This is a genomic window from Pontibacter sp. H249 (assembly GCF_037892465.1).
GTDB lineage: Bacteria > Bacteroidota > Bacteroidia > Cytophagales > Hymenobacteraceae > Pontibacter.
Genome location: NZ_JBBKTR010000006.1, coordinates 57672 through 115342 on the forward strand (window position 1 = coordinate 57672; position 57671 = coordinate 115342).

Consider the following 57671-nt stretch of genomic DNA (forward strand, 5'->3'; position numbering starts at 1 on the left):
TTTCCGGCAACTAACTCTCCTACCGAGGCTCCTAAAACTATTTGTGTAAGAGAATCCATTTCTATACTTTCTGCTCTAAGACGTACTAGAACTTCGATTGATAGTTCCTATTCTATGCCCTTTTTTATATTAGCATTTAAGCTGATTAATAAGACAATCAGTTGCTTCGAATGTAATATGACTTCTATCAAGCAACAGGTATACTTTTGAGATTGTTATAGAATGTATCTGTCGTCTAACCTTATTTTATGATGGGAGCACGCTTAAACTCCTTTGTTCTATCAAAAAGATAGCGGAATGTAGCATGGGTTTTATAGATACGGCCACCAATTTGCTCTACTAGGTGCATCATTTTAGGATTAAAGTCCCCGATCCAGTTCATCTGTAGGTCTTGGTAAGGTATGCTGGAGTTACCCTGTATTACTCTTCCAGCTGCGACAATCATAGCTGCCTCTACACCTTTGCTTTGGTGCTCTGGCGTTATTCCAAACACGATACCATACATTGTGGTGCATGCTCCTCTCCATTTATGGAACACGAACTTTAGTTTACTCCACAGATTCATTTCGCCGTCTACATATTTAAACAATTTGTTTAACTCCGGAATGGCTATGAAAAACCCAACCGGATCATTGTTATAGTAGGCAAACCACATAATACGCTCATCAATTACAGGCTTAAGAGTTTTCATAATACCAGCTGCCTGTGCCTCACTCATGGCTTTTACGCCTTCATGCTTTGCCCAGCCTTTATTGTATACTGTTCTAAAGTCTTCTGTGTACTTAGCTAAGTCTTTCTTGCTCATATGCCGGAAAGTATAAGCAGGGTCCGACAGTATGCGCTCTGCTTTATCGTTATACTTTTGAGGAAGCGGATCGTTTACTTTGCGGTAATAGGTGAATTGGTTGAAATATAGGCCAAATCCATAACCTTCAAATAGGCGCTGATAATACGGGAAATTATAATGCATGCCATAGTTAGGAGGGTAAAAACCTTCTATCAGCAAGCCCCACCATTTATCACGGTCCCCAAAGTTAATTGGGCCGTCCATTGCCTCCATGCCTCGTTCCTGAAGCCATTTTTTACAAGCATCGAAAAGTATATTAGCAGCCTCCTGATCGTCGATACAGTCAAAAAAGCCCAAGCCTCCTGTAGGTTGCTCAAAAGTTTTGGCAGTCTTTTTATTTATGAAAGCTGCTACTCTGCCAATAGATTTTCCGGTATTATCTTTTAATATCCAGCGTATTGCTTCGCTGTCCCGCAGCAGTCGGTTTTTCTTAGGATCGAATACGTTATCGATATCTTTGTTAAGAGGGCGAATATAGTTTGGGTCGTTTTTATAAAGCCTTACCTGCACCATCAGAAATTCATTGGCAAGTTCGGGGGTATTAACCTCTATCAGTTGCATAGTTTAGTTTATATGGATGTGCTAATTAAAGCAATCTATGCTTTAAAACATAATTAAGAGGTGATTTGAGCTTGCGCGAGAACTTTGAATGGTGAAAACAAAAAAAGCCTTCAGTTTCCTGAAGGCTTGATCCTTTAATGAGCCCCCAGTCGGAATCGAACCAACGACCTACTGATTACAAGTCAGTTGCTCTACCAGCTGAGCTATGGAGGCTTGTACTTTATGTTTGTCTAAAAAAGCAGAAGAAGTACAAACAGCTGCTTTTCGGAAGTGAGCCCCCAGTCGGAATCGAACCAACGACCTACTGATTACAAGTCAGTTGCTCTACCAGCTGAGCTATGGAGGCTTACTATCTGGTGTGCTTTAGTGTTTTAAAGCGTTGCAAAAGTATAGCGAAGTTTTATATGATGCAACTACTAGCTAAAAATTTTTGCAACGCTATGTATAAGCTTTTGAGATTCAGGTGGAAAAATTTTAGCTTCTGTATGCCTCCAACTGGTGCTGCAGCATATTTATGCGCTTTTGGGCATCAGCTATGCGTCCTTCGTACTCTATGCGTAGCTTATCGGCGTTTTTAGAACGGGCAAAAAACTCGATGTTTGTGCGTAATGTCTGGATATCGTTTTGAAGTTGCTGTATCTCCCGGCGAACAGTGTTCTCTCGCTGTTGCAGCTTTTGTCCTGCATCCGGACTATGTTTCATGCGATCTACCTGCAGCTTCACCAACTTGTCAGTGCGCTCTTCTAAAGACAGCTCAGGCACACGCTCCAGGTATTTCTCCATTAAAGCGATGTACTTATCCTCTGCCTTAGGGCTTGTGCGCTTGCTTGTCTTATCTAAATCAGCCCACTGCTGTTTAAACTGCTCAAATTCTTCTAGTGTACCAGTTGCTGTAGGCTGAGCTAGTGTGCTGGCTATTCTATCACATAACTCCAGTTTCTCAGAAGATAGTTTTTCTATTTCAGCGGATTTCTGTTGTTCGTGTGCTTGTTTACGATCAAAGAACTCATTGCAGGCAGATCTGAAACGCTGCCATATCTTATCAGAATACTTGTCTGGAACACGTCCTATTGTTTTCCATTTCTTCTGCAGTTGTATCAGCTTCTCTTTTGTGCTGTTCCAGTCAGTGCTATCCTTTAGGTTTTCGGCCTCCTCGCAAAGTTCAGTTTTTAGGCGCAGGTTTTGCAATTTTTGCTCATCTAAGCCTTTAAAAAACTGGTTTTTATGCTGGAAGAAAGCCTTATAGTTACCCCAGAAATTCTTGTTGATCTCTTCAGCGTATTCTTTTGGCACTAAGCCGGCAGCATCCCACTCTTCTTTTAATTTCTGTATTTCGTCAGTTTTATCACGCCACTCATTTATGCGGTCGGTGTTAAAGTTTTGGTACTGCTGCAGTCGCTCAAGGATAGAACGCTTCTTTTCAAGATTAACCAATTCAATTTCACGGCGATTCTCTTGGTAAGCACGGCGTTTTTCGTGTACTTTTTCAGAGGCCTGTATAAATCTGTCCCAGATCGGATCACGCTGATCGTTAGGTACAGGGCCAATGTTTTTCCACTCTTCATGCAGGTGTCGTAACTCCTGTAATGCTTTGTTTATAGATTGCTCGTTAACCAATGCCTCTGCACGTTCTATCAGCTGCATTTTAGCATCAAGATTGCGCTTACGGTCCAGTTCTTTCAGTTCAAAGAAAATACTGCGGTTATTGTAATAGATGTCGAGCAAGGCATGGTAAGAGTCCCATAACTCTTGTGCTGTACCTGCTGGTACCTGGCCTAAACTCTTCCACTCATTTTGTATCTTCTTTACTTCTTCGGTGCTATTCTTGGTTTCAGCAGACTCTACCAAGGCACGAAGCTGTGTGAGTATTTCGCGTTTGCGATCCAGATTGCGTTGGCGCTCTTCTTCTATGTTCTGGCGCTGCTTGTAACGAGCATCTCGGTATGAGGTAAACAGTGCTTCCATACTTTGATGCTCAGGAGAAGTATGATAGTCAAAATCCTCGTCGGTGCCCCCTTCCTGCTTAAATTTATCAAGTGCATCAGAACGCTCCGCCTGAAATTTGGCGTCATACTGCTTATGCATCTCGATAACAGTTTTGTGGCGTTTCCCAGCTTCTCCGCTTTTAAGTACAGCAGTCAGTTGCCTCTGCAACTCCTCCAACGATAGCTGACTGTAGTCAGTGTGATCGTCCTCATCTTCTTCATCGTCGTGATGCTCTTCCGAACGATTAGACTTTGACGGCTGATCAGACTGATTTTGATTTGTTTGTGTAGAATCTGGTTGTTCAGATGATGGTGCCGTAGCGTCAACATCTACAACATCTGTGTTAGCTTCTACAAATGCCTCAGTTATACTTTCTGTAGCCTCAGTTTCATTATCAGACTTCAGTTCCGGCTGAATCTCCGGTTGTTCCTCTTTAGGTACTTCAGGTGCTGAATCCGATGAAGCATAGTTTTGGGCATCTGCATTAGCTTGGCCTTGCTCAGATGTGTTCTGAGAGGAGTCTGTGTTGCTGATGTTTTGATTAACTTCGCTTTGATTCTCAGGTTTGTTTGCCTCAGCACCGGTAGAGTCTGTATTTCTGTTTTCTGTTGTCATGGCTACTTTTATCTAAGTACAACGTTAGCGTATATTAGTTAAGCCGTGGGTCAAGCGGATAGTTTGACAGTACTTTATACTTGCCTCCCATCTCTTTTAATATATCTCGCCACAGCTTATCTGCCTCCAAATTAAAGAATTTATTTGCAGCATTGTTATTAACTATCCAAACATTTTTATCAATTTCTTCTTGTAGTTGTCCAGGGGTCCATCCGGAGTAGCCTAAAAAAAACTTTATATCCGATGTTGACACAATACCAGAACCTATCATAGTGCGCAGCATTTCAAAATCTCCTCCCCAGTAAAGGTTGTCACCCAGTTTGATAGCTTGTGGCAACTCTGAAAGCCTATGTATGTAATGTAACGTATTGTACTGCACAGGTCCGCCAATACCAAGTTCCGCATCAAAAGTGTCGTTGTAAATATCGATTACATCAGAAAGTTTTAAGTTTGATTTTCTGTTTAAGACTAAGCCAAAGGTACCCTCATTCTCATTATGACTACACAACAGCACTACGCTGCGCTCAAAGTTTGGGTCGCCCAGGTATGGCTCAGAAATAAGCAGACTACCATTCTGCGGCTTTGATATACTTGTATCTTCCATTCGTGAATTTTCCTTTATTAAGTATACTTCTCAGTTTCGGTATACTTAAACCGTGCTGCATGTGTTGTTTAATATTTAATTACGCAGAGAATACAATATTGTAACGTGCCAGCAAAACATTTACAGCTAACTGTTTATATGTTCATATAATATAAATTAAGGTGCTAACAGTTGCTTAAAAGTTTATTAAGCTTAGATTATTTTATAATTTTGACAAAATTCATCGAAAATCATGGCTCTTTCTTATAAAAAAATTGCCGACATCCGGACTAATTACTCCAAGCAGGACCTGACTGAAGCATCTGTTGCAGCAAACCCAATTGATCAGTTTCATGAATGGCTGAATGAAGCCATTGCCGCTGAGGTAGAAGAGCCAACAGCTTTTGTACTTTCAACTGTTAGCCCAGAGGGTAAACCATCAGCGCGTGTAGTGCTGCTTAAAGAACTTAGTAGCCAGGGGTTTACATTTTTCACTAACTATAGCAGCAGAAAAGGCCAGGAGCTTGAGCACAGCCCTTCTGGTTGCTTTACATTTTTTTGGCCTGCACTGGAGCGACAGGTGCGTGTCGAGGGACAAATCAAGAAAGTATCTGCTGAGGAATCAGAAAGCTATTTTCATAGCAGGCCCCGAGGCAGCCAAATCGGAGCTTGGGCATCCCCACAGAGTAAAGTTATTAAGAGCCGTGAAGAACTGCAGCATGCCGACGAAGCGTTTACAGCAAAGTTTTCAGATACGGAAGTAATACCACGCCCTGAACACTGGGGGGGGTACCTGTTACAACCGGAACGTATCGAGTTTTGGCAGGGGCGTCCGAACCGTTTGCATGACAGAATTTTATACCAAAACGCCGACGGCAACTGGCAAATAAGTCGATTGGCACCTTGATCAGAGACCGTAATTTAAGCTTTATAGAATAAACTTATGGCAGAGATATTACCCTTAAAAGCTTGGCGCTACAACGAATCACTTGATCAGAACATAGAAGAGTTAACTTCTCCCCTGTTCGACGTGGTTTCTACTAAGCAGCGTGAGGCGCTATACCGCAAAAGTGTAAACAGTATACATCTTTCTGTTCCGAGAGGCGATGCTCCTGCCGAAGAAGCCGCCATACTTTTACAAGAGTGGAAAGATAACGGGATACTGGTGCAGGATTCTCTTCCCGGCATTTATGTATACTATCAATACTTCAGGTTGCCGGGCAGCGACAAAGAGTACTGCCGCAAAGGGTTTATCTGTAACATTAAAGCCTACGATTGGAGTGAGCAGGTACTGCTCCGCCATGAGAATACCATACCTACCGCAGTAAACGACAGAATTGATTTGTTGGAGAAAACGGAGCTTAACACAAGTCCTACCCATGGCCTCTATACAGATCCGGAGTTTATACTAGAGCCTTTTATGGATGAAAGTATAAAATCTCCTATCTACGAAACGGAAGATTACCAGGGGGTGCGCGATGTGTTGGCCATAATCCATGACAATACGGTAATTGAGCTGTTCCTGAAAACGTTGGAAACCCGTCAGATTCTTCTTGCTGATGGGCATCACCGATACGAAGGATCTCTGGAGTACCGTAAAAAAATGACGTCGCTTAATCCAGATCATACCGGCTACGAGGCTTACAACTACCACCTGATGTACCTTACAAACTCCGAGCACGACGACCTGCGCATACTGCCTACGCATCGCGTACTGCAGCAGATAGCCATGACGGATGAGGAATTTCTACATCAATTGGAATCATACTTTGTTGTAACACCCAAGGAGGACCCCTACGAGTTGAATGAAGTAATTTTAGGGAAGAAGTGGGCCTTTGGTTTATACTTAAGCGGTAATGCCTACAAGCTAAGGCTTAAGCCAGAGATACATAACCAAATTGACTGGATGTTTCCGGATGAGGTAAAGGACCTGGACTTGACGGTGATGCATTACTTCGTATTCGAAAAAGTGCTAGGTGTACTCCGCGAAGAACAGCGCGATATGCCAGGGCTGAGTTATGAGCGTAACTTTACCGCTTGTATAAGTAAAGTAGACACAGGTGCAGCCAGGCTGGCACTAATCACTAACGAAGTATCAATGGAGCAGGTAAAGCGCGTATGCCATAGCGGTGCTATAATGCCTCAAAAGTCAACGTTCTTTTATCCAAAGGTTATTTGCGGATTCCTGTTCAGCTCAATTAAAGAAGATGAATTTATCACGGCCCCTGCTGCTTGCCTCTAACTCGCCGAGGCGCAGAGAATTACTTACTGGTTTAGGTCTGAACTATAGTGTTCGGGTAAAGGATGTGCACGAAGAGTTTCCCGCTGATCTTAAAAGAGCCGAGGTAGCAGAATACTTAGCATCACACAAGGCTGATGCCTATAAAGAAGAACTACAGGAAGAGGTACTAATTACTGCCGACACCATTGTCTGCTTGGGTGATAAGGTGCTGAATAAACCCCAAAGCCACCATGAGGCTGCGGAAATGCTAAGATCTTTATCCGGCACAACACATGAGGTAATCACTGGTGTGTGTCTGCTTAGCAAAGAACGCAAAACCGTATTCCACGACATCACGAAAGTATACTTTAAAGAGCTAACTCAGGCTGAAATAGACTTCTACATTAACCGTTACAAACCATTCGACAAAGCAGGTGCCTATGGCATCCAGGAATGGATCGGTATGATCGGGATAGAGCGCATCGAAGGTTCATACTTTAACGTAGTAGGCCTGCCCGTACAAAAACTTTATACCTTCCTGATCGATCTAGGCTACTTAACTGTTGATTGATAAGTGCGAATCACATTTCTTCTTATTTAATGCACTACTAATTGAATTAACTACCTTTGCAGCTCGTTCAGGCACTGATGCACCTGAAGTGTAATCAAAAAAACAATCAGCAATTAAGATGTCTTTTATAAAATTATACCTGGCTCCGGGTAAGGAGCATTCGCTTAAACGTTTTCATCCGTGGGTATTTTCTGGAGCAATTCGAAAAATGGACGGTACCCCCGAAGAAGGTGACATAGTAGAAGTATACTCTAGCCAGCGTGAGTTCCTGGCAATGGGCCATTATGCTCCGGGTTCTATTGCCGTTCGTATTTTCTCATTTGAGCAGGTAGAGCCGGATTATATTTTCTGGAAAAGCAAAATACAGCAGGCTTACGATTTCCGTAAGAAACTAGGTTTAGTAAATAATCCGCATACAGATGTGTACCGGTTAGTTTATGCTGAAGGTGATGGTGTATCAGGTCTGATTGTAGATTTTTATAAAAACACTGCCGTAGTACAAACGCACACCATTGGTATGTACAATGTACGCGAATATGTTTCTCAGGCGCTACAAGAAATTTACGGTGACACCCTGGATGCTGTATACGACAAAAGCGCGGAGTCTTTGCCGGCTAAAGCTGCTGTAAATGCTGTTAATGGCTATCTATACGGTGAGTCTAAAGGTGGTGTAGTAGTAACTGAAAACGAAAACGAGTTCTTTATTGATTGGGAAAGCGGTCAGAAAACAGGCTTCTTTATCGACCAGCGGGAGAATCGTGAATTGCTAGGCCGTTATGTTAAAGATAAATCAGTACTAAATACCTTTTGCTATACTGGCGGCTTTTCAGTTTACGCGCTTAATGCAGGTGCAAAAGAGGTACATTCTGTTGATGTATCTAAAAAGGCAATTGAACTTACCATCAAAAATGGAGAACTGAGCCAGGCACCGGAACGTCACGAAGCGTATGCAGTAGATACTTTCGATTTCCTGAAAGGCAAGGAAGATCGATACGATGTAATTGTATTAGACCCTCCAGCTTTTGCTAAAAGCCAAAAAGTACGACACAATGCCCTAATGGGATATAAGCGCCTGAACGCTGAGGCTATGAAGAAGATAAAGCCTGGCGGTATACTTTTCACATTCTCCTGCTCTCAGGTGGTAGATAAGTATCTGTTTAACAACACTGTGATGGCAGCAGCCATCGAGGCAGGTCGAAACATCAAGATCATGCACCACCTTTCACAACCCGCCGACCACCCTATTTCAGTTTTCCATCCGGAAGGCGAGTATTTAAAAGGTCTGGTGCTGTTTGTAGAATAAAACATAAATTTTGAGGTATGATTTAACTGGCAGTTTAGATTATATTTAGACTAACAAAATCAAAAGCACAAAGGCCGGAGCTAAACTTTTAGCTCCGGCCTTTGTGCTTTTACCTGCCGATACTAGGAACCGATAAGGATATTTGTTTCTGGCAATTCAGCGGGTAATTCCATTCTAATTCGCCACTCTTTCGGGAAATAATTATTAACTCTGTTGCCAATTTGTTTGGCAAAGCCAAGTGGTACACCTTTGTATTTCAGCAACACCCAATCATTACCACTGCTATCTAGGCTGATATCCTCTTTGCGTAAGTATCTTAAAGCCAGTTCCAGATCAAGCTCAACTTTATTAAAAGCACCACTGTTCAGGTGCTGAGAAACTGCCAAAGTATGCATAGGTTTTAGTTTTTTGCCTTTTACTTCTGCTACCTCTGTGCCGGCATAAACTACGTGCAGGTGCTGGTAAACTTCATCGGCGGCCTCAAATAAGTTGGCAGGTATGGCAGATATTACCTCTCCGTACTGCAGCCACTCATATTTATCTGGCTCCAGTAGCCAGTCCTGCACTAAGGCTTTTTCCTTTTTTCCGGCTAACTGTAATTTATACTTTTTCTTTTTCCCAGATTTTTGAGAAATAGATGATTCTCCTGTTTTACGAAGCACAGCCATAAAAAAGCCCTCGCCCTGTATACGGTGCGGGTAAAAACGGTAACCCTCTACTCCATTAAGCTGCGTTGGCATCACACCCCAATCCGGGTCCAACACTAATTTTATACTTTCGGCCTGCTCCTGCTCTGCCAGCCAAGCAATGTTCTCCTCATTCTCCTGCTCATTCCAGGTACAGGTGCTATACACTAACACTCCTCCTGGTTTTAATGCATTCCACACATCCATCAGAATGCGCTGTTGCCTTTGTGCACAAAGCTTCACATTTTCCTCAGACCACTCGTTTATAGCCTGTGGATCTTTACGAAACATGCCCTCGCCGCTACAAGGTGCATCAACTACCATAACATCAAAAAACTCTGGCAGTCTTGAGAAATTACTTGGGTCGTTGCTGGTTACTAATACATTTCCACTGCCCCACTTGGCTATGTTTTCCGCTAAGATGTTGGCACGGCTTTTTATAACCTCATTCGACACCAGGAGGCTATCCTCGGTAATTAGGCTAGCGAGGTGTGTAGATTTACCGCCAGGAGCTCCGCAAAGATCAAGCACATGTAAAGACTGAGACAAATCAACAGCCTGCTTAAGAGCTTGCTCCACAAACATAGAACTTGCCTCCTGCACATAATAACAGCCGGCATGCAAAAGCGGATCCAGCGTAAAGAGTGGACGCTCTGGCAAGTAGTAAGCATGATCAGCCCATGGCACCTTCTGCAGAACTAGATTTGCTTGATACTTTATACTATTAACACGAATGCTTACAGGAGCAGGCATTGCCAGCGCTGCCTCAAAGCTGTTATATTCACTGGCCAGCAGACGCTGCATCCGCTCTTTAAAACTGATAGGGAGTTCCATAAGCACAAAGGTACGGCAATAATTTTCGGGGTAAAAGTATGATTGTATTAGCGTTTAAGGTAGTGCAGGTAATCTTCTACAACTGGTATATCGGCCGGGCACCAAATATAACTCCTTAACTTATCAGGTGTTGCCCACTCATATTTTAAGTGTTCTTGTAACGATATTGTGCCCCTGTTAAAGGTACATATGTAGGGTATAAGCTCAACAATCTTGTCAGGGTAAGTATGAAGAACGGGTTTTAATTTATGCTGTGGAGTTACGCTTATACAAAGTTCCTCTTTAATTTCACGCACCAGGCAATCCTGCTCTGTTTCACCAACCTCTAACTTGCCACCTGGAAACTCCCATAGCAGCGGCTGCGACATGCTTTTGCTGCGCTGTGTAATCAGCACCAGCCCGTCTTTCTCAATGATACCACAGAGTACTTTAATATCTTTCAAATTAACTTGAAATGTTAGATTGGCTAAAGCTAAGGTACTTTTTGCTCATCTGATTTTCAGCTTTATAAAACAGTTCGCCAAGAAGCAGGCAGATTGCCAGGTTCAGTAGTAAATTGCTATGATCTATAGTTAAGCCAAAGTATAACACCTGTACTAGAAAAATATGGTAAGAAGCCTGGCCAATATTGGCAATTAACCTAAGTATATAATTATCAGAGGAAGCCGGCAAAAGCAAAATTATTAGTAAAATCAGAAGGGCTGCATAACCAAAAGCAAACATATTCTGCGTAGCCCAACTTTCGTAAACAATTGGTATATGCAGATCGTGGTAAACTGTTAAATACAAGTATAGTATACTTAGCAATCCTAGTAGTAAAAAGATTAATAGTACAGATGGCTTAAACCCTTTATTAATTGATTTTGCCAACCACAAACCTAAAGCCAACGCAGAGAAATACCGTGGTAGCGCAGCGGCATAAATATACGCTAAGTCTTCTCCTTCAAATAAATTATACTTCTTACTAAACAACAAAAAAGCTGCCTCAACTAAAACTAAGAAGAGCGTAGTTAATATGGGCCGTATGGCAAAACCATAACCAATAATTGGCAGCAAAATTATAGATTGCAGTATCAAGGTAATAAAGTAATTACCTTTACCAGATACAGGAAGCACTCCTATCCAATTAAATGCTGTAAACTCCAGCATGTTTCGGTTGTAAAGCTGTAACCAGAGTAAGCCCAATACTATAGATGCTACAAAAACGAGCGTAAACGGCACCAGTATGCGGGTCGCTTTTTTTGTGAAGTAAACCTTAGTGTATAACTGCGATAGCTGCTGACGCTCTGCCCTTAGCCCTAAACCCAGATTAACGCCCATTAGGATCATAAACAAAGGAACCGCTTGCCAGATATGATAAATAGCATACGATTGCACAAGTTCCTGCTTCGTTACAGAATGAAGCGCAATAACAGAAATAATGGCTATACCTTTAAGAACATCAATCTGTTGTAAGTGTTTCTTCATTTAAATTGTGTTTAAGACACAATATAAGCGATTAACTTTAAATCTTAATTTCAGCTAACACTAGTTACAAACTACTTTTAGTTGGTTTTAACTGTAAGGTATCCTTGTGTAGCAAAAACAAGTATCTATTAATATACTTTCTTGCAGATAATTATGCCGCTTAGCTTAAACTACAAATTCTTGTTGATTGCAAGCGTGACATCAGCCGCTGCAGCTGCCACAATTAATCTGGCTATTGCGCATACAATATGGTACAGCTACGAATATATTTCGTTGTGGGGCACAAATGGCATAGCTAGTTACCTTACATCCGGCAGCATGATTTCGAGTTATACAATTACATTTTTTGTAACGAAAGCTACCCGAAACGCAATACGCACACAACAAATATTCCCGTTGCACTGGCATTTAAAAAGTCAGACTCTGATCGATCAACTCCCAACGCAAACTGCTCACCGAGCATTTATACTTGGTATTGTTGGTGCTTTCATGTCTGGGTTAACAATTTATCTGCTGGATTATAAAAACATAATGTCCTTATATTTTTATGAATATGTTGCCTTTAGTATGGTATACTTTATACTACTAGCTTCTGCTATGGCAGTAATGGCGGCATACCGGGCTATGGGCGATGATGTGCTTAAGCAGGTAAAGTTTTAGTGAAATAAAAAAGGCACACCTTTTGGTAAAGTGTGCCTTTTCTGAAGTATAAAATCTTCTATTTAAACTTATCCTTTAAGATCTCGAACTCAACAGCAGGAGAAATACGCTCGTAAAGTATGTGATAAACCGCATTGGTGATCGGCATTGATACTCCCAGCTTCTTGTTTAGCTCAAAAATACTTTGTACAGCATAATAACCTTCTGCCACCATGTTCATTTCTACCTGCGCTGATTTTACAGTATAGCCTCTCCCTATCATATTACCGAATGTACGGTTGCGGCTAAACTGCGAATAGGCAGTAACAAGTAGATCGCCAAGATAGGCTGAGCCACTAAGATCGCGGTGCAGTGGCATGATAGCATCCAAAAAACGCTCTATCTCGAACATGGCATTAGATACCAACACCGCCTGAAAATTATCGCCGTAGTTCAGGCCGCGTGAAATGCCGCAGGCCAGGGCAATTATATTTTTTATAACAGCACAATACTCAATTCCATCCAGGTCATCTAGCGGGTTGGCTTTTACATAACGGTTTCGTAGCAGCTCGCAGAAGCGTTCTGCTGTATTCATGTCATGTGAGCCTATCGTTAAGTATGACTGCTTTTCAAGGGCAACCTCTTCAGCGTGGCAAGGTCCTGCAACTACCAATTGGTGCGAGTTCGGTACAAAGTACCTGCGCTCTACATAATCAGAGATCAGAATGTTTTCTTTAGGGATCATACCTTTTACCGCAGATATGATCACTTTCCCTTTGAAAGCATCTCCAGACAACTCCTCTAGTGCCTGCTGTACAAAGGCTGCCGGAACAGCAATAATTACCCAATCGGCAACAGAAACAACAGCCTGAATGTCGGACGACGGCTTAACATAATTCAGATCAAAAGTTACCCCACTCAAATAGCGTGGGTTATGCTTAAAGTTAATCAGGTGCTGCACATCGTTTTTGTTGCGCATCCACCAATGTATCTGAGATTTGTTTTCGGAGAGGATCTTAACCAACGCTGATGCCCAGCTGCCTCCCCCTAAAACGGCTATTCTTTCCAAAATGGTTAATCTATTTTTACTTCATTATCAGCTGCTATCGCTGATTTGTTTAAAGAGCCAGCGTCTTTTACAGCCACTTTTGCCCCGTCTTTTAGTATTGTTGTTATCGCTCTGAAAGGACCAGTTACAACTTCCTGCCCCTCTTTGATACCACTTATAATCTCAATATTCTCAAAGTCACTGATACCAGTTTTTACATTAACTGTTTTAACAGAATTGCTGCCTTTCTCATATACAAACACTACTTCCTCTACTTTAACTTTAGGCTTTTGCTGCTCTTCAGTGTTCTCAGACTCTTCATCATTTTCATCCTCATTTGCTTCTGCAGCTGTATTTTTCTCGTTGGAGCGTGTTGTAACAGCAGACAAAGGTACTGATAATACATTAGATTTTCTTTCAGTAATAATGTCTACAGAGGCTGTCATACCCGGGCGGAAAGGGCGTGAGTTATTTTGTGCCAGGTGACTGTAAGACTCATTTAAAAGGCGAATGCGCACTTCAAACTCAGTTACAGCTTCTAGGCTGGCTGCATCTTTAGCCGTGTTGGCAATGGCTGTTACAATACCTTTAAACTTCTCGTCTTTGCTGGCATAAGAATCTACTTCTACCTCTACAGAGTCGCCAAGGGCTACACGTATAATATCGTTTTCGTTAACGTTTACGCGCACCTCCATATTATTTAGGTTGGCAATACGCATAATCTCAGTACCGGCCATCTGGGAAGTCCCAACCACACGTTCACCTCGCTCTACATTCAGCTTAGATACGATACCGCTTACAGGAGCATAAATAGTGGTCTTGTTCAGGTTCTCCCGTGCATCCTTTAAGGCGGCCAGTGCATTCTGAATGTTAAACTCCGAAGCTCTTACACTTTGGCGAAGCGACTCTACTTCTTGTTTTGCAGCTTCATAAGTAGCAGAAACCTGCTGCCACTCTGCCTGCGAGATCACTTTTTTATCATAAAGTGATTTGTTACGATCGTAGTTTTGCTTTGCCTGCGTTAAGTTTGCCTGTGCCTGTGCAAGTCTGGCTTGTGTTTGGGCAAGATTAGCTCTTGCTGAGTTTACGCTTGCCTGCTGTGCATCTACAAACGACTGGTAGTTATCAGGGCGGATACGTAGTAACAGTTGGCCTTTTACCACAGAGTCACCTTCTGCCACATTTAGCTCAATGATCTCACCAGATACGTCTGGGCTGATTTTCACTTCAGTTTCAGGCTGTATTTTACCTGAGGCACTTACTTTCTCAACGATTTCAGCTTTTTTAGCCTGGGCTATAATTACTTCCGTGCCTTCGTCTTTACCGATCCAGCCGGCTTTTTTTGCTACAATAATTCCAACTAATAAGAGTACAAGTGCACCTACAATAATCGGAACTAGTTTTGATTTTTTCTTGGCCATAGTTTTAGAGAGTAATATCTTTTCCTTGATAGAAATCTAATACTTTAAGTTTAAAAGTGTAATCATATTTAGCTTGTACTAAGCTTGATTGAGCTGAACGGTAGGTGTTGGCAATTACATTAAAATCGACTGTATTAATTACACCACTGTTCAATCTTAACTCGGCATTGCGGAAGTTTTTCTCTGAAGCAATTACTTGCTCTTTTGCAGCGGCATAGCGTCGCTGAGCAGCTACAGCATCAACATATGCTTGCTCTATTGTCTGGCGCAGATTGTTACGGGCAATATCAGCGTTCAATTGCGCATTTTGTAATGATATTTTAGCACGCTGTACATTGGTTCTGGCCTGTAATCCATTTAAAATAGGCACCTGCAGTGAAAATCCTACTTGTGTAGATAAATTGCCATCCAATTGATCAAAGTAAGGGTATTTTTCATCAATAATGCGGTTTCTGATGTTCGGGAAGTATAGCGTTTGAGCTTGAGTTCCAGCTGCGTCTAAGTATACTATCTGTGGTGTTACACCATTTATCACTGTTTCAGTTCCTGTCACGAATCTACTTGTGCTGGCATAACGACTACCTGCCCCGGCAAACATACTTAATCTCGGGAAATATGCTCCTCTGGCAACGGCCACACCTACTTCGGAACTACGGAGGCGGAGATCTGTAGCTCTAATTGCAGGAAGAGTCTGCACTGCTACATCATATACTTGATTACCACTTACAATAACTGGGTTTTCATCTGGCTCCGGAATGTCTGGAATCTGAATTTGAAAATCCTGATTGGCCGGTATGTTTAACAACTGCATCAGTGTAAGGCGAGAAATGTCACGCTGATTCTGAGCAGTAATAAAATTCAGATCATCAGTTGCTAATTGAGATTCAAGGTCAAGTACAGCATTCTCTGCTAAACTGCCTGCCTCAAACAATATTCTTGTTCGTTTAAGTTGTGCTTCTGTAAGACCTCTTTGCAACTCGGAAATCCTCATTTGCTCATTAGCAAATAATATATTCAGATAAGAAGTTACAATTTGAATCGTGATATCATTCTGAGCCGAAAGAAAATCCTGTTCACTGGCATCTAGCTCCAAATTATTCTGCTTAATGAGATTTATTTGTTGGAAACCAGAAAATAGCGGCAGGTTAGCATTTACAGATACGTTAGAGGTTCTGGCGTTTTGGGTTGTAAGGCTAAATGATACCGGATCCTGAAACGAACCTGTGTTAAAACTGTAATTGCTGCTTGCATTTAAACTTGGCAAACGGGCCGCACGCGACTGGTTAAGATCAGCTTTGCTAAAGTCTCTGTTCAGACTGGCTTGCCTCACATTAAGGTTGTTTGCCTTTGCGTGGCTCAAAGCCTCCTCCAGAGACCAAACACCATCGTTGCCTGCGCTTTGTTGCTGCGCATAACTTTCACTTACACCGGCAGAACAGGCAAGTCCTAGTGCGAGGAGTAAAAGTCTGGATGTTTTTTTCATAGTAACTATCTGTTATTAAAGATCTATGTTCGGTATGTATACCACATGCTTTACCCAGCTTAACTGCTTTAGGTACTCTAGTGTGATAGGTTTAATGCCAGAGTCCATTTCGATGAACTGGCGGGCCATTTCGTTTTTACCTTTGCGTGAAACGTTCATGGTGGCAATGTTGCAATCATCATGCGCAAGCACTGATGCAATAAAGGCTATACTTCCTCGAACGTCGTCAGCATCAATAATTAGTGTATGCAATGTGGCAGAAAAACTTGCCGAAAAGCCATCTACTTCTACAATATTGATAACACCGCCTCCCCTGCTTTGCCCTATTACTTCTACCTGTCTGTCGCCGGACTTTAGATTAAGTTTAATCGTGTTTGGATGCATGGTAGATGCATTGCCCACAGATTTAAAAGTATACTTCAGGCCTCGCTCTTTCGCATGGTCAAAGGCATCTTTTATGCGCTTATCATCGGTTTTAAAATCAAGCAGACCAGCTACAATAGCACGGTCGCTGCCATGGCCCTCGTAAGTGCGTGCAAAGGAGTTATAAAAGGTAATAACAACCTCTTCTGGTGCTGCCCCCAGTATACGAATGGCAGCGCGCGCGATGCGTACCACACCTGCCGTATGCGAACTAGATGGGCCGATCATCACAGGACCAATCATATCAAAAACGCTACTTTTCTCAGCCATAGAGGATTAAAGATCCTAAAATATAGTAAAAGTCAAATTTAGCAATTAACTACCAGTTTTGCAGTAATTGCTGGCTAAAATAGCTTTATTTCTACAATATACCAGTATTAATCTACTAACTCCTGTTATGCTTCTAGCAAGCCCTTATTTATCAAGACCAGTTCTTTTAAAATTTTACAGCTTATAGGCTTTGGATAATAGTACATTAAAGTACATCTCTAATCAAATGTTAATTTATAGCATCGTTGGCTAAGGTTAATTTCGTTAATTTGCAGCTTTGTATTATTCATCATCCGTAAAACGATTTAAATGGAACAAGCATTTAAACCTGAAGTACTGGAGCAGCTTAAAAGGCTAGAGGAGAAATATGTGCCACTTGGTCAGGATTTGGCAGCATACTTAGAGGGGCTTTACTATACTAATTTCCTAAATTACTGGGATTATATTCACCTCGACACCCTGCTCAGCCTTCAGAACCCGCGTACAAATATTCCGGATGAGAAGATATTTATCATCTACCACCAAATTACTGAGTTATACTTTAAACTTTGCCTAGAAGAGTATAGGCAAATTGCAGAGGACAAAGCGATTACAGTTGATTGGTTAATTAAACGCGTGAAGCGTATTAACCGCTACTTCGATAACCTGATCAACTCTTTTGATGTGATGGTTGATGGCATGGACCCGAAGCAGTTTCTTCAGTTTAGGATGGCGCTCATGCCAGCTAGCGGTTTTCAGTCGGCACAGTATCGTATGATCGAGATTGCCTCTACAGACTTGCGTAACCTAGTAGCAAAAGATAAAAGGGCTGCTCTTGGTTTACAAAGCACACAGGAAGAAATGATCGGCTGCATCTATTGGAAAGAGGGCGCTACAGAAGTGGCATCAGGTGCTAAAACCCTTACGCTGCTTCAGTTTGAAGAAAAGTATACTTCGCAGCTTATACAGTTTGCCAGGCAGTATGAACACACTAACCTTTGGAGCGTTTACAAGCGTTTGCCAGAAACAGACCAGCAAAACTCAAAACTGATCAAGGCTATGCGTGCCCTCGATAGTAACGTGAATGTTAACTGGCCACTCATGCATTATAAATCTGCTGTTCGCTATCTACAGCGCGATCCGGATATTATTGCAGCTACTGGCGGCACTAACTGGATGAAATATCTTCCTCCTAAATTCCAGAAGCGTATTTTCTATCCTGAACTGTGGAGTGAACAGGAAATAGAAGAATGGGGTAAAGGTTGGGTTGATAAAGTACTTAATGGAGATATTTAATTACAGACTGTTGAACTAGACCTCTTATTATCACGATAATGAATACAATGAAAAAGGCCTAATTGCTTTGAAGGAGCTATAAGGCCTTTTTTTATGTAAATTGAATTTGCATTATCTTTGCTTTGTTATCATTAAATCAAAATTTACATAACAGTTCATATTTACGCTGAGTCAAGAATCAGTAATTAAAAAACAACAATAAAATTAAGGTTTAAGGTTAACTACCTTACCCATACCACATGAGAAAAAAAGAATTAGACCTGGTGTTTGCACCGGAGGTTGCTTTTGATGCAACACAATTAGAGCACGAAATTTTAAAAAGTGCCCGTTTAAACTCAGCAGATGTAAAGTATATCCATCGGGTAAAGCGCTCTATTGATGCCCGTGGTCGGCAAGTACTGGTTCGAGTACGAGCCGATGTTTATTTGGACAATCCTCCTACGGAAATTATTTCCCCCATTTACTCTTACCCTGATGTTTCGAACGCACAGCAGATTGTAATTGTTGGCGCTGGTCCTGCAGGTTTGTTTGCTGCTTTGCGCTGCATTGAGCTTGGCCTGAAGCCTGTTGTGCTTGAGCGTGGTAAAGATGTTAGAAGCCGCCGCCGCGATTTGGCAGCTATAAATAAAGAGCATACTGTCAATTCGGATTCAAACTATTGTTTTGGCGAAGGTGGTGCCGGTACTTATTCTGATGGCAAGTTGTATACTCGTTCTAAAAAGCGAGGTGATCTGTTGCGCATACTGCAAATTTTCGTGCAGCACGGTGCCACCCCAGACATTCTATTTGATGCACACCCGCACATCGGCACAAATAAACTGCCTAAAATAATTGAGGCTATCCGAGAAACAGTGCGAGCATCTGGTGGCGAAGTACATTTTGATAAACGTGTTGCCGATTTTATACTTGAGCAAGACGAAATGCGCGGTGTGGTTACTGCTGATGGGCAAACATACTTAGGTGAATCGGTTATACTTGCAACAGGCCACAGTGCACGCGATATTTTTGAATTGCTGCATGAAAAAGGTGTTACCATAGAGGCCAAGCCTTTTGCGATGGGTGTTCGCGTCGAGCACCAGCAAAGTCTTATCGACAGCATACAGTATAAATGCGAGGATCGTGGTCCTTATTTGCCGGCCTCGTCTTATGCGCTTGTGCATCAGACGCACTATAATGGCCGGCAGCGTGGCATATTTTCTTTTTGTATGTGCCCTGGTGGTTTTATTGTGCCTTCTGCTACGGCACCCGGTGAAGTAGTAGTTAATGGCATGTCGCCGAGTCGCCGCGACTCAAAGTTCTCCAACTCAGGTATAGTGGTTGCTATTGAACTGGAAGACATGGAGCTTGAAAAGTATGGACCTTTAGCCGGTTTACGTATGCAGCAGGCTCTGGAACAGAAAGCCTGCGAAATAGCCGGTGGGTCACAGGCAGCGCCAGCCCAGTTGCTAAAAGATTTTACCGAACAAAAAGTAAGCAAGGAACTACTAGATACCTCCTATCAACCTGGCTTAGTATCAGTAAATATGAATGAGCTTTTCTCTGAGGAAATGGCTTATCGCTTACGCGAGGGCTTTAAAGCATTTGGCAGTAAAATGCGCGGATATCTCACTAATGAGGCACAAATTGTAGGCGTAGAAAGCAGAACCTCCTCTCCTGTACGGGTTCCTCGCGATCGTGAGACATTGGAACATGTGCACATTAAACGATTGTATCCATGCGGTGAAGGAGCAGGATACGCAGGCGGTATTGTTTCAGCGGCTATGGATGGTGAGCGTTGTGCCGAGATGGCTGCGATAAAAGCTGGTATACGCGTTGGGTAATCCATTTTTAAGGATAATTTAGTTACATAAGGTTATTTTGCCCGTAAAGTATAAACATGCATGCCCTGTGCAGCTGCATTTATACTTTGTATCTAATTAAATTTATAAAATAGATGAAAAAAACAGTAGTAGTTGGAGCCACTGATAACCCTGCCCGTTACGCCTACAAGGCTGTACACCGTTTACAACAGCATGGCCATGAAGTTGTGCCAGTGGGTATTCGTAAATCTGAAGTTGGCGGCAAACCTATCATCACTGACCTAAGCCAGCCTGTTGATGGTGTAGACACAGTAACCTTGTATGTAGGTCCACAAAATCAACCTTACTGGTACGATTATATCTTGTCGCTGCAACCAAAACGCATCATTTTTAATCCAGGCACTGAAAACCATGAGTTCGAAAAGATGGCTTCAGAAGCTAATATCGAAACATTACATCACTGCACTTTGGTAATGCTAGCAACTGATAGCTATTAATTAAAAATTATAATTTTGAGTATAACCTCTTAAAAATAGCATCGTATAATGAATAAATATAAAGCAGATGGCATTTGTTGTCTATGCTTAATAAAGAAGGAATCTTAACCAGATTCCTTCTTTTGTTTTAGAGACTTGTTTAAAATTATTTATTTTAAAGTTTACTCTGCATCCAGTCGCCTTCCTCTTCTTCCATTTGGTAGCGCATACTTGCTGCCAGTGCTGTGTCTGGAATAAGATTTGAACTGGTAGCCTGTAATTTAGTTTTTAAGCCCGATACTACCTTCACTTCTCCGTTCATTAATGCAGTATAGCCATCTAATGCAACTGCAGCTGGTTCAGCAAGGTTGCCGTGTGCCGCACGCGTATGGGCTGCACCTGCCCTTCTGAAGAACATCGTATTGGTACCTCCCGGGCAAAGTGCAGTAATGCTTATACCTGTACCCTTTAATTCGTTAGACAAGGCCTCAGAGAAAGAAAGTATAAAAGCCTTTGTAGCGCCGTATACAGCCATTAAAGGCGATGGCATAAAAGATACTATAGAGGCAACATTTAAAATTTTACCCTCTCCTTTTTGCTTCATATCCTTCAAAAAATGCTTTGTAAGGGCCACTGGTGTGTTAATGTTAAGTTCTATAATGGCCTGTTCCCTTTCAAGGTCTGTTTCATCAAATGAGCCATGAGTGCCGGCGCCTGCATTATTTACAAGTATATCTATGTGTATTCCGTTTTCTTTTACCTGCTGGTATACTTCTGTGGCAACGCCTGGTTCAGAGAGGTCAGCTGTGATAACGGATACTTTTTCTAATTGATGTTTATCCTGTAGTTGATAACCGAGCCTTCTAAGCCTTTCAGTGCTTCTGGCAACCAGCACCAAACTGTAACCGTCTTTTGCAAATAATTTTGCAAACTCCATCCCGATGCCATTGGAGGCCCCCGTAATCAAAACAGTTTTCCTTTTGTTTTCTTCGCTTTTAGATCTCATTTATGTATAATCTTATTAAAATAGATGCTTTAGTGTACCAGTGAATAAGGGATTTGGTTATTTCTGCATTTGTATTCCTAGCTTTGATATAATAAAAAAGGCCTCTTTGCTATTTGCAAAAAGGCCTTTTTGTAAAAGTATAATCTAACTATGATTCACCGCGAAGTATCTCTAGTGGTGGTCTGTTTAATATACCGCTGCTATTAAGCATACCTATAAATACTGTTAAAGCTGTGATGCTTAGAAAAACAGGCAGTAGTGGCGCAAAGTCTGGCACAAAGTTTACTTCAAAACTAAATACTGCTAAAGCCCAGCTTGCTGCCACAGAAAGTATAACACCCGTTCCGGCAGCCAAAGCTCCTAGTAATAGGTATTCAAACGCATTTATACTTAGTATCTGCTTTCGGCTGGCTCCTAGTGTTCTTAATAATACACTCTCCTGCACCCTCTGGAATTTACTAATGTTGATTGAACCGATTAGAACTAGCAAGCCTGTAGTGATACTAAACAAAGCCATAAACCGGATCACAAAAGAAATCTTGCTTAATATATCATCCAGCGTTTGAAGTATAAGATCCAGGTCGATAGCTGAGACGTTAGGAAAGCGCTGAACCAGTTCGCGCTGAAAATTAGCTGATTGTGCTGTAGAATCAGTACGCGTCATAAGCACATGGAACTGCGGCGCCTCCTCCAGTACGCCTTCCGGGAAAAGCACTAAAAAATTAGTCTGTACCCTGTTCCACTCTATTTCTCGCAGGTGTGCAACAGAAGCAGGCAGCAAAGCTCCCTGAACATTAAATAATACTGTGTCACCAAGTTTAACTTTAATTCGTTCAGCATAACGATCTTCTAGTGAAACAGGTATGAGTTTGTCAGGATTTTTTACTGTTCCTGTCCAGGTACCATCAACTTCTTTTTCCGAGTCAATCAGGGAATCGCGATATGTTACGCGGTACTCCCGGGTAAATGCCCAGTCGGGTATACCTAAGGTCGTATCCTTGCGTACATCGGCAGCAGTCAGACCATTTATTTCTTCAACGCGAACAGTTACTACCGGTACATACTGTAACACTGGAAGTCCAGCCTCCTTTGTTACTCTCTTGATTTCATCTTTCTGTGAGCTTTGTATATCAAAAAGAACCATGTTTGGTTGGTTTTCGCTACCTGCAATGGCAACTTCACTCAGTAAAAGGCGTTGCATCAGAAATAAGGTGGAGATGAGAGCAGTTCCTAAGCCAATAGAGACTGTTAGTAACAGTGTTTGGTTGTTTGGTCTATATAGATTAGCCAAGCTTTGTCGCCATACATAACCCCAATTAACCGGAAAGAATCTCTTTACAAACCACATCATTGCTCTGGCAAGTAAAGCTAGTACTAAAAAGCCAACTATAACCCCGCCTGTAAAAGCCAGCGCTCTTAACCAAGTGTCTAGCTGAAAGTATGCAAATACGAAAATGAAAGACAGTATTAAGAGGTAAACCAGCCAGCGCACTTTATCTTTTTGATTAGTTAAGTGCTCTATTCCGGCACGCAAGGTAATGAGCGGTGAAACGTTCCGTATCGAAAGCAAGGGCAGTAAGGCAAACAGTACTGCTACTACAAGCCCAATAGCTATCCCTTCTAGTATAGCTGACCAGGATACTGCTACAGTGACCTCTACAGGTAAAAAGGTTTTGAAAAGTTCGGGTAAGTATAACTGAATAAGGCTACCAAGTATGGCTCCAACAATAGAACCGATCAACCCCATGGCCATCACCTGGAACAAGTAAATCAGAAAAGCTTGCGCACCGCTTACACCCAAGCAGCGTAGTACCCCGATAGTAGCTAATTTTTCCCGGATATATACATGGACCGCACTGGCTACGCCTACACACCCTAAAAGCAAGGCAACAAACCCAACTAAGGCCAGAAATCTTGCCAGATCGTCGTATGCTTTACCAGTGTCTTCTTTGCGGCTGTTTACAGTATCAAAACCAAACCCAGCTTCATCAAACCTCGGCTCTAGTTTATTCGCTAGTTCGTCAGCGTCTGTTGTTTGAGGTAGTTTATAGTAATGGTAATAGCTGATGCGGCTGCCACGTTGCAATAAGCCTGTTTCTTCAAGATAATGGCGCGGGATGTAAACAGCTGGTGCTATAGTGGCCGTCATGGCAGACTGACCGGGTATTTTATGTAGAGCGCCTGCAATTTCGAAAGTAAGGTTACCTACTTTGATAGAATCGCCGGGTTTTGTGTTGTACTGGAGTAATAGTGTGTGATCTACCAACGCTTTTCTACCTTCTTCCCTAAAAGCACTGCTAGCGCTCTTAGGTTCAGTTTCGATGGCACCATAGTATGGAAAACCACCTTTCTCCAATGCCCTTACCTGCACCAACCTGGTGCCTTGAGAAGCCTGGAAATAAACCATCGATGCAAACCGAACCTCATCAGACCTGTCGCCTCCAACTGCTAGAGAATCCAGCAGCTTTTGCATATCTGGTTCTATATCTTTACTTGTTGCTACTACCAAGTCGGCTCCTATAAGAGATCTAGCCTGTTTGTCTATATCAGCGCGTAGGTTGTTGGAAAAGGAGTTAATTGCTACAAGCGCAGCAATACCTAGAACAATGGAGGAGATAAACAAAGCCAGCCTGCCTCTGTTACGGCGGCTATCTCGCCATGCCATCTTCAGTAACCAACGCATGTTGAGCGGTCTTTTATTACCTAAATGTATAATGGTGTCTGACATCTAAACCTGTTGTTCTTAAAATACCTAAGTGTATTTAGTCTAAATTATGCATTATTAACTACCGATGAAGTAACTTGGTCTGATACCACTGTGCCTCCTTTTATGCGAATAATGCGATCTGTTTTCTGAGCCAACTCAAGGTCGTGCGTAACCAGTACTAAAGTTGTTCCTGCTTCTTTATTAAGGTCAAACAGTAGCTTCTCTACCCGTTGCCCAGTTTCTTCATCCAAGTTGCCAGTAGGCTCATCGGCAAAAAGTATAGTAGGCTTATTAGAGAAAGCCCTAGCCAAAGACACGCGCTGTTGCTCACCTCCTGAAAGTTGCGTTGGGTAGTGGTCGTAACGTTCTGCTAGTCCAACCCGGGCTAGCAGGTCCATTGCCTGCCGGTGCACGTTGCGTTCGCCGCGTAGTTCTAAGGGTACCATTACGTTTTCAACTGCTGTTAGCGTAGGAATCAACTGAAAGTTCTGAAAAATGAAACCTACATACTGGTTACGCACCTGTGCACGCTCGTCCTCGGACAAACTATCCAGCTTGATTCCGTTAAGTATGACAGAGCCTGCGGATGCCCTATCAAGTCCGGCACAAAGGCCCAGCAAAGTAGTTTTTCCACTACCTGACGGGCCAACAATGGCACATGTATCGCCAGCCTGTAGCGAAAAGTTTATACCTTGCAGTACAGTAAGCGGATGATGACCACTGTAATAGGTTTTCTCCAGGTTTTTGATATCTAATATTATTGACACGTAGTTTCAGATTTAAGTTGTATTGGGAAATACTGTACTTTTAACTAAAGAAGTTCTATTACTGTTAGAAAAGGTAAACTTGTATTTTACGTTATTGTTTAGTACAGGTAAAGTATAAATTTAAGAAATAAAGCACATAAATATGCTAAAACGTAATTTTTTGCTATCCATAACAGCGGTTGTTTTTAGCTTATACAGCTGCAGTGAGTCCGAAAGAACCACCGAAATCGGCGTTGAAAAGAATAACAGTAGTAGTATTGAGAACCAAACGAACACTGCAAAATCCGAACGTACAAAAACTATACTTTTCTTCGGAAACAGTCTCACAGCGGGTTACGGTCTTGAACCGGACCAAGCATTTCCGGCCCTTATTCAAAATAGAATAGACTCTTTAAATCTACCATATAAGGTTATTAATGCAGGTGTAAGCGGTGAAACATCAGCAGGTGGTAAAAGCCGTATCAACTGGTTATTAAAGCAGCCAGTTGATGTATTCGTGCTGGAACTGGGTGCCAATGATGGTTTAAGAGGAATTGACCCGGATGAAACATTCAAGAACCTGCAGAGCATCATACGCAGCGTGCGCGAGAAGAACCCTGATGCACAGATTCTACTTGCCGGTATGCAAATGCCTCCAAGTATGGGACAAAAGTATACCAAAGAGTTTAGTGAAGTATTTTCTGCGTTAGCTAAAGAAGAAAGCGTGGCCTTAATTCCGTTTTTGCTAGAAGGTGTAGCCGGTAACCCTGAATTTAACCAGAAAGATGGCATACACCCAACAGAGAAAGGACAGAAAATACTAGCAAACAATGTATGGGCTGTGATGGAGGATATTGTTTTAGAGCCAGAGAGCATTTAAATAAACTTAGTTACTATTGTTTCACTTTTGGTTCATTCCTGCGAAAAAGTTCCTCAGAAGTTAAAGATCCAAACAAATGAGCGTCCTTTTCTCTTCGACACGGTTGTAGGGCAATATTTGGCTTATTGAGCACTTATAACAGCCCTGCTTCGCAGTGTGGAACAACTATTATATCGCCTTTAAGGATGGCATCCAACTCGGGAGATTAGAACTCTATGCCCTATCCACGACTAGTTTACTGAGCAGCTAATTAATGAAATATACCTTCAGCACCTGGTAGACTTGCTCTAATCGTATTAAGTTTTTTAAAGCGACTTAAATAGCACTCGAATGATATATAAGCTTTTCCCTCCAACGATCATCTGATGTTTTATTCAAGCTAGCACAATAGTATGTGAACATGGGCCTAATCTCTAATACCATACTTAGATGTTAGATATGCAATGTTCTATCTCTATAATTCCTGTATTTAGGTTGCAACTAGTTTTACACTATGAATTCAATGTTACACTTGTCTTTATTTGCCATTTACTACTTCATCTATAATTATATTAACTACTAATAAATTACAACGTTAAATGAATTGTTTATAACTATAATATTTATTTGTTATACATATTTAATACTGTTGTTAATGTGCTTAATGAATAGATATCGCTATATTAAACTTCAATATATTAATAGTCCACTAATTTAGATATTATTAAATTCAATCCTTTATTCACCTTATTGGTTATTCAATTTTCAATATGTATGAATAATTTTATTAATCATATTGCATTATAAACTATATTAAATATAGCTATTCTGTTTTTTTAAGCTTAGAATAATGTGCCGCTTTTAATGTATAGATGTTTTATAAAACATTGTCCGACTATGAAGAAACACACTGTATAATTTACATTGAAAATTTAAATATATACCTCTATGGCACAAAGATACTCCACGCTTTTCAGATGGATCAATGTCGTAGTTGATTACCTTTTGCTAAATGTCACCTTATACTTTTGTTTTCTAGTGGCAGACATTGACCTGGAATGGTCCAATGTGTATGACCAGCGCCTTACTATCCTCTTGCTGAACTTTTGCTGGTTTTTTAGCTCCAATACATTTAGTGTCTATAAACAATTACTTAAAAGAGACGCTGTGCCAGTAATGAATGCTACACTAGCTGCATTATGCATTTTCGTAGCTATGACTTTACTTGTAAAATTGGCTCTTCCTCTACTATATATACCACCTGTTCCCTTTGTGTACTATTTCGCCATGTTCCCTGTACTATTACTAATTTGGAAGTTCTCTTTCCTGCTGGTTAGAAAGTACAGGCGAAAGTACTGGATAGGTTCCAATAATATTGTCATAATAGGAGCAAGCCCTGTAGGTTTAGACTTTTACTATGAAATTAATTCTAATCCTCAACTAGACTGCCGGGCCCTAGGCTTTTTTGATGATTCTCCAGAACATGTGCCCAATATGGTAGACTATCTAGGAAAGGTCGAACAATGTTTTGAATACGCTGCTGCTAATAAAGTGCGTGAAGTCTTCTGCGCCCTACCCTATTCAGACTGCAGTAGAATTGAGGCACTCATGCAGGAGGCCGACAAGCACATGGTGCGGTTCCGGATCGTGCCGGACATCAAGGGCTCGCTGCACCGCAAGTGCCTGGTGGAGCTCTTCGGCTACGTGCCCGTGCTCAAGCCGCGGCAGGAGCCGCTGGAGAACAAGGCCAACGAGGTGGTCAAGCGCGCCTTCGACGTGCTCTTCTCGGCGCTGGTGGTGGTGGTGCTGCTGAGCTGGTTCGTGCCCCTGATGGCCCTCGTGATCAAGCTCGACTCGCCCGGCCCGGTGTTCTTTAGGCAGCTGCGCTCGGGCAGGAACAACCGCCCCTTCCACTGCCTCAAGTTCCGCAGCATGGCCCTCAACCCCGACTCGGACAGGCTGCAGGCCACTAGGGCAGACGCGCGCGTCACCCGCGTGGGCCGCTTCATCCGCAAGACCAGCATCGACGAGCTGCCCCAGTTCCTCAACGTGCTGCTGGGCGACATGTCCGTGGTCGGGCCCCGGCCACACATGCTCCAGCACACGCGCGACTACTCCCAGCTGATCGACAACTACATGGTGCGCCACTTCCTCACCCCCGGCATCACCGGCTGGGCCCAGGTCAACGGCTTCCGCGGCGAGACCCGCGAGAATAGCGCCATGCTCAACCGCGTGAAGGCAGACTTGTGGTACCTGGAGAACTGGTCGGTGATGCTTGATTTTAAGATTGTGTTTCTGACTATGTGGGGAATGCTAAGAAAGCACGATGACGTATATTAACTAAAGCAGTAGTTATACACTGCTGCTTGAAAAATCCCGTTTCAAGATTAGCCATGTTTAAGTGGCTATGTTTTACTTTTATAGACTCCATTAAAGCAAGGTTAGAAGGTAACTGTTTAAAGTTGCCTTCTAACCTTTTTTATTTTAAACCTACTAAACTTCTACTCAATTCTTATTTCTAGCTGATGAACAGTAATATATCGCAAACAGATTGTCAATGCAGAATTAAATCAAGAAATTTATACATCCTCAGGCAACCCAGGGTATAGCAATCTGCATCTATGGGGTAAAGAGTGTGATTAGCGCTCTAATTGCAAAGCACATAACCAGTTAAATTTGATAAACTATTACACATCGTGTCGGAAGCAGAGTTAATAGCGGGATGTCAGCGGGCAGAAAGTAAAGCGCAGAAGGTGCTGTATGAACAGTATGCCTCTAAAATGTATGGCGTGTGCCTGCGATACCTGAAAAACGATATGGACGCAGAAGAAGCCTTATTGAATGGTTTTATGAAAGTATACCAGAACATTAACCGCTTTGAGGCTAAAGGTAGTTTCGAAGGATGGATTCGCCGCATTATGGTTAACGAAGCACTCGGCTTTCTTAGGAAAAAGGAACCGATGCATATGGCCATAGAAGATAGTCACATTCAGGTTGCCGGCGCTAATGGTGCAGATCATGACCTGGCGGAGGGTGAGCTAATGCAGCTGCTGCATACATTGCCAGCTGGTTATAGAGCAGTTTTTAACTTATATGCCATTGAAGGCTACTCACACAAAGAAATAGCGGATATGCTCGGCATTAATGAGGGCACATCTAAATCGCAGTTAAGTAAGGCCCGAGTCATGTTACAGCGAAGGCTGGAAGGACAAAGTGCTATAGCTGTTTAAGAAAAGGGAGATATTATACTATGAGACCAGAAGATATAGATAACTTGTTTAAGGAGCGTTTAGGAAATACAACTCCTACACCGCCTGCCGATCTTTGGAACAGATTGCAAAACAGAATAGAAGATGAAATGCCTCGCAAAGTAGAGATACGAGAAGAAAAGAAGAGCTTTATGTGGATCTATTCTTCTGTAGCGGCTACATTGTCGCTGTTGCTTACAGTAGGTGTGGTATTCTACAACATCAAAACCACCCCTGAGGTAAGTAACTCTCTTGTGGTTAAAGATAAGACCATACTTCAGGAGTCTCCTGTTTACAATGCCCCTGCAGAGGAAGCCATAGCAAAGGTAGATGCTACAACTTCAGCAGCTGAAATTATTTTAGAAAAAAAATCTGCACTCCAGGCAACCGAAGATGCAACCCCTGCATCTAACATAACAGAAAGGGTTGCTAAACCTGCAACACTGGCAAAGGCGAATACAAAAGCTGTACAGCAAACTAAAACAGCCATTGCTAAAGTAGCAGAACAACCTAAGGCAGATGCGCAGCAGGCCATTGCCGATAATACCCCGATTACTGAAAAACCAGCGGAAGTGAAAGCAGTAGCACCGGCAATCGAAGAACCAGTTGCCACTGCTTTGGCAGCCAACACAAACATGAATGCCCGCCCTGTAGAGATCACTATCAAGCGATCCGCACCAGCTGTCGCGACAGCACAGGTAGATGAAAGCGAAGAAGGTGGTTTTGAGAAGAAAGCTAAGCTTGCCAAAAACATTTTTAAGCAGGCACGCAATCTGGCTAACGGTGAGCAGGTAGAGCTGGCAGACTTGGGCATCCGTGCCGATAGGATTGCGCTGGAGACTCAGATCGGGAAACAAAAAATATCTAAAGTAATTAATCTCTAACCCTACAAAACCATGAAACGAGTACTACTTCTTATGGCCATCTTCATGGCCACAGTAACCGGTGTGTCTGCTAAAGGCGGCCTTACCGTAAAAGAGCGCCTAACCTCTGAACAGGATACTATTGTTGTAAGAATGGCAAACGGCGCAAAACTGATCCTACAACTTCAGAACATAGAGCAATTAAAGGCATTTGAGAACTATAGCCTAGACTCTCTGATGCGTGAGCTGAACAAGTATGTAGAGCAGGTAGACCAGATGGAGAATACCACCGACGGCAAAAAAGACATGACAGTTACATTCAATACGGATAAATCTGCCGACGGAAAATCTGAGCAAATAACAGTGACTGTACAGGAACAAGATCCTAAAACCGGAGAGGTGAAGAAAGAACGTCACGAGATAAGAATCAACAAGTCCATTAAAATAGATGTGGAAGTTGAGGAAGACGGTGACAACACACGAGTAAATGTTAATGTGCCGGATAAGGCACAACGTGATAGTACCAGAGCAGCCTATAAAGAAAAACACTACAAGGCAAGTAAGTTTAACTTTGATATTGATTTGGGCTACAACAATTTACTGAACACTGAAGATACGCAGGTACCGGATTTGAAGACATTAGGCTCGAGGTATGTAAGCCTTAACCTACATTTAAATAACCAAATTGGTGGTCGCAAAAGTCCTTTCTATATTGTGTCTGGCTTCGAGTTTGCCTTCAACAACTTCATGTTCGACGATAACATTGTAGTAAATGACATTAACAAGGTAACTACGTTTACGGAGCTAACAGACAGAAACTTTGAGAAGTCTAAACTCACTTATTCGTCAGTGAATATTCCGATTATGCCAAAGTTACAGTTTAAGCGTGAGAACGGAAAAGATGGATTTTTGATTGGAGCAGGCGGTTTTGCAGGTTACCGTTTAGGCAGCCACACTAAACTGAAGTACCAGGAAGAAGGTAAAACAGAGAAAGATAAAACCCGTGATAACTATAACTTAAGTGATTTCCAATATGGACTTGAGGGCGTTATTGGTTACGGAAGCGTTAATCTGTTTGTAAAGTATAACATGAATGATGTATTTAAAGATAACCGCGGACCGCAGGCAAACGTGATCAGCTTTGGTTTAAGACTACTGAACTAACAAGTATAAAGTGATTAAATATTGTTTAAAAAGGAAAAGGAGCTTAAAGGCTCCTTTTCCTTTTTAAACTATGCATTATGCATAAAATTGTCTACAATTATGGCTGTAGCCGTAGCCACATTAAGCGACTCTGCGTGGCCGAAGGCAGGAATTTTAATCAGTTGGTTAACCTGCTTGGCTACCTCAGGTCTTATACCATTCGCCTCATTGCCCATCACAATAATACCTTCGGGCTTAAGATGCATACGGTGCAGATTTTCGCCAGCAAGCGAGGCGCCATAGATTTTAAACTTACTTGTATGTTGTGCGAGCCACTCCGGAAGGTCTAGATAATGTACTTGCACTCTGGTAAAAGAGCCCATTGTAGCTGATATTACTTTTGAATTATAAAAATCGGCACAGGTTTCGGAACAAATCACATGTTCTAATCCATACCAATCAGCTATTCTGATAATTGTACCAAGATTACCTGGGTCACGAATATCATCAAGTGCGATTACTAGACTATGCTCATGTATTTTAGGCTGTGCCAACTTCCGCATACTTGCTACAGCAAGTGCAGCGTTATTACTTGCAAAAGTACCTGCGGCAATTAATTCTTTTTCTGTAACTATCTCATACTTAAAACCTTTGATAATAACAGCGTTATGTTCATCTTTAAATTCCTGTGTAACAAACAAATGCTGTATCTCAAAATCAGATTTTAGTAATTCGAGCACACTTTTTGCTCCCTCCACAACAAATGCTTGGTGTTGGTTGCGGTATTTTTTTACTTGCAGCGATTTAACGTATTTTACAATTGCTTTTGAGAACATAGCCTGATAAACGTTTGACATCACGAGTATACATATACGCCCTTGCATTTACAATTCTTCTCTTCACAGGCTGCGTTCCCACCGCATATCTTGGCGAGAAAGATAAGTTACTGGTAAGTATAAAACCAGAGGGGCTAGATTTAGTAGATCCGCTTGCTATTCAGGGACTTTACAGGCAAGAGCCGAACCGCCTCGTATTGGGTACTGCCCCTTACTTGGCTCTTTATAATTTTGGTAAAAAGTTTTACGACCCACCTGAAATTCAGCAAAAGATTAATGAGCAAGAAACAAAGCGAGATGAAAAAATAGCAGCTGCCGGAACTGATACTACTAAAGTCGTTCGTATCAGGAACCGTTTTGAGAACAAGATAGAGCGCCTCGAGACAAAACTGAAAGAAGGTAATTTCTTGATGCAGCTTGGTGAGCCGCCTGCCATTTACGATTCGGTAAAAATGGAACGTACCATCGATCAAATCAATGTCTACCTTAATGCTAAAGGTTTCTTCAACAGCAAAACAAGTTATACTAAAGAAGTAAAAAATGAGAAACTAGTCTACGTTACTATAAATGTAGAAGAAAATACCCCTTACAGGTATTCAGAGTTCACTTATACTATACCGGATACGGCTATAAGGCGCATTGTAGTAAGCAATGCAAACAGATCGCTTCTAAAGCTTGGAGATATTTATGATGAGGAAGTTCTTTCCAGTGAAAGAGATAGGCTGTTTGATCTGCTTAGAAACAGAGGCTACTATGAATTCGCGCGCGCTTATATAGAGTTTTTGGTTGATACAACCAGAGCCGGAAGCTTCGCTCAGGTAAATACAATTATACAAAATCCCGAAAATGGAGGCAGGCATAAAGTATATAAAATTAATGATGTATACTTTAAATCAGATATAGACCGCTTCGGTATACCACGTGATACGATAGAGTACAATGGTGTAAATTACATGGCATACAGGCACCGCTATTCTACAGAAATATTAGATCAGAAAATTGATGTAAAGCCTGGTGATTTGTACAGTCAGCTACAAACCACCATTACGCAGCGTAAGCTTTCTAACCTGGATGTATTTCAATTTAATAATATACTTTACAACAGAGTAGGTACTCCCTCCGATTCTACCTATCAACTAAATGCCTTCATCAACGCTTCTCCGGCCAAGAAGTATCAGGAAACGACAGAGCTTGGAGTAAATTTTACAGAGCGTAGGCCCGGTCCTTATTCAAGTATAAGGTTGCGAGTTCGTAATATATTCGGTGGAGCTGAGAATCTTGATATAGGCTTGAACGGCGGTTTAGAAGGCCAGATTGCTTTAACTCGCGAAGCCGAAACGGTTATGATAAAAGAGTATGGCGGCAACGTTGCGCTCACGTTTCCTGTTATACTCTTTCCTTTTACCGGTAAAAGCTTGCTGGCTAACCTAAACCCCAGAACCCGCTTTTTTACTGGTTTATCTTCAGAAGATCGTACAGAATACAAGCGTTTAAGTTATCAATTAGGACTGGATTATATTTGGCAGCGTTATCGCAGCCCTTCTCAGCCTCCTGTTATGCAGTATACTTTTTCTCCTGCTAATTTTAACATTATTCAAGTTAGTCGTTTAGATTCTACTTTTGAGGATTACCTTAATCGTTTCAGTAACAGTCGATCGCTGTCTGAAAGCTTTAAGAGTGCATTGCTTTCATATATGTCGTTTAATTTTATATACAACACAAACGACTTTGCGCAGACAAGAAATGCTCGCTATTTCCGTGCACAGTTAGAGCTTGGGGGCATAAGCCAGCAACTTGGACTAAACTTGAATTTTTCTGACCTCAGAACTTTTCAATATGCCCGAGTTAACCCAGATTATAGGCGATACATTCCGCTTGGAGGCAAAAGGTTATTCGCGTATAGAATTAATGCAGGCGTGGCCAAGCCACTGTTTAATTCTACTGTTTTACCTTACGATAAGCACTTTTTTGCAGGCGGAGCCTCTAGCGTGCGTGCCTGGCAATCCAGAAGGTTAGGTTTGGGATCCTATCCTGCTACTACTGAAACTATAGTTGAAGGCGATACCGTGATTACTAGAAACTTTAATGCAGAACAACCAGGTGAAGTTTTATTAGAAGGAAGCGCAGAATACCGTTTTAATTTGTTCAGTTTTATAAACGGTGCCCTTTTCGTGGATGCCGGTAACGTTTGGGAGTTAAAAAAGGACCCTGCAAGGCCAGGTGCAAATTTTGAAATTAACCGTTTTTACAAAGAACTGGCAGTTGGCACTGGTTTCGGTATCCGTTTTGATCTTTCGGTAGTGGTGCTACGCTTTGATATTGCTACTAAAGTAATTGATCCCGCAGAGGTGCAAGGGCAACGTTTTGTATTGGATAATTTTAAATTCTCTCAAATTTTTACCCGTAACAATCAAACCTCTCTTAATATAGGTATTGGCTACCCTTTTTAATTGGGAAATTTATATTTAAATATTCCTAAATAAGGAAGAACAACCTAATGGGATTAAATTCACCTAATCCATTCTTCAAACTTTTTTAGCTTTTAGTCAACTTTTTTTCAATAAGGCTAACCTATCAAATTTGCTTTATAACATACCCTGACAGGTAGTATAAAGTGCAAAAAATCTTACCTATTGTATAAATCAAATTGCTTAAACACAATTAGAATTTAGCTAGGCATGGCTCTGTGTTACAACATTGCTTTGAGTAACAAGCTTATCCTTTAAAATATCAATTAAGAAAGTCTAACATGGAACTTTTATGAGGAACTAACGGCATTGCATTTGAGTTTAGGAATTGTTGCAAAAAATGCCTTATACGAGAGTGCGCATTTTTTGTTTGATTAATGAATAGGCTATGCCATCTGCTTATGAAAGAAATTTTACGACTCACTTTTATTTTAGCTCTGCTATTCCCACAGTTGTTGTATGCTGAGGGATCAAAAAACCTAACTCCTAATAGAGCTGGTTCTACCACCGATCTGACTAACCCCAATAATACTAGATCGGGTTATCTTGCTCATGATGCTAACTTTCCTAGTGCTAGTGGAGTATCAATTACGTCTCTTGGCTTTTTAAAGCCTGCAGGCTTTAGTCGCAATGGAGCTACGTTTTCTACAGATCACAGGCTTTACATTAGAGTTAAAGCAGGGGAACATTTATTATATGGTGTAAGAAGGGCTATTCATGATCAAACGTCTGCAAATCAGGCTGATTTAACTATTACTATCAGGAGAGCTACTGTAAGTACGGGTGTGGTTGGTGAAGTTGTACGGCAAACAACACTTACCCGTAATCAAAATTCTACAAGGCACATGCTACTTAACACTAACCAAAGTGGTGTTATAGCAACGCCAGAGCAAGCCTCAGAAGGGCCTAGATTTTCTATTGGTAGCACCCAATATAATTCTGGAGGATATAACGCTTTATCAATAACAAACAATACAGGCGCTGATCAGGACTACTGGGTAGAGTTTAACCAAGTAGGTGAATCAAATTGGACTGATGATGGGCGTAGATTTTCAGTGTATGATCTTTGGGACTTTACAGTAGTGGACGGCTCTGGTGTAGAAAAACCTGGCCGTATGCGTAGTAAGTTGTGGTCTTTTTCGGCAGGTGGTGCTAATAATGTATTCTCCAAAGACTTTAACATGTACCCGCTTATACCAAGCGAAAACCAAGCAGATAAGTATTTCATTAAAAAAATAGAATTAGCTGGAATTGCCCCACAAAACTTTTTCCGTTTTGTTACTAACAGTATGGGTACCGTAACAGGAACTATTTTTGAAGAAAGACGCAAAAGCCAGACGGTTAACTCAGATTATCCTGAATACTTTAACTTCGTAACAAATCCAGACCCTGAAATATGGCCATCAGCTACTGCTCCTACATTTACTGTTAATGTTCAGCCTTTCTGTATTAATTCTACTACAGACAGAGGCGGAGTAACCTTTACGGGCAACAGCTCTGAAAGCAGTACATTCATAGTGCTGATAGATTTAAACAACAACGGAGTATATGATCCCGGAACAGCAGATGTGCTTTTAGAAAAAACGGGGCCTGCCGGAAATAAAGTTATTACTTGGGATGGTTTGAACGGCTTAGGACAAGTAGTACCTAAAGGAACAACACTAAGATATTATTTTAAAAACGGAAGCGGACCTGTAAACTTCCCGGTTTGGGACGCAGAAACTAACGTAGATGGATTCAGAGTTGGTGAGGTAAGGCCTTTGCCACCTGGTGTACCAACGGATAACTATGTAAGTAAGCTATATTGGGATGACTCAAAATTAGCCACCTCTAGATTTCCTACGCCTCAAACTCAACTATTTGGTGTGACCTCATCTGGGGGTGTACACAGATGGGGATCAGCGACTACTACTGCCGGAGACTTATACACTGTAAACACCTGGACTTATGGCTATACCAATGAGACGGAGCAAACGCAGGTTTATACCTATGATTGTTCTGCTGACTTGGCTGTAACTAATGTTGCTTCAGGTGGCAATTATGTAGTTGGCAAGCAATTTACCTATACTGTCACGATCACAAACAACGGTCCCCAGTTTGCCACAGGTGTAGTGTTAGCAGACCTTATCGATAACACCAAACTTAACTACATCAATGCTGTACCATCTTCAGGTACTTATAATGCTACTACAGGCGTCTGGACAGTTGGTGATATAGGAGTTGGCGCTACACGCACTCTTACTATAACTGTGTCGCCTAAAGTTACAGGTACGATTTCTCAAGTCGCAAGTATAACTGCAATGCAGCAAGCGGATATTATTGCTTCTAATAATTCTGCAACTGCAACCATAACAGTTGTGCCTGCTGCAGATATCGAAGTAAAGAACACTGCTTCTGGTACAACGTTTAGCAATGGCGATGAAGTAACTTACACCATTACAGCCAGAAATCTAGGACCTAACGATGCTACTAACGTAGCAATTACTGATGTACTACCTTCTGGGCTAACTTTTGTGAGTGCCACAACAGCATCTGGTAGTTACAGCACTACAAATGGCGTCTGGACAGTAGGCAACTTAACTAATGGTGCAACGGCTACATTAATCCTTAAAGCTAAGACAAACAGATTAGGTGCCATCACAACAACAGCCACTTTAAACAATAGAGCGGGCTTTCAGTTAGACGAGAACTCTGCCAATAACTCCTCTTCAAACACAATTAATGTAATTCCATCGGCAGATGTGGCTATTACAAATTCAGTTAATAACACCACTCCTAGCCAGAACCAGGACATTATTTATACTATCAGAGTTACTAATAATGGACCAAATAACGCTACCAATGTTGTTGTTGATGATCCGATACCAGCCGGCTTGACTATAACAGGCTATAACATAACAGCGGGATCAATAGATGTAGCAAATGGTTCTTGGATTGTTGGTACTATTGCAAACGGTACTTCACAAACATTAACGCTTTACGCGAGACCTACTGCAACAGGGCCCATTACATTAACAGCTTCCCAAAGCCATACAGAGTTTGATGGTGTTTCAAGCAACAATATTGCAAGCTCAACCATTAACGTAAGCCCTACTGCTGATGTAGCTGTTACAAATACTATATCACCTGTAAAGTCAAGTTACGCAAACGGTGAGATGGTGACGTATAGTATAGTTGTAACAAACAATGGCCCTAGCACTGCCACAAATGTACTAGTTACAGACAAACTGCCTGCCTCACTTACATTCCAGAATGCAACTACAACTGCAGGTACTTACGACCCGAATACAGGTATTTGGACAGTTGGAAACCTTACTAATGGTGCATCACAGACATTAACTTTAACTGCTACCATAAACCAAAGTGCAGTAATCACTACTACCGCTACACAAACGCATACAGAATTTGATAACGTTAATGGTAATAACCGTGCTTCAAATTCCATTACGTCCGGCTCAGGGGTTATTACAGCTGATATAGCTGTTGATGTAAGAGCCGTTGCAGATAATTATTATACAGGAAAGCCTGTCACATTTATAGTTAGAGCCGAAAACTTGGGGCCGGACATAGCGACTGGAGCATACATTAACTCGTTGCTGCCTAGTACCATGGAATATGTAAGCCACGATGTAAAACTAGGCACCTATAATACTACAACCGGAGTGTGGAACTTAGGAACTCTTGCATCTGGCTCTTTTACTGAATTAACTATAATTGCTAAGCCTTTACCAAACCCGACAACTGCAGCTACAGCAATAATTAATCATACACTTACTGCCTCATTGCAGACACTGGAGCAACCACAAGGCGCAAACTCAGGAGTTGATTCTGACAGCGAAACTATCGCTGTAAATAAATTAGCAGAGATAGGTGTAAACATGACTGTTACCAGTAATGATCCTGAAGGTAAATACTACAATGGTGTTACACAGGCTACTTTTGTAATGACAGTTACAAACAATGGCCCTGATAAAGTAACCGGATTGGTAGGTTCTGATACCAGAACTGGACTTTTAAATTTTATTTCTGTAAGTGGAGATCCAGGATTTAACCCTTTAACAGGTGTTTGGACAGTTGGTGAGCTAGCTCCAGGAGAAAGTAAAAGTGTAACTGTAGTAGGTATTCCTAATACTACAGGCCGCTTGAACTTAGGTGGGTACGTCACTAATGCTAATCAATTCGACGGTGTTGTAGAGAATAATAAGGCTGTTGCTTTACTAGATGTACTTCCGGTTGCTGACCTTAAGGTAACACACACAGTTGCCCCAGGTCCATACTACAATAATCAAAACACAACCTTTACTATAACGTTGGAAAACGTTGGACCTGATGCTGCAACAGGTGTAACCATAGAAGATAAACTACCAGAAGGACTAACTTTTGTTAGTGCAACTACATCTTTAGGTACTTATGATCCTGTTACAGGTATCTGGACACTAGGCTCCGACATACTTCCGAATGAACCGCAGACCTTGGTGCTAACAGTAAAGCCAACAGTGTCAGGAGAATTGTCTATGTTGGCAAAAGTAAATACCGCAAACGAATATGATAGCGTTACCTCTAACAACGAGGCACTTGCAAGTATAAGCACAGCAAAAGCTGCTGATATCAGAGTGTTTTCTAATGTGCCAACAGAAGATCGATTTGTAGGAGAAGAGACATCTTTCACAATTAGAGTGAGAAATCTTGGACCTGATGAAGCAACAAACATTTTGGTAAAAGAGAATTTGCCAGCAGGCTTCAACTTTGTAAGCGCCTCCCCTACTGTTGGTACTTACGATGTTGCCACAGGTATCTGGTCTATTCCTGCTTTAGCAAACAATGCTACTGCCAATCTTGTGATGACAGTTGTGCCAAATAAAACGGGTACAATTACAAATTACGTCTACAAGGTATCATCTACAGAATATGACCCTAACGGTGAGAACAGAGAAGCAGGTAATAACCGCACAACAATAAGCTTTACCATTAGTGATCGTCAGGCAACTTATACTTCTAATGCATCTAAAAACTTTTACGATTATCTAAAGAATGATGTATTGGCTTACCCTGTTGACCCTGATGGTAGTATAACTCGTGCAAGCTTAGCAAGTGGAACAATGCCTGCTGGTATGGAACTGCTTAACAACGGTAATATAGTAGTGTCAAACCCTCTTCTGATACGCCCTGGTACATTCTATATAAATGTTGAAACCCTTGATGAGTTCGGTAATGAATCGATTGTAAATAATATTGCCATTGTAATTACCGCAGATAGAGATGGTGACGGCGTTAATGATTTCAATGATGTGGATGATAACAATGATGGTATTACAGACATGGATTCTTCTGGTGACGTAGATCCGTATGGCGATGCAGATAACAATGGAATATTTAACTATATAGATCCTGCCTTTATTTATCCAGGAAACAAGGCGTTTATAGATACTAATGGTGATGGCATCAACGATTGGTTTGACACAGATTTAGACGGCATCATTAACTCCCTTGATTTAGATATGGACGGTGACGGCATCACAAATGCAATAGAGGCAAACGGAGGCACAGCACCAACCGCAATGGGTTATAACAGTACTACCGGTACTCTAAGTGGAGGCGTTTCCGGTAATGGAATGCCGGCTCTTGCTCAAACTGCTCCTAATAACGGTGTGTCAAAGTATAGTATGCCAGATACAGATAAAGATGGTATAGTAGATTTCCTTGACATCGATTCGGATAATGATGGATTACCCGACCTGATGGAAGCCCAGGAAACACTAACTTATACTACAGGCCGCTTCCTGGATGCAGACCGAGACGGTATTGACGATGCTTTTGACGCAAGTTGTGGCTGTGCTGTTAATGGTGTTGCTATCAACCCTGTAAATTCAGATAACGATGGCATTGCGGACTATATGGATACTGACAGTGACGACGATCTGACTTCTGATTTTGTAGAGTCTTTTGATGATAATGAAGACGGTGAATCTTTAGACAATCTATTAGATAGGGCTACAAGGTTCGAAGCTAGAAATGGCCTTAGCTACTACGTTGTAGGAACAAATATTACGGTTGGTAACTTGCCAGCCTGGTTGAGAGATGACAACAAAAACGGTATCCCTAATTTTCTGGAACCTGGAAATGCCTATTACAGAGATACAAACAACGATGGTTTAGTAGACCTGTTCGATTCCAGAACTGGCGGCGAAAGGGTTTTATACTTGTTGAATAGCAACAACAAAATGCACTACCGTGATACAAACATTATTTCTCCGTTACCAGTTACGCTTCTAAGCTTTACTGCCAAGCTAAAAAACAGTAATGCTGTATTAAATTGGGTAACAGCTACAGAGTTAAACAGCGATAAATTTATTATTGAACGCAGTATAAATGGCCGTACTTTTGAAGCAATAGGAAGTGTAGATGCTGCAGGTAATACTAACACTAAAAAATCGTATAGCTTCACAGACTTTAAAACGCCAAACACAACTGTTTACTATCGTTTAAAACAAATTGATCTTGACGGAAAGTATGAATACAGCACAGTAGTATTTATAACGTTAAACGATGCGTTTGCAAAGGATGCAGGTGCTATGCTATACCCTAACCCTACACAAGGCAAAGCATATCTTCCGCTTTCGAAACTACCTGTAGATACTTATACAATTAATATCTATAGTATAGATGGCCGTATGGTTAAGCAACTTGTTCTTTCAGGAGCCACTGAACATGCACTGGATTTAAGTAGTCTTGCAACAGGAAAGTATATACTCAGGATTACTGGCAACCTGCATCAACAAAGTATAAACTTTATTAAACAGTAGTTTAAAATATAAAATGAAGAAGCCCCATCAAATGATGGGGCTTCTTCATTTTATACCTGATCTTATTTGCTAGTAATTCAGTAATTCATCGAGCACATTGGCTACTTTTTCAGGGTTTGGCAGCATCATTTTCTCAAGTTCCACATTCAGTGGAATGGCTGGTAAATTGGCGGCTCCTAAAGTATAAATTGGCGCATCTAGCTTCTGGAAACAATCCTTAGACAATCGGCCAGCTAATGACTCAGCAAAAGAGTTCATCAATGGTTCTTCTGTTAACACCAGCGCCTTTCCGTGACGTTCTACGGATGCTTTCACAGTTTCATAATCAAGTGGGTTAAGCGTTCGCAGGTCTACAATTTCGATACTCCCTGGGAATTGCTTAGAGGCTGTTTTAGCCCAGTAAACACCCATACCGTACGTAATTACAGTTAAGCTATTGCCCATGCGCATTTCCTCCTCATCGGCCTTCTGCACAATATTGGCTTTACCTAAAGGCAAAATGTAGTTCTCATCCGGCTCAATGGTTTTTGCATCTTCTGTACCTGGTACTTTAGACCAGTAAATACCCTTGTGCTCCAGCATCACCACAGGGTTTGGGTCTAAGAAGGCAGCTTTCATCAACCCTTTCATATCAGCAGCATTACTTGGGAACACTACTTTTATACCCCTGATGTTCATCAATGTAGATTCTATACTTCCGGAGTGATATGGGCCACCTCCACCGTAAGCACCAATTGGAACACGAATTACAGACTGAATCGGGAATTTACCATTGCTCAGGTAGCAACTCTTAGACAACTCTTCCACTAACTGGTTAATACCTGGCCAGATATAATCTGCGAATTGTATCTCTACAATAGCTTTGGCTCCTACTGCCGACATACCAGCCGTAGAACCTACAATGTAAGCTTCCTGAATCGGAGTATTAAATACACGAGCATCGCCATATTTTTTAGCCAGCAAAGCTGCCTCCCTAAAAACGCCACCAAGTTCACCGCCAACGTCCTGGCCATAGAACAATGCCTCCGGGTAGGTACGAAGGATATCATCTACTGCATGAAGCGCGGCATCCACCATAATCACCTTTTCAGCGCCAGCAGGTGTTCTTTCACCTTGCTCTTCGGTAACAGGTGTAGGCGCAAACTCATGCTGATCAAACGTACTCGGCTCAGGGTTGGGTGCTTCTAGTGCTTTGTGATAGTCAGCTGCTACAGTTGCTACCGCTTCTGCTTCTAACTGGTCAATCTCGTCCTGGCTTACATCAGCATCTACTAACGCCTGGCGCAGCTTCGGGATCGGATCGTCTACAGCATGCTCATTTAAGTTAGTGCCACGATACCACTCACGGCGAACACCGGAAGTATGGTGACCCAACAAAGGCACTTTAGCATGTACGAGTATTGGTTTGCGAACTTTACGTGCATATTCAAAGGCTACGCGCATTCCTTCGTATGATTCTTCAAAGTCAGAACCGTTTACACGCAGGCGTTCCATTCCTTTAAAGCCCGCCGCATACTCATAGGCATCCATGGCACGCATTTCCTTGCCGGTAGCAGAAATCCCCCAATCGTTATCCTGAATCAGGTAAACGATCGGCAAATTTTTAAGTATGGCCATTTGGAAAGCTTCTGCTACTTCTCCTTCTGTTACAGAGCCATCGCCCAAAGAGCATAGTACCACTGGCTTCTCCCCCACGTTTAGCAGGCCCTGCCCCTCCAGGTACGCAATGCCGTGCGCCATGCCTGTAGCCGGAATAGCTTGCATACCTGTAGCAGAACTCTGGTGCGGTATTGTCGGGAAACCTTCTCTTTTTAGTGATGGATGTCCGTAGTAAGTACGACCTCCTGAAAATGGATCGTCGGCTTTTGCCATTAGCTGGAGCATGAGCTCGTACGGTTGCATACCAATACCCAGCAAAATAGAATCATCTCTGTAGTATGGCGAGGCGTAGTCGTAAGGCTTTAATTGAAAAGCGGCTGCAAGTTGTATCGCTTCGTGTCCACGTGAGGTGCTATGCACATACTTGCTGCAGATGGCTTTGTTTTCTTCGTAGGTATCTGCCATGGTTTTGGCAGTAATCATGAGGCGGTAAGCTTTTTTAAGCAGATCGATGTCCAGCTTAACGGCTTCCAATGTATCTTTTGACATATAGTGCTTATCTTTTGCCCGAAAATAAGAAATTCTGGCCTTTTTCTAAAATCCTGTGCTTGGCTTCGCTACTCCGGCAATTATCGGTATTTTTGCAGCAGCTATACTTTTAGCCGGACAAAGGACAGCTTGACAATAATCGAAGGACTTATTAGTTGAATGAAGTTCTCTTTGTCCATGCTGATTCAATCAAGAATTGATTTGTAGCTCTTTTACCTTAAAAGTATGACTTTAGTTAATACATTGGATTATACAGTACTTAAGAATCCTTTGTCTTTTGTCAAATATTCTTTTGTCTAAAAATTATGTTCAGAGATAAAGTTGAGGCGTTTATGCGCCAGTTCCAGAAAGACCTGTATCAGGCTTTAGAAGATTGCGACGGTGGTGCCAGGTTTACTGCTGATGAGTGGCAGCACGAAGGGGGTGGCGGCGGAATATCACGCGTAATCGAAAACGGCGCTGTGTTGGAAAAAGGAGGTGTAAATTTTTCTGCTGTTCAAGGTGAGTTATCTCCCCAGTTCCTGAAAATGCTGCAAATGCCCGACCCTGCATACTTTGCGACAGGCGTTTCGGTGGTAATGCATCCACATAGCCCGATGGTGCCCATTACGCACATGAACGTACGCTATTTTGAGGCCGGTAACGGTCAGGCCTGGTTTGGCGGCGGTATTGATCTCACTCCTATTTATCTGGACCTTAAACAGGCACGGGAATTTCATGAACAAATGAAAACCGTTTGTGATAAGCACCACCCAAGCTATTATCCAGAATTTAAAAAATGGGCCGATGATTACTTCTACAACGAGCACCGCGAAGAAACTCGTGGAGTGGGCGGTATCTTCTTCGACAGGCTGATGGCTACCGATGAAATAAGTATGGAAGACAGATTGGCATTTGTGCACGATGTAGCTTATGCCTTCATACCTTTTTATACAAGTATCATCAACCAAAACCGAGATTTGCCATACGGCGAGAAGGAAAAGCAGTGGCAACTAATCCGTAGGGGGCGCTATGTGGAGTTTAACTTAGTATATGATCGAGGCACTAAGTTTGGTTTACTTACTAAAGGAAGAATCGAATCCATATTGATGAGTTTGCCAACCCATGCTTCCTGGCATTATAATTTTATACCTGAAGCTGGCAGTGCAGAAGAAAAAACCCAGCAATACCTGAAAAAAGACATTGACTGGCTGCAGGTGCAGTAAGCCTTTATGGAAACATTAGAGCAACTGGATAAGGATGTTTTTCTTTATCTAAACGACATACAGAGCCCTTTTTGGGATACCATTATGGTTCTGGTATCTAATAAGTATTTCTGGATACCATTTTACTTAGGCTTAATAGCTTACTTGGTGTGGCGTTACCGCAAACAAAGTATGGCTATGCTGGGTATGGCGATTGTGGCTATTGGTCTGGCAGACTTTGTTGCATCCGGCATCTTTAAACCATACTTTCTGCGCCTGCGCCCCTGCCACGACCCCTCGTTAGCAGAATTCGTGAATATAGTAGAAGGCTGTGGCGGGCAATTTGGCTTTATGTCGTCGCATGCGTCTACCAGCTTTGCCCTGGCTGTTTTCTTCAATCTTATACTTTCCGACAGGTATTTTATTTTTAAGATTGTGCTAGTGGCGTGGGCTGTTATCGTATCGTATAGTCGTATTTACCTTGGGGTACATTACCCAGGAGACATAATTGGCGGTGCGTTATTGGGTTCTTTCCTGGCATATGTGTGCTCGCTGGGTTATAATATTTTACTAAACAAATATCCCCAGTTAGTACGTTAAACCTTTCACACGAAGTGTTGTTTCCTTTGTGTTCATCAAAGGCTTGTACTTTGCGCATACATCTCTATACTTTTATACTAACAGCTATATTGTTGGTAACGGCTAACAGGTCGGTTGCCCAGCAACTTTATACTTTGTCGGGTCGGGTGCTAGATGCGCAATCTGGCGAGGCTCTGGCTGGTGCTTCTTTATTTCTAAAAGAACGCCCCAGCGCTGGCGCTGTAACAGATGCTACTGGCAGGTATACTTTTACTGCACCGGCTGGCACCTATACATTAATAAGCCGCTACATTGGCTACAATGATCTGGAGCAGCAGCTGGTACTTAGCAATAACAAGCAGCTTACTATACGGCTATCCACTAAAGCTTATGGTGTACAAGAAGTGGAAGTTATTGGCACCCGACAGCTACCTATGACCCAGACAGCTACCATGGGCCAGATTGATATTCCCCTGGAAACCATTAAAACTTTGCCTGTTCTTTTCGGTGAGACTGATATTTTAAAAACGGTACAGCTAATGCCGGGTGTACAATCGGGAGGCGAAGGAAACACTGGTTATTACGTTCGTGGCGGCGGTTCCGACCAAAACCTGGTGCTGCTAGACAAGGCAACGATCTATAACCCGGGGCATCTTCTCAACTTTTTCTCGGTATTTAACAGCGATGCCATCGAAAATACTACCCTCTTTAAAGGAAACATGCCGGCCAGGTATGGAGGCAGGCTTTCGTCGGTGCTTGATGTAGAAATGAAGGATGGCAGCATGACTGATTATAGCGCAGCTGGCGGTGTAGGGTTAATTGCATCACGCCTTACCTTGCAAGGTCCTATTGCTAAAGAGAAAGCATCCTTTATACTTTCAGGTCGCAGAACGTATATAGATGTACTGACCGAACCATTTCTTAAAAACACCGACCAAGGTGGTGTACCCTATTTTTTTTACGACCTGAACGGGAAGCTTACCTATACTTTATCCCAAAAAGACAGGCTTTACCTTAGTGGTTATTATGGTCGCGATAAAGGTACCTTACGCCTAAACGATGGCAGGTTCGAAGCTGATTTTTACTGGGGAAATGCCAGTGCTACTGCCCGTTGGAACCATATATTCAGTGATAAGTTGTTTATGGATGCCTCTGCCCTACTTAGTAACTATGACTTTGAGTTTACATGGGATTATGGCGGTTATACAACTGTTCTGCAAACCGGCGTTCGAGACTACAGCTTTAACCTCGATTTTGACTATACTCCTAATGTTAGGCACAACATAAAGTATGGCATGCACTATACTTACCACACCCTTAAACCTAGAACCGGAGAGGCAGAGGGTGTAGAAGGTGACGCATTTCAAACGTCTCGAATTAACTCGAAGTATGCCCACGAAACTGCCTTTTATATTTCTGATGACTGGAACCTGACGGATAAACTGTTGCTAAGCCTTGGCCTAAGAAGCAGCCACTTTGTACAAGTTGGCCCATTTAGTTTTTATGAGTTTAACCAAAACGAACAGGTAGTGGATTCAACGTACTTCAGCGGCAGCTCAACAGTAAAGGATTTTCACAATTTGGAGCCGCGCGCTGCCATACGCTATACTTTAAACAGCAAATCCTCTGTTAAGGCAGCCTTTGCGCAATCTGCACAGTATCTGCACCTAGTATCTAATGCCTATACTACGTTGCCGTTGGATGTGTGGGTGCCTAGTTCTGCTATTGTAGAGCCGCAACGTGCCACACAATACGCGCTAGGTTACTTTAGGAGCATAAAAGAGAACCAGTACGAAGGCTCTTTAGAAGTATACTACAAAACAATGGAAAACCAGCTAGAGTACCGCGAAGGGTATGCTGTAGGGCCAAGTAACCGCGATTTAGAGTATGAGTTTGTTAGTGGTAGCGGCGAGTCGTATGGTGTGGAACTGTTTTTGCGCAAGAATTTCGGCGATCTGCAGGGCTGGATTGGTTATACTTTGTCGCGCACCACACGGCAATTTCCTGACTTAAACCAAGGAACTACCTTTCCTGCCCGTTTCGATCGCCGCCACGACCTTTCTGTGGTCGCCAACTATAAACTCAATAAAAGATGGACATTTGGTGGCACTTTTGTTTACGGTACCGGGCAGGCAACCACCATGCCAGTTAGGCGCTATGCCATTGAAGGTAATGTAGTGTACCAGTACGGCGATAGGAACAGCTTTAGAATGGAACCCACACACCGCCTTGATCTGGCTGCTACCTTAGAAGGCAGAAAGTATAAAAACATCCAAAACAGCTTTACTTTCTCCATCTACAACGTGTATGGCCGCCGCAATCCGTTTTTATACTACATTGATAACGAGGGTGAACCTTACAGCGAAGATATAAGACTACAGGCAAAAAAAGTATCTATCATTCCTTTTCCGCTGCCCTCTGTAACCTGGAACTTTAGCTGGAAATGATATGAAAAACACACACGTTATACTGCTAATGTTGAGTTTGCTGCTTTTATCTAGTTGCGAAGAAAGTATAACTATTGATATACCTGAAGGCAAAGAGCAATTGGTAGTAGAGGGTCACATAGAGCAAGGTGCTCCGCCTATTGTCATACTTACCAAATCTGTTCCTGTATTTGCGAATGTATCATTCGAAACCTTACAAAATGCTTTTGTGCATGATGCACAGATAACGGTGAGTACAAGCGGGCAAGCTTATACTTTGCAGGAAATCAGTTCAGCCTCCTTTACAGAAGAACTTAAGCAGCAGGTAGCAACCCAATTTGGACTACCCGTTAATTTGTTGAACGGTGCAAGCGGCTTTCCATTTTATGTATATACCACGGATGCACTAAAAGGTGATATTGGCAAAAGTTATAACCTGCGTATAAGCTATCAGGGTGAGGTACTAACAGCCACTACAACCATTCCAAACTTAAACCCAATAGCCGCGTTATCGACAGCCCCTCATCCCAAACCTGAACAGGACAGCCTTAAAATACTCCTGTACCGCTATGCAGATCCAGATACGCTAGGAAACAGCGTTCGCTACTTTACCAAACGTAACTCTGAACCTTACTATCCTGGCTTGTTTGGTTCTGTTTTTAATGATGAACTGATAAACGGCAGCAGCATTACTTTCCCACTTGACAGAGGCGAACCTAAAGGTCAAGCAGAAATCAACGAAGATCTATATGGCTATTTTGGTCGTGGCGATACCGTTACAGTTCGCTGGGCAGCCATAGACCTGGCGCATTTTCGTTTTTGGAATACTTTAGAAAGCGAACAAAACAGCAACGGCAGCCCCATTGGTTCACCTAATACCACCCGCTCTAATATTATTGGTGGTTTGGGCATCTGGGGCGGCTATGGAGTTACCTATCACACGCTGATAATTGAATAAGCCGACGATTGATTCTGAATGAGAGGATGAGTGAACAATTGAACTGCATTTCTGTAAATACAGCTTTTGCATCAACCATAAATCCACCCAACTCACCCACTCTTTAATAGTTACTTCCCTAACAAACGAGCTACATACTTTCCAATGATGTCAAACTCAAGATTTACCATGTCGCCTGGCTTTACTTGGTGCAGGTTAGTGTGCTCATATGTATAAGGTATAATAGCAACTGAAAAAGCATTTTCTTTAGAGTTGAAAACGGTTAAACTGATGCCGTTTACACAGATAGAGCCTTTTTCAACGGTTACATTACCTAAACTTGGGTCATACCGAAAGGTAAAAATCCAGCTACCATTTTCATCTACCACAGATTCACAAAAGCCGGTCTGGTCTACATGGCCCTGTACTACGTGTCCATCAAAGCGCCCATTAGCCTGCATGCAACGCTCTAAGTTTACCTTATCTCCTACTTTTAAGCTATTCAGGTTAGTCTTCTTTAACGTTTCATCAATGGCAGTAACGGTGTATTTATCTTCGTTTATACTAACTACAGTAAGACATACGCCATTATGAGCAAGGCTCTGGTCAATCTTCAGTTCTTGGGTAAAGGGGCCGGTGAGAGTAAAGTGCTTGTTTGTGTTCTCTTCTCGTATATCGGTAACCTGGCCTAGTGCCTCTATTATTCCTGTAAACATGGTTTTGCTTCTGGTTTATACTTCAAATTTACAGCTTTAGTCCCTTTTTGGTGCACTTCCTAAATTTTTAATGTCCGATTTATACTTCAGTTGCTTATTTTCGCATACAAATCCTTTTTTATCCCGAGCAAGTAAGATAAAAGTAAGGCATTAAAGTAACCTTAGTACCTAACATTACAACAGAGAAAATGCAGACAGACTCATACAGACACCGTGGCATGCGCCGTGCATTAGTAAACCAACTGCGCGAAAAAGGCATACGCGACGAACGTGTGTTGGCTGCCATTGGTACTGTGCCTCGTCATTTCTTTTTTGATAAAGCTTTTGTGGAGCAGGCATACCAAGACAAGGCTTTCCCCATCGGCGAAGGGCAGACTATTTCTCAGCCTTACACTGTTGCTTTCCAAACGGAGCTGCTGCAGCTAAAGCCTACCGATAAGGTGCTAGAGATTGGCACTGGCTCTGGATACCAATGCACTGTATTACTTCAGATTACTCCTCAGGTGTATACTATAGAGTATAACCGTGCCCTTTACGAAAAATCATTGCTGTTCTTTAAAAAGTATGGTTTAAAACCACACACTTTCCACGGCGATGGTTCTTTAGGCTTGCCTCAACACGCACCCTACGATAAAATAATTGTAACAGCCGGTGCTCCGGGTGTACCTAAGGCCCTTGTGCAACAACTAAATGTAGGTGGTTGCCTGGTTATACCTGTGGGTAGCGAGAGTAGCCAGAAAATGTTGCGCATAACGCGAGTAGAGCCAAATGAATTTACCCAAGAAGAATTTACCAGTTTTAAATTTGTGCCTTTGCTCGGTAAGTCCGGTTGGGAATCTGAGAAGTTCTGATGTTAAAACTAGCGTAAGAGTGCAACCATAGTTCATGTGGCTTGTCTTTATCAAAAAAAAAGCTGCAGAACCATGAAAAAAACGCTTATTGCACTAGCACTTATATTTTGTTGTATTTCCGTTTGCAAGGCTCAACAACAGTTTGAGGCTATTTATTCTGATGTAACCCTATTCTGGCAAGCTTTTGATAGACTACAGCAGGCACAAACCAAAGAAGACTCTATTGCCATACTTGAACAGGAGTATATAGCTAAAGCCTCTCCGGGAGTAGAGCAGTTTATGCAAGGCCGAATATCCAGTGGTAAATACCTCCAGAAAACTATTAGCAAGCACCGCAATTACTACACTTATCTCCGCAACCATACTTCCAAACTAGACCAGATCATACCCCGCCTGGATAAGCACTATAAACGGCTAAAGCGGCTATACCCGGAAACCGATATCCCTAAAGTATACTTTGTAATTGGGGCTTTAAACTCTGCAGGTACCATTAAGCAGGATCCAATTGTTGGGGTAGATATGTTTGGCTATTACCCAGATACACCTAAAGAGGAACTCAGCCCATGGCTTAAATCAGTATTAAGACCAATAGAGGCTATTGATGTGATAGTGCTGCATGAAATGGTGCATGTTTTACAAAAAGGCTACGATGGAACTGAGGAAACGCTTTTGAAAAGAAGTATAGGCGAAGGTGCTGCAGATTTTGTGGGAGAGTTAGTTACTAAAAGCAGCATAAACGAGCATGTGTACGCCTATGGCAATAAACATGAGCATAAACTGTGGCTTCAGTTTAAAGATGAAATGCACGGCACGGACGTAAGCAACTGGCTTTACAATGGCCTGGACAGTAAAGAAAGACCAGCTGACTTAGGATATTTTGGGCTATAAAATTTGTGAAGCCTATTACAAAAATGCACGCAATAAGAAGCAGGCAATAAAAGATATCCTGGATATTAAAGATTATACTTTATTTCTGGAGAAGAGCGGCTACGCCAGCAAGTTTAACAAATCGTTAAGTTTGAAGTAGAAGCAGCCTTTTTTAGGCCATCACCAAAAGTATATTTTATGCTTTGCTCAATGCGGCGTATCTTTGTGCCATCAAAAAAAGCATAATTGTAATGCGTAAACAGAAAAAAGTACAGGATTCTTACGTTATCATGACGGAACTGGTATTGCCAAACGATACCAATACACTTCACAACTTAATGGGTGGCCGCATGATGCATTGGATGGACATTGTGTCGGCTATTGCTGCGCAGAAACACTCTAACCGCATTGTGGTAACCGCATCGGTAGATAACGTATCTTTCTCTGAAAGTATAAAACTAGGCAATGTTGTAACCTTGGAAGCTAAAGTTACCCGTGCTTTTAACTCCTCAATGGAGGTGCACATTGTAGTATATGCCGAGGATATTCCAAGCGGTAAAAAGGTAAAATCAAACCAGGCATTCTTCACCTTTGTGGCCGTAGACCAGTTGGGCAACCCAATTGATGTGCCTGAAGCTTTACCGGAAACAGAAGAAGAGATTAGGTTATACGATGGAGCCCTTCGCCGCCGTCAGCTGCGACTGGTATTAGCCGGACGAATGAAGCCAAGCGAGGCAAATGAGCTACGCTCTATTTTCGATATTAAAGAAGGCGCAGAAGGATAAGAAAGTATGACAGGGTTACAGGCAGATAAACTAAGTAGCGAGTTTTTAAAGAACTTTATTTCCGAAACTATTTATTTGATAGATGGAGATATAGCTGCGTCTCTACCTGCTTTACCTGAAATAGCGGAAGCTACGCCTGAAGCTCCAGTTGCAGCTGCTGAGGCAGCAGCAACTCTAAAAGAGGAGTCTCCTGTTCCTCCTTCTCAACACAAACCTAAACCTACTCCTACCCTACCTAAGTTTCCTAAATCCGAAGCTGCTACTACTCCAGGTAAGTATAAAACTATAGGTGATAACAGAAAAGGTGTAGTTATACTTGTAACGCTACCAGAAGAGCAATTTTTAAAGCTGCCACATTTGGAGTTCCTGAACAAAATATTAGGCGCAATCGGTTTAATGCCTACGGATGTAGCTTATTTAAACAATGTATCTGGTGCTATTGCGAGATTTGAGGATATGCAGCAGGAATTGCAGGTAAACTATATAATCAGCTTTGCCAGCCGCCTTGATACCGATCTGCCACACGATAAATTCACACTTTATAATCCGGTGTTGGTTGGCAAAGTTCCTGTAATTTTCTCTCAGGCACTTGCCATGCTAGAGCACGATGTAGATCATAAGAAGCAGCTCTGGGGTGCTTTGCAAAAGGTATTTAATCGATAATTAAGTTTCAGTAGGTTTCTAGGAATAGTAATTCCTAAAAGCAAATTTTTACCTCTGACCTAAAGCTTTAAATGATAAATCTCGATTAAGTTAATTAATAAAAAGAGAGCGGCCTTTCAATTGTGAAAGGCCGCTCTCTTTTTATACTTGCTAGATATTTTAGTCTTAATTTTTTACTGCAGCAATGTGGCTAATTTAGCCTCCAACTCCGCACCTCTTAAACCTTTGGCTATAATTTTACCATCCGGATCAATTAATACAGTCTGTGGGATTGCTGTAACGTTATAAAGTACGGCGGCACTGCTTTCCCATCCTTTTAAGTCAGAAACATGCGGCCAGGTTAGCTTGTCTTTCTCGATAGCACCTAACCACTTCTCTCTGTTCTGGTCTAAGGATACACCAAATATTTCGAAGCCTTTGCCTTTATACTTGTTGTACATTTTAACCACATTGGGATTTTCTACACGGCATGGTCCGCACCAACTAGCCCAGAAGTCAATTAACACATATTTTCCGCGCAAAGAAGACAGTGATTTAGTTGCACCATTTGGTGTAGGCAGTGAAATATCTGGAGCCATTTGGCCAACAGATGTAGAACGCAATGGCTTCAGGCGATCATTAAGTCTCTTAGTGTACTGAGAATTTGGAATATTCTGCGTGTACAGGTTAGCCATACTATCAGCAAAAGCAAAGTCATTTATCGGGTCAATCAAACTAGCTGTACCGAAAGCTGACACCACAGAAGCAGGGTGCTGCGCTAGGAATTTTTTAGTTTCCTTTTGCATAGCCATAAACTCCTGGCGGATCTTCTCAGCTTCTTCCTCCTGATCATTTTGCATTGCTTGGTTAAAGCGCTGCTCCAATTCCATTTGCTTTGCACGGTTTTCATTCACCAGCTTATTTAGCTCCTGAAACAACGTAGACTCTTCTGAGCCTTCAATTTTAACCGTACCATTCAGGTCTTTTGCATCAGCATTAACTTTAATCTTACCACTATCCAACACAACCATCAATCCGTTCTGCTGATCTGTAGCAATGCGGTAAAAAGTGGGCTCATCCACGTTACCAGTAAATGTAAAGGTACCGTCAGCGCCTATTTGGGCAGTATCACGTGGTACAAACTGCTGCTCATCCAACTCAAATAAATAAACCGGACCTGCGGTGGCATTTTCAAATTTACCCTCGACAACATAGCCACTTGTTTCGTTAGAAGTAGTTTCTTTGCCTTGACAAGCGGCCATTAAAGCTGCTGCAGATGCGGCAATAACTATTTTATTAAATTTCATAGATCTAATTTTAGGCATTTAATCCAGCTTGCAATAATTGGTTAGCCACTTTAGGATCTGCTTTGCCTTTTGTCTTCTTCATAATCTCACCCATAAACATCCCGATTAGCGACTGTTTTCCGGCTTTATACTCTTCTACCTTTGCAGGGTTAGCAGCCAGTATTTCCTTAACGATTTGTGCTAACTCATCAGTATTAGAATCCTGTAATAAGTTTTGCTCCTCCGCTACTTGTTGTGCAGTAGTTTCAGGATGCTCGAGCATGTACGGGAAAATTTGTTTAGAGGCAATTGAGTGGCTAACCTTGTTTCCATCTACTAACGAAATTATCTGGGCAATTTGTTCAGGCGCCAGCGGGAAATCGTTAATATGTAGCTGCAATTCGTTCAGATAAGACTTTACAGGCCCCATCATCCAGTTAGAAGCAGCTTTATAGTTGGTGGTCTCTTTACAAAGTTCCTCAAAGTATAAAGCGATCTCTTTTGCATCAGTTAGTACAGCGGCATCATACTCCGGCAGGCCCAATTCGTTCACAAAACGATTGTATAGCACCTGTGGCAAACTTGGCATCGATGCTTTTACACTTTCAAGCCACTCCTGCTCAATTACCAGTGGTTGCAGGTCCGGCTCAGGGAAGTAACGGTAATCGTTCATGGTTTCCTTAGAACGCATGGCTGTTGTAGAGCCTGTATTGGCATCAAAGTTACGTGTTTCGCCTCCTACCTTTTCGCCGTTCTCCAGCACCATAATCTGGCGCTCAATCTCATGCTCAATGGCACGCTGCACATTACGGAACGAGTTCATGTTCTTTACCTCTACCTTCGTACCCCACAGCGGAGAATCCTTCAGCATAACAGAGATGTTGGCGTCGCAACGCAGCGAGCCTTCTTCCATGTTACCGTCGCAAATATCCAGGTATTTCACCAGGCGTTTGATCTCTATCAGGTAATTGTAGGCTTCTACAGAGTCGCGGATATCTGGCTCCGAAACGATCTCGATAAGAGGCACACCGGCACGGTTAAAGTCAACCAGTGTTTCGATCTCACCTGGTAAGTGCATCGATTTACCGGCATCTTCCTCCATGTGGATGCGGGTAATACCTATGCGCTTATCATTTCCTTCAGCGTCTTTGATATCGATATGGCCGTTGGTACAGATAGGCGTTTTATCTTGCGTGATCTGGTATCCTTTCGGCAGATCGGGATAGAAGTAGTTTTTACGTGCATAAATATTGTGGCGCGTAATTTCGCAGTTAGTAGCGATACCCATTTTAGCAGCCATCTCTACTACTTTCTTGTTCACGCGTGGCAACGTACCTGGATGGCCAAGGGTTATGGCAGTCAGGTTCGTGTTCGGCATCATGCCATACTCTGTAGAGTCAGATGAGTAAGCCTTACTATCTGTTAACAGTTGTGCGTGTACTTCCAGACCAATAATTGCCTGATATTTATCTCTTATCTCTTTATCCATTATATGGTTTTCTTATAGCTTTATAATTATAGCATGAATTTTAAACTGTTCATACTTTAATTATACTAAATCAAATATAAGTATTGTAAGTGCAGTAACACCAAGTAAGCTTAAAAGTGCCAGCACCGAAATATAAAATATTTCTTTACCAGCATTTCTTCCATTTTGCAAATACTGCCTTAAAGCAAAGTATAAACCAAAAGGGGCCAAAATAAATACGAGCATTGATGGAGCAGACACGAGTAATTTAAACCAATCACTATCAAGAGCAAATACTCTAGCTGCTAGTCCTAGAAATATCGATGTGCCAAATAAATATACTATGAATTTATAAAACCACTTAGCATTATATCTTTGCACTTCCACACTCATAAATTTTATAATAAGCTTTTAACAAGTTCCACTGCTTTACCAGGCACTGCGGCCAGACCAGCAGAATTCTTACCGCCGGCTGTGGCATAAAATGGCTGACCACCTCCGCCGCCTTGTATCTCTTTGGCAAGTTCGCGTACCATCTGGCTGGCGTTCATGTTCTTTTCAGATACTAAGTTATCAGATAGCATTACTGCAATTTGTGGTTTCCCGTCAATCTCAGCGGCAAGTACAAGTACTAAGTTATCTACTACCTGTCGCATATCAAAAGCCAGTTTCTTTAAGTAGTCAGAAGAGCTAACATCTACTTTCTCAGCCACCAGGTTTATGCCATTCAGTTGCTGTGCATTTTGTGCCAGCGTATCTTTCAGGGTGCCTAGTTGCTTTAACTCAAATTGCTCCAATTGCTTCTGTAGCGCTTTGTAATCGTCTTGTAGTTTCTCTACTGCCCCTGATACATTGCTTTGCGTGTTGAGCACTTCGCGTACCGCATTCAGTTCGTTAACTTGCTGCTGCATGTAGTCTTCTGCTGCGTCACCGGAAATAGCTTCTATACGACGCACACCAGCTGCTACAGAGCTTTCTGATACGATCTTGAAGTAGCCAATATTGCCGGTATTCAGCACGTGCGTACCGCCGCACAGTTCTACAGAATGATCCTGACCAAAAGAGATCACACGCACAAAATCGCCATACTTTTCGCCGAACAGTGCCATCGCTCCCAATTTCTTCGCTTCCTCTATTGGCACGTTACGACTCTCCTCCAAAGGTATAGACTCACGCACACGCTTATTTACCATGTGCTCGATCTGGCGAAGTTCAGCCTCCTCTATCTTAGCAAAGTGTGAGAAGTCGAAACGGAGTAGTTTTTCGTTTACCAAGGAACCGCGCTGCTGTACGTGCTCACCTAAAGCAGACCTTAAAGCAGCATGCAGTAAGTGTGTAGCAGAGTGGTTTCTACGGATCATGTTACGACGCTCCGCATTAATCTCAGCTCTGAAACCGGCCTCTACATGCTGCGGCAGTTTAGCTGTGATATGAAGTATAAGATCGTTCTCTTTTTTCGTATCCAGCACCTCAATTTGCTCGCTATCAGAGATCAGGTAACCAGTATCACCTACCTGTCCGCCGCTTTCTGCATAGAAAGGGGTTTTATCCAGCACCAGGTGATACTCGCTTTTGTTCTTAGTCTTTACCTGGCGGTAGCGCACAATGTGTGAGGCCGATGTATCGCAATCGTAGCCAATAAACTCATTCACCACATCCGGCTGAAGTATAACCCAGTCGGTTTGCTCGGTGGCAGAGGCGTTGCGCGAACGGTTCTTCTGCTGCTCCATCTCTACGCCAAAGCCTGCCTCGTCTACTGTAAAGCCTTTTTCACGGGCAATCAGGGCAGTCAGGTCAAGCGGGAAACCAAAGGTATCGTAAAGTTCGAAAGCTGTTTTGCCGTCGATTGTGTTATTGTTCTGCTTAAAGCTTTCCTCTAAGGCGTCAAGTCGCTTCAGGCCGTTCTCCAGGGTACGCAGGAAAGCATTTTCTTCCTCCTCTATCACACGCTGTACAAAGCCCAGTTGCTGCTTCAGCTCCGGGAATACATGTGCCATCTGGTCTGCCAGCACAGCTGCCAGTTTATACAGGAATGGTTTCTTGAAGTCAAGGAAGGTAAAGCCGTAACGAACCGCACGACGAAGTATACGGCGGATCACATAACCAGCCTTGTTATTTGATGGTAACTGACCGTCGGCAATGGTAAAGGCAATGGCACGGATGTGATCAGAAATTACACGGATGGCAATGTCTGTTTTCTCGTTCTCGCCATAGGTTACGCCTGCCTCTTTGGCCACATACTGTATCAGCGGCTGGAAAACATCGGTATCGTAGTTAGAACGTTTGCCCTGGATAGCCATACACAAACGCTCGAAGCCCATTCCTGTATCTACATGCTGCGCAGGCAGTTTTACCAGCGAGCCATCTGCCAGGCGGTTGAACTCCATAAATACGTTATTCCAGATCTCTACAACCTGCGGGTGATCGTTATTCACTAAAGACTTACCGTCCACCTGTGCACGTTCTTCGTCTGTACGCAAATCCACGTGTATCTCCGAGCACGGGCCGCACGGGCCTGTATCACCCATCTCCCAGAAGTTATCCTTCTTAGAGCCCATCAGGATACGATCCTCAGCGATCATACTTTTCCAGATG

Annotated in this window: 44 protein-coding genes and 2 tRNA genes (2 of these 46 cut by a window edge); 23 read left to right on the forward strand and 23 right to left on the reverse strand. The window is 42.3% G+C overall.

What is annotated here, in order from left to right:
* The 6 genes from WG943_RS09620 to WG943_RS09645 form a co-directional block, all read right to left on the reverse strand.
* Nucleotides 1-59: the 5' end (the start) of a metal-dependent hydrolase gene (locus WG943_RS09620; RefSeq protein ID WP_340408528.1), read on the reverse strand. The gene continues 958 nt to the left of window position 1, outside the view; the window shows 59 of its 1017 coding nt (coding positions 1-59); the start codon lies at nucleotides 57-59; its stop codon lies off the left edge, out of view.
* A 182-nt stretch (nucleotides 60-241) separates the two neighbouring features.
* On the reverse strand, nucleotides 242-1408 hold the full coding sequence (locus tag WG943_RS09625) for a hypothetical protein (protein ID WP_340408529.1): 1167 nt from the start codon (nucleotides 1406-1408) through the stop codon (nucleotides 242-244).
* Nucleotides 1409-1548: 140 nt separating this feature from the next.
* A tRNA-Thr gene (locus WG943_RS09630) sits at nucleotides 1549-1621 on the reverse strand.
* Between the two features lie 60 nt (nucleotides 1622-1681).
* Nucleotides 1682-1754 (reverse strand) — tRNA-Thr (locus WG943_RS09635).
* Nucleotides 1755-1882: 128 nt separating this feature from the next.
* Nucleotides 1883-4009 (reverse strand): DUF349 domain-containing protein, encoded by a 2127-nt coding sequence (locus WG943_RS09640; protein ID WP_340408531.1) that lies wholly within the window; start codon nucleotides 4007-4009, stop codon nucleotides 1883-1885.
* Nucleotides 4010-4043: 34 nt separating this feature from the next.
* Complete coding sequence (locus tag WG943_RS09645; protein WP_340408533.1) at nucleotides 4044-4613, reverse strand: YqgE/AlgH family protein; 570 nt, start codon at nucleotides 4611-4613, stop codon at nucleotides 4044-4046.
* Nucleotides 4614-4845: 232 nt separating this feature from the next.
* Between WG943_RS09645 and pdxH the strand changes: the two genes are divergently transcribed.
* The 4 genes from pdxH to WG943_RS09665 all read left to right on the forward strand — a co-directional run bounded on the left by pdxH (nucleotide 4846) and on the right by WG943_RS09665 (nucleotide 8687).
* A complete protein-coding gene (gene pdxH, locus WG943_RS09650) occupies nucleotides 4846-5499 on the forward strand; it encodes a pyridoxamine 5'-phosphate oxidase (RefSeq protein ID WP_340408535.1) in 654 nt (217 codons plus the stop codon).
* 36 nt (nucleotides 5500-5535) lie between these two features.
* On the forward strand, nucleotides 5536-6834 hold the full coding sequence (locus tag WG943_RS09655; protein ID WP_340408537.1) for a DUF1015 domain-containing protein: 1299 nt from the start codon (nucleotides 5536-5538) through the stop codon (nucleotides 6832-6834).
* Nucleotides 6800-7384, forward strand: coding sequence for a Maf family nucleotide pyrophosphatase (locus WG943_RS09660; protein WP_340408538.1), 585 nt, complete (start codon nucleotides 6800-6802; stop codon nucleotides 7382-7384). Before WG943_RS09655 ends, WG943_RS09660 begins: the two co-directional genes overlap by 35 nt.
* A gap of 118 nt (nucleotides 7385-7502) precedes the next feature.
* Nucleotides 7503-8687 carry a class I SAM-dependent rRNA methyltransferase gene (locus WG943_RS09665; protein ID WP_340408539.1) on the forward strand — a complete coding sequence of 395 codons (1185 nt, stop codon included), beginning with the start codon at nucleotides 7503-7505 and terminating at the stop codon, nucleotides 8685-8687.
* A gap of 122 nt (nucleotides 8688-8809) precedes the next feature.
* Here WG943_RS09665 and WG943_RS09670 read toward each other — a convergent pair whose 3' ends face one another.
* Genes WG943_RS09670 through WG943_RS09680 form a run of 3 tightly spaced genes read right to left on the reverse strand, consistent with a single transcriptional unit; the run spans nucleotide 8810 to nucleotide 11674 of the window.
* Complete coding sequence (locus WG943_RS09670) at nucleotides 8810-10207, reverse strand: methyltransferase RsmF C-terminal domain-like protein (protein ID WP_340408541.1); 1398 nt, start codon at nucleotides 10205-10207, stop codon at nucleotides 8810-8812.
* 47 nt (nucleotides 10208-10254) lie between these two features.
* On the reverse strand, nucleotides 10255-10650 hold the full coding sequence (locus tag WG943_RS09675) for a (deoxy)nucleoside triphosphate pyrophosphohydrolase (protein WP_340408543.1): 396 nt from the start codon (nucleotides 10648-10650) through the stop codon (nucleotides 10255-10257).
* A 1-nt stretch (nucleotide 10651) separates the two neighbouring features.
* On the reverse strand, nucleotides 10652-11674 hold the full coding sequence (locus tag WG943_RS09680; protein WP_340408544.1) for an acyltransferase family protein: 1023 nt from the start codon (nucleotides 11672-11674) through the stop codon (nucleotides 10652-10654).
* 195 nt (nucleotides 11675-11869) lie between these two features.
* Between WG943_RS09680 and WG943_RS09685 the strand changes: the two genes are divergently transcribed.
* Complete coding sequence (locus WG943_RS09685) at nucleotides 11870-12334, forward strand: hypothetical protein (RefSeq protein WP_340408545.1); 465 nt, start codon at nucleotides 11870-11872, stop codon at nucleotides 12332-12334.
* Nucleotides 12335-12392: 58 nt separating this feature from the next.
* Here WG943_RS09685 and WG943_RS09690 read toward each other — a convergent pair whose 3' ends face one another.
* The 4 genes from WG943_RS09690 to sdaAB are packed head-to-tail and all read right to left on the reverse strand — an operon-like array spanning nucleotide 12393 to nucleotide 16958.
* Complete coding sequence (locus WG943_RS09690; protein WP_340408546.1) at nucleotides 12393-13382, reverse strand: NAD(P)H-dependent glycerol-3-phosphate dehydrogenase; 990 nt, start codon at nucleotides 13380-13382, stop codon at nucleotides 12393-12395.
* Between the two features lie 5 nt (nucleotides 13383-13387).
* Nucleotides 13388-14782, reverse strand: coding sequence for an efflux RND transporter periplasmic adaptor subunit (locus WG943_RS09695; protein ID WP_340408548.1), 1395 nt, complete (start codon nucleotides 14780-14782; stop codon nucleotides 13388-13390).
* A gap of 4 nt (nucleotides 14783-14786) precedes the next feature.
* Complete coding sequence (locus WG943_RS09700; RefSeq protein WP_340408551.1) at nucleotides 14787-16265, reverse strand: TolC family protein; 1479 nt, start codon at nucleotides 16263-16265, stop codon at nucleotides 14787-14789.
* Nucleotides 16266-16280: 15 nt separating this feature from the next.
* Nucleotides 16281-16958, reverse strand: coding sequence for an L-serine ammonia-lyase, iron-sulfur-dependent subunit beta (sdaAB, locus tag WG943_RS09705; protein ID WP_340408553.1), 678 nt, complete (start codon nucleotides 16956-16958; stop codon nucleotides 16281-16283).
* 309 nt (nucleotides 16959-17267) lie between these two features.
* Here sdaAB and WG943_RS09710 point away from each other — a divergent pair, with 309 nt between their 5' ends.
* The 3 genes from WG943_RS09710 to WG943_RS09720 all read left to right on the forward strand — a co-directional run bounded on the left by WG943_RS09710 (nucleotide 17268) and on the right by WG943_RS09720 (nucleotide 20529).
* Complete coding sequence (locus tag WG943_RS09710; protein WP_340408554.1) at nucleotides 17268-18233, forward strand: tryptophan 2,3-dioxygenase family protein; 966 nt, start codon at nucleotides 17268-17270, stop codon at nucleotides 18231-18233.
* Between the two features lie 239 nt (nucleotides 18234-18472).
* Nucleotides 18473-20053: an NAD(P)/FAD-dependent oxidoreductase gene (locus tag WG943_RS09715; protein WP_340408555.1), complete on the forward strand. Its 1581-nt coding sequence runs from the start codon at nucleotides 18473-18475 to the stop codon at nucleotides 20051-20053.
* 113 nt (nucleotides 20054-20166) lie between these two features.
* Nucleotides 20167-20529: a CoA-binding protein gene (locus WG943_RS09720; protein WP_340408556.1), complete on the forward strand. Its 363-nt coding sequence runs from the start codon at nucleotides 20167-20169 to the stop codon at nucleotides 20527-20529.
* A 154-nt stretch (nucleotides 20530-20683) separates the two neighbouring features.
* Here the strand turns inward: WG943_RS09720 and WG943_RS09725 are convergent, their stop codons facing one another.
* From WG943_RS09725 to WG943_RS09735, 3 genes are all read right to left on the reverse strand, one after another.
* On the reverse strand, nucleotides 20684-21514 hold the full coding sequence (locus tag WG943_RS09725; protein WP_340408558.1) for an SDR family NAD(P)-dependent oxidoreductase: 831 nt from the start codon (nucleotides 21512-21514) through the stop codon (nucleotides 20684-20686).
* Nucleotides 21515-21662: 148 nt separating this feature from the next.
* A complete protein-coding gene (locus WG943_RS09730; protein ID WP_340408559.1) occupies nucleotides 21663-24242 on the reverse strand; it encodes an ABC transporter permease in 2580 nt (859 codons plus the stop codon).
* A 44-nt stretch (nucleotides 24243-24286) separates the two neighbouring features.
* Nucleotides 24287-24988 (reverse strand): ABC transporter ATP-binding protein, encoded by a 702-nt coding sequence (locus WG943_RS09735; protein ID WP_340408561.1) that lies wholly within the window; start codon nucleotides 24986-24988, stop codon nucleotides 24287-24289.
* A gap of 142 nt (nucleotides 24989-25130) precedes the next feature.
* On the opposite strand from WG943_RS09735, the gene WG943_RS09740 reads away from it, so the two are divergent.
* The 5 genes from WG943_RS09740 (at nucleotide 25131) to WG943_RS09760 (ending at nucleotide 31101) form a co-directional block, all read left to right on the forward strand.
* Complete coding sequence (locus WG943_RS09740) at nucleotides 25131-25847, forward strand: arylesterase (RefSeq protein ID WP_340408563.1); 717 nt, start codon at nucleotides 25131-25133, stop codon at nucleotides 25845-25847.
* 927 nt (nucleotides 25848-26774) lie between these two features.
* Complete coding sequence (locus WG943_RS09745) at nucleotides 26775-28166, forward strand: undecaprenyl-phosphate glucose phosphotransferase (protein ID WP_340408566.1); 1392 nt, start codon at nucleotides 26775-26777, stop codon at nucleotides 28164-28166.
* 356 nt (nucleotides 28167-28522) lie between these two features.
* Nucleotides 28523-29056 (forward strand): RNA polymerase sigma factor, encoded by a 534-nt coding sequence (locus tag WG943_RS09750; RefSeq protein ID WP_340408568.1) that lies wholly within the window; start codon nucleotides 28523-28525, stop codon nucleotides 29054-29056.
* A gap of 20 nt (nucleotides 29057-29076) precedes the next feature.
* Nucleotides 29077-29958: a hypothetical protein gene (locus tag WG943_RS09755; protein WP_340408570.1), complete on the forward strand. Its 882-nt coding sequence runs from the start codon at nucleotides 29077-29079 to the stop codon at nucleotides 29956-29958.
* 12 nt (nucleotides 29959-29970) lie between these two features.
* Nucleotides 29971-31101, forward strand: coding sequence for an outer membrane beta-barrel protein (locus tag WG943_RS09760; protein WP_340408572.1), 1131 nt, complete (start codon nucleotides 29971-29973; stop codon nucleotides 31099-31101).
* Nucleotides 31102-31169: 68 nt separating this feature from the next.
* Here the strand turns inward: WG943_RS09760 and WG943_RS09765 are convergent, their stop codons facing one another.
* Nucleotides 31170-31937 (reverse strand): TrmH family RNA methyltransferase, encoded by a 768-nt coding sequence (locus WG943_RS09765; protein WP_340408574.1) that lies wholly within the window; start codon nucleotides 31935-31937, stop codon nucleotides 31170-31172.
* Here WG943_RS09765 and tamL point away from each other — a divergent pair.
* On the forward strand, nucleotides 31931-34366 hold the full coding sequence (tamL, locus tag WG943_RS09770; protein ID WP_340408576.1) for a translocation and assembly module lipoprotein TamL: 2436 nt from the start codon (nucleotides 31931-31933) through the stop codon (nucleotides 34364-34366). The genes WG943_RS09765 and tamL overlap by 7 nt on opposite strands.
* 419 nt (nucleotides 34367-34785) lie before the next feature.
* The gene (locus WG943_RS09775; protein ID WP_340408578.1) at nucleotides 34786-41187 is read left to right on the forward strand and encodes a T9SS type A sorting domain-containing protein; all 6402 of its coding nucleotides are present in this window, start codon (nucleotides 34786-34788) and stop codon (nucleotides 41185-41187) included.
* 69 nt (nucleotides 41188-41256) lie between these two features.
* Here the strand turns inward: WG943_RS09775 and WG943_RS09780 are convergent, their stop codons facing one another.
* The gene (locus WG943_RS09780; RefSeq protein WP_340408579.1) at nucleotides 41257-43335 is read right to left on the reverse strand and encodes an alpha-ketoacid dehydrogenase subunit alpha/beta; all 2079 of its coding nucleotides are present in this window, start codon (nucleotides 43333-43335) and stop codon (nucleotides 41257-41259) included.
* A gap of 305 nt (nucleotides 43336-43640) precedes the next feature.
* On the opposite strand from WG943_RS09780, the gene hemF reads away from it, so the two are divergent.
* Genes hemF through WG943_RS09800 form a run of 4 tightly spaced genes read left to right on the forward strand, consistent with a single transcriptional unit; the run spans nucleotide 43641 to nucleotide 48482 of the window.
* The gene (gene hemF, locus WG943_RS09785; protein ID WP_340408580.1) at nucleotides 43641-44540 is read left to right on the forward strand and encodes an oxygen-dependent coproporphyrinogen oxidase; all 900 of its coding nucleotides are present in this window, start codon (nucleotides 43641-43643) and stop codon (nucleotides 44538-44540) included.
* 6 nt (nucleotides 44541-44546) lie between these two features.
* Nucleotides 44547-45119, forward strand: coding sequence for a phosphatase PAP2 family protein (locus WG943_RS09790; protein WP_340408582.1), 573 nt, complete (start codon nucleotides 44547-44549; stop codon nucleotides 45117-45119).
* Nucleotides 45120-45169: 50 nt separating this feature from the next.
* Nucleotides 45170-47545 (forward strand): TonB-dependent receptor, encoded by a 2376-nt coding sequence (locus WG943_RS09795; protein ID WP_340408584.1) that lies wholly within the window; start codon nucleotides 45170-45172, stop codon nucleotides 47543-47545.
* A 1-nt stretch (nucleotide 47546) separates the two neighbouring features.
* Nucleotides 47547-48482, forward strand: coding sequence for a DUF4249 family protein (locus WG943_RS09800; protein ID WP_340408585.1), 936 nt, complete (start codon nucleotides 47547-47549; stop codon nucleotides 48480-48482).
* Between the two features lie 110 nt (nucleotides 48483-48592).
* On the opposite strand, the gene WG943_RS09805 is transcribed toward WG943_RS09800, so the two are convergent.
* Nucleotides 48593-49177, reverse strand: a complete 585-nt coding sequence (locus WG943_RS09805; protein ID WP_340408586.1) for a riboflavin synthase — start codon at nucleotides 49175-49177, stop codon at nucleotides 48593-48595.
* 188 nt (nucleotides 49178-49365) lie between these two features.
* Here WG943_RS09805 and WG943_RS09810 point away from each other — a divergent pair, with 188 nt between their 5' ends.
* The 4 genes from WG943_RS09810 to WG943_RS09825 all read left to right on the forward strand — a co-directional run bounded on the left by WG943_RS09810 (nucleotide 49366) and on the right by WG943_RS09825 (nucleotide 52343).
* Nucleotides 49366-50028 (forward strand): protein-L-isoaspartate(D-aspartate) O-methyltransferase, encoded by a 663-nt coding sequence (locus WG943_RS09810; protein ID WP_340408587.1) that lies wholly within the window; start codon nucleotides 49366-49368, stop codon nucleotides 50026-50028.
* A 72-nt stretch (nucleotides 50029-50100) separates the two neighbouring features.
* Nucleotides 50101-50916: a gliding motility protein GldB-related protein gene (locus WG943_RS09815; protein WP_340408589.1), complete on the forward strand. Its 816-nt coding sequence runs from the start codon at nucleotides 50101-50103 to the stop codon at nucleotides 50914-50916.
* A gap of 230 nt (nucleotides 50917-51146) precedes the next feature.
* Nucleotides 51147-51680 (forward strand): acyl-CoA thioesterase, encoded by a 534-nt coding sequence (locus WG943_RS09820; RefSeq protein WP_219878955.1) that lies wholly within the window; start codon nucleotides 51147-51149, stop codon nucleotides 51678-51680.
* Between the two features lie 6 nt (nucleotides 51681-51686).
* Nucleotides 51687-52343: a hypothetical protein gene (locus tag WG943_RS09825; RefSeq protein ID WP_340408591.1), complete on the forward strand. Its 657-nt coding sequence runs from the start codon at nucleotides 51687-51689 to the stop codon at nucleotides 52341-52343.
* Between the two features lie 173 nt (nucleotides 52344-52516).
* Here WG943_RS09825 and WG943_RS09830 read toward each other — a convergent pair whose 3' ends face one another.
* The 4 genes in view from WG943_RS09830 to alaS are tightly spaced (at most 60 nt apart) and all read right to left on the reverse strand, a layout consistent with a single transcriptional unit that may run on beyond the window.
* A complete protein-coding gene (locus WG943_RS09830) occupies nucleotides 52517-53629 on the reverse strand; it encodes a TlpA disulfide reductase family protein (protein ID WP_340408592.1) in 1113 nt (370 codons plus the stop codon).
* A 10-nt stretch (nucleotides 53630-53639) separates the two neighbouring features.
* Nucleotides 53640-55097 (reverse strand): Asp-tRNA(Asn)/Glu-tRNA(Gln) amidotransferase subunit GatB, encoded by a 1458-nt coding sequence (gene gatB, locus WG943_RS09835; protein WP_340408593.1) that lies wholly within the window; start codon nucleotides 55095-55097, stop codon nucleotides 53640-53642.
* A 60-nt stretch (nucleotides 55098-55157) separates the two neighbouring features.
* Entirely contained in the window at nucleotides 55158-55463 is a 306-nt protein-coding gene (locus WG943_RS09840) for a hypothetical protein (protein WP_340408594.1), read from the reverse strand.
* Nucleotides 55464-55474: 11 nt separating this feature from the next.
* Nucleotides 55475-57671: the 3' portion of an alanine--tRNA ligase gene (alaS, locus tag WG943_RS09845; RefSeq protein ID WP_340408596.1), read on the reverse strand. 434 nt of this gene lie beyond the right edge of the window; the window shows 2197 of its 2631 coding nt (coding positions 435-2631); its start codon lies off the right edge, out of view; it ends in the stop codon at nucleotides 55475-55477.

Coding starts and splice junctions, on each gene's coding strand:
- WG943_RS09625 (WP_340408529.1), bottom strand. CDS start 1,408: ATGCAACTGATAGAGGTTAATACCCCCGAACTTGCCAATGAATTTCTG.
- WG943_RS09640 (WP_340408531.1), bottom strand. CDS start 4,009: ATGACAACAGAAAACAGAAATACAGACTCTACCGGTGCTGAGGCAAAC.
- WG943_RS09645 (WP_340408533.1), bottom strand. CDS start 4,613: ATGGAAGATACAAGTATATCAAAGCCGCAGAATGGTAGTCTGCTTATT.
- pdxH (WP_340408535.1), top strand. CDS start 4,846: ATGGCTCTTTCTTATAAAAAAATTGCCGACATCCGGACTAATTACTCC.
- WG943_RS09655 (WP_340408537.1), top strand. CDS start 5,536: ATGGCAGAGATATTACCCTTAAAAGCTTGGCGCTACAACGAATCACTT.
- WG943_RS09660 (WP_340408538.1), top strand. CDS start 6,800: ATGAATTTATCACGGCCCCTGCTGCTTGCCTCTAACTCGCCGAGGCGC.
- WG943_RS09665 (WP_340408539.1), top strand. CDS start 7,503: ATGTCTTTTATAAAATTATACCTGGCTCCGGGTAAGGAGCATTCGCTT.
- WG943_RS09670 (WP_340408541.1), bottom strand. CDS start 10,207: ATGGAACTCCCTATCAGTTTTAAAGAGCGGATGCAGCGTCTGCTGGCC.
- WG943_RS09680 (WP_340408544.1), bottom strand. CDS start 11,674: ATGAAGAAACACTTACAACAGATTGATGTTCTTAAAGGTATAGCCATT.
- WG943_RS09695 (WP_340408548.1), bottom strand. CDS start 14,782: ATGGCCAAGAAAAAATCAAAACTAGTTCCGATTATTGTAGGTGCACTT.
- WG943_RS09700 (WP_340408551.1), bottom strand. CDS start 16,265: ATGAAAAAAACATCCAGACTTTTACTCCTCGCACTAGGACTTGCCTGT.
- sdaAB (WP_340408553.1), bottom strand. CDS start 16,958: ATGGCTGAGAAAAGTAGCGTTTTTGATATGATTGGTCCTGTGATGATC.
- WG943_RS09710 (WP_340408554.1), top strand. CDS start 17,268: ATGGAACAAGCATTTAAACCTGAAGTACTGGAGCAGCTTAAAAGGCTA.
- WG943_RS09715 (WP_340408555.1), top strand. CDS start 18,473: ATGAGAAAAAAAGAATTAGACCTGGTGTTTGCACCGGAGGTTGCTTTT.
- WG943_RS09720 (WP_340408556.1), top strand. CDS start 20,167: ATGAAAAAAACAGTAGTAGTTGGAGCCACTGATAACCCTGCCCGTTAC.
- WG943_RS09725 (WP_340408558.1), bottom strand. CDS start 21,514: ATGAGATCTAAAAGCGAAGAAAACAAAAGGAAAACTGTTTTGATTACG.
- WG943_RS09730 (WP_340408559.1), bottom strand. CDS start 24,242: ATGTCAGACACCATTATACATTTAGGTAATAAAAGACCGCTCAACATG.
- WG943_RS09740 (WP_340408563.1), top strand. CDS start 25,131: ATGCTAAAACGTAATTTTTTGCTATCCATAACAGCGGTTGTTTTTAGC.
- WG943_RS09745 (WP_340408566.1), top strand. CDS start 26,775: ATGGCACAAAGATACTCCACGCTTTTCAGATGGATCAATGTCGTAGTT.
- WG943_RS09755 (WP_340408570.1), top strand. CDS start 29,077: ATGAGACCAGAAGATATAGATAACTTGTTTAAGGAGCGTTTAGGAAAT.
- WG943_RS09760 (WP_340408572.1), top strand. CDS start 29,971: ATGAAACGAGTACTACTTCTTATGGCCATCTTCATGGCCACAGTAACC.
- WG943_RS09765 (WP_340408574.1), bottom strand. CDS start 31,937: ATGTCAAACGTTTATCAGGCTATGTTCTCAAAAGCAATTGTAAAATAC.
- WG943_RS09775 (WP_340408578.1), top strand. CDS start 34,786: ATGAAAGAAATTTTACGACTCACTTTTATTTTAGCTCTGCTATTCCCA.
- WG943_RS09780 (WP_340408579.1), bottom strand. CDS start 43,335: ATGTCAAAAGATACATTGGAAGCCGTTAAGCTGGACATCGATCTGCTT.
- hemF (WP_340408580.1), top strand. CDS start 43,641: ATGTTCAGAGATAAAGTTGAGGCGTTTATGCGCCAGTTCCAGAAAGAC.
- WG943_RS09790 (WP_340408582.1), top strand. CDS start 44,547: ATGGAAACATTAGAGCAACTGGATAAGGATGTTTTTCTTTATCTAAAC.
- WG943_RS09800 (WP_340408585.1), top strand. CDS start 47,547: ATGAAAAACACACACGTTATACTGCTAATGTTGAGTTTGCTGCTTTTA.
- WG943_RS09805 (WP_340408586.1), bottom strand. CDS start 49,177: ATGTTTACAGGAATAATAGAGGCACTAGGCCAGGTTACCGATATACGA.
- WG943_RS09810 (WP_340408587.1), top strand. CDS start 49,366: ATGCAGACAGACTCATACAGACACCGTGGCATGCGCCGTGCATTAGTA.
- WG943_RS09815 (WP_340408589.1), top strand. CDS start 50,101: ATGAAAAAAACGCTTATTGCACTAGCACTTATATTTTGTTGTATTTCC.
- WG943_RS09820 (WP_219878955.1), top strand. CDS start 51,147: ATGCGTAAACAGAAAAAAGTACAGGATTCTTACGTTATCATGACGGAA.
- WG943_RS09825 (WP_340408591.1), top strand. CDS start 51,687: ATGACAGGGTTACAGGCAGATAAACTAAGTAGCGAGTTTTTAAAGAAC.
- WG943_RS09830 (WP_340408592.1), bottom strand. CDS start 53,629: ATGAAATTTAATAAAATAGTTATTGCCGCATCTGCAGCAGCTTTAATG.
- gatB (WP_340408593.1), bottom strand. CDS start 55,097: ATGGATAAAGAGATAAGAGATAAATATCAGGCAATTATTGGTCTGGAA.